This is a genomic window from Holdemania sp. 1001095H_141210_F2 (genome assembly GCF_015558105.1).
GTDB lineage: Bacteria > Bacillota_I > Bacilli_A > Erysipelotrichales > Erysipelotrichaceae > Holdemania.
Genome location: NZ_JADNPO010000011.1, coordinates 1 through 57671, shown reverse-complemented (window position 1 = coordinate 57671; position 57671 = coordinate 1). Strand labels below are relative to the sequence as shown.

42 protein-coding genes (1 of these 42 running past the window's edge) are annotated in these 57671 nt (G+C 38.4%); 2 read left to right on the top strand and 40 right to left on the bottom strand.

Annotated features, from left to right (window positions below):
* The 40 genes from I2G61_RS08750 to I2G61_RS08555 all read right to left on the bottom strand — a co-directional run.
* Positions 1 to 642: the beginning of a hypothetical protein gene (locus tag I2G61_RS08750; RefSeq protein WP_195548175.1), read on the bottom strand. Its footprint begins 903 nt before the window's first position; the window shows 642 of its 1545 coding nt (coding positions 1-642); it begins with the start codon at positions 640 to 642; the stop codon falls past the left edge of the window.
* A gap of 14 nt (positions 643 to 656) precedes the next feature.
* Positions 657 to 1616: a glycosyltransferase family 2 protein gene (locus tag I2G61_RS08745; RefSeq protein WP_195548174.1), complete on the bottom strand. Its 960-nt coding sequence runs from the start codon at positions 1614 to 1616 to the stop codon at positions 657 to 659.
* 31 nt (positions 1617 to 1647) lie between these two features.
* Entirely contained in the window at positions 1648 to 4173 is a 2526-nt protein-coding gene (locus I2G61_RS08740) for a YfhO family protein (RefSeq protein WP_195548173.1), read from the bottom strand.
* A 4-nt stretch (positions 4174 to 4177) separates the two neighbouring features.
* Positions 4178 to 5200 carry a glycosyltransferase family 2 protein gene (locus I2G61_RS08735; protein WP_050766974.1) on the bottom strand — a complete coding sequence of 341 codons (1023 nt, stop codon included), beginning with the start codon at positions 5198 to 5200 and terminating at the stop codon, positions 4178 to 4180.
* A 32-nt stretch (positions 5201 to 5232) separates the two neighbouring features.
* A complete protein-coding gene (locus I2G61_RS08730) occupies positions 5233 to 6210 on the bottom strand; it encodes a glycosyltransferase family 2 protein (RefSeq protein ID WP_195548172.1) in 978 nt (325 codons plus the stop codon).
* Positions 6203 to 7657: a polysaccharide biosynthesis C-terminal domain-containing protein gene (locus I2G61_RS08725; RefSeq protein ID WP_195548171.1), complete on the bottom strand. Its 1455-nt coding sequence runs from the start codon at positions 7655 to 7657 to the stop codon at positions 6203 to 6205. The genes I2G61_RS08730 and I2G61_RS08725 overlap by 8 nt, the downstream gene beginning before the upstream one ends.
* A gap of 232 nt (positions 7658 to 7889) precedes the next feature.
* Complete coding sequence (glf, locus tag I2G61_RS08720) at positions 7890 to 9074, bottom strand: UDP-galactopyranose mutase (protein WP_195548170.1); 1185 nt, start codon at positions 9072 to 9074, stop codon at positions 7890 to 7892.
* 12 nt (positions 9075 to 9086) lie between these two features.
* Positions 9087 to 10109 carry a dTDP-glucose 4,6-dehydratase gene (gene rfbB, locus I2G61_RS08715; protein WP_117895734.1) on the bottom strand — a complete coding sequence of 341 codons (1023 nt, stop codon included), beginning with the start codon at positions 10107 to 10109 and terminating at the stop codon, positions 9087 to 9089.
* The gene (locus I2G61_RS08710; RefSeq protein ID WP_195548169.1) at positions 10106 to 11008 is read right to left on the bottom strand and encodes an NAD-dependent epimerase/dehydratase family protein; all 903 of its coding nucleotides are present in this window, start codon (positions 11006 to 11008) and stop codon (positions 10106 to 10108) included. The genes rfbB and I2G61_RS08710 overlap by 4 nt, the downstream gene beginning before the upstream one ends.
* 10 nt (positions 11009 to 11018) lie before the next feature.
* The gene (gene rfbA / locus I2G61_RS08705; protein WP_195548168.1) at positions 11019 to 11909 is read right to left on the bottom strand and encodes a glucose-1-phosphate thymidylyltransferase RfbA; all 891 of its coding nucleotides are present in this window, start codon (positions 11907 to 11909) and stop codon (positions 11019 to 11021) included.
* A 156-nt stretch (positions 11910 to 12065) separates the two neighbouring features.
* Positions 12066 to 14570, bottom strand: a complete 2505-nt coding sequence (locus I2G61_RS08700; RefSeq protein ID WP_195548167.1) for an LCP family protein — start codon at positions 14568 to 14570, stop codon at positions 12066 to 12068.
* Between the two features lie 11 nt (positions 14571 to 14581).
* Positions 14582 to 15265 carry a hypothetical protein gene (locus I2G61_RS08695; RefSeq protein ID WP_195548166.1) on the bottom strand — a complete coding sequence of 228 codons (684 nt, stop codon included), beginning with the start codon at positions 15263 to 15265 and terminating at the stop codon, positions 14582 to 14584.
* Between the two features lie 17 nt (positions 15266 to 15282).
* Positions 15283 to 16212: a glycosyltransferase family 2 protein gene (locus I2G61_RS08690; RefSeq protein ID WP_039864845.1), complete on the bottom strand. Its 930-nt coding sequence runs from the start codon at positions 16210 to 16212 to the stop codon at positions 15283 to 15285.
* Positions 16213 to 16317: 105 nt separating this feature from the next.
* A complete protein-coding gene (locus tag I2G61_RS08685) occupies positions 16318 to 17280 on the bottom strand; it encodes a glycosyltransferase (RefSeq protein WP_195548165.1) in 963 nt (320 codons plus the stop codon).
* 137 nt (positions 17281 to 17417) lie between these two features.
* Positions 17418 to 18998, bottom strand: a complete 1581-nt coding sequence (locus I2G61_RS08680; protein ID WP_195548164.1) for an O-antigen ligase family protein — start codon at positions 18996 to 18998, stop codon at positions 17418 to 17420.
* Positions 18995 to 20608: an O-antigen ligase family protein gene (locus I2G61_RS08675; RefSeq protein WP_195548163.1), complete on the bottom strand. Its 1614-nt coding sequence runs from the start codon at positions 20606 to 20608 to the stop codon at positions 18995 to 18997. Before I2G61_RS08675 ends, I2G61_RS08680 begins: the two co-directional genes overlap by 4 nt.
* Before the next feature lie 77 nt (positions 20609 to 20685).
* A complete protein-coding gene (locus I2G61_RS08670) occupies positions 20686 to 22209 on the bottom strand; it encodes a DUF6056 family protein (protein WP_195548162.1) in 1524 nt (507 codons plus the stop codon).
* Between the two features lie 13 nt (positions 22210 to 22222).
* Positions 22223 to 23395, bottom strand: coding sequence for a glycosyltransferase (locus I2G61_RS08665; RefSeq protein ID WP_195548161.1), 1173 nt, complete (start codon positions 23393 to 23395; stop codon positions 22223 to 22225).
* Positions 23373 to 24359: a glycosyltransferase gene (locus tag I2G61_RS08660; protein ID WP_195548160.1), complete on the bottom strand. Its 987-nt coding sequence runs from the start codon at positions 24357 to 24359 to the stop codon at positions 23373 to 23375. The genes I2G61_RS08665 and I2G61_RS08660 overlap by 23 nt, the downstream gene beginning before the upstream one ends.
* A 76-nt stretch (positions 24360 to 24435) precedes the next feature.
* Positions 24436 to 25713 carry a hypothetical protein gene (locus I2G61_RS08655; RefSeq protein ID WP_139248681.1) on the bottom strand — a complete coding sequence of 426 codons (1278 nt, stop codon included), beginning with the start codon at positions 25711 to 25713 and terminating at the stop codon, positions 24436 to 24438.
* Between the two features lie 37 nt (positions 25714 to 25750).
* Entirely contained in the window at positions 25751 to 28048 is a 2298-nt protein-coding gene (locus tag I2G61_RS08650; RefSeq protein ID WP_072686014.1) for a YfhO family protein, read from the bottom strand.
* A gap of 23 nt (positions 28049 to 28071) precedes the next feature.
* Positions 28072 to 29865: a hypothetical protein gene (locus I2G61_RS08645; protein WP_195548159.1), complete on the bottom strand. Its 1794-nt coding sequence runs from the start codon at positions 29863 to 29865 to the stop codon at positions 28072 to 28074.
* Between the two features lie 25 nt (positions 29866 to 29890).
* Complete coding sequence (locus I2G61_RS08640; protein WP_195548158.1) at positions 29891 to 31282, bottom strand: MBOAT family protein; 1392 nt, start codon at positions 31280 to 31282, stop codon at positions 29891 to 29893.
* Positions 31283 to 31293: 11 nt separating this feature from the next.
* Positions 31294 to 32529, bottom strand: coding sequence for a hypothetical protein (locus I2G61_RS08635; protein WP_195548157.1), 1236 nt, complete (start codon positions 32527 to 32529; stop codon positions 31294 to 31296).
* A 28-nt stretch (positions 32530 to 32557) separates the two neighbouring features.
* Entirely contained in the window at positions 32558 to 33658 is a 1101-nt protein-coding gene (locus I2G61_RS08630; protein ID WP_195548156.1) for a DegT/DnrJ/EryC1/StrS aminotransferase family protein, read from the bottom strand.
* Positions 33655 to 34065: an FdtA/QdtA family cupin domain-containing protein gene (locus I2G61_RS08625; RefSeq protein ID WP_195548155.1), complete on the bottom strand. Its 411-nt coding sequence runs from the start codon at positions 34063 to 34065 to the stop codon at positions 33655 to 33657. The genes I2G61_RS08630 and I2G61_RS08625 overlap by 4 nt, the downstream gene beginning before the upstream one ends.
* Complete coding sequence (locus tag I2G61_RS08620) at positions 34058 to 35002, bottom strand: glycosyltransferase family 2 protein (RefSeq protein WP_195548154.1); 945 nt, start codon at positions 35000 to 35002, stop codon at positions 34058 to 34060. The genes I2G61_RS08625 and I2G61_RS08620 overlap by 8 nt, the downstream gene beginning before the upstream one ends.
* Positions 35003 to 35075: 73 nt before the next feature.
* Entirely contained in the window at positions 35076 to 37409 is a 2334-nt protein-coding gene (locus I2G61_RS08615) for a YfhO family protein (protein WP_195548153.1), read from the bottom strand.
* Between the two features lie 361 nt (positions 37410 to 37770).
* On the bottom strand, positions 37771 to 38625 hold the full coding sequence (locus tag I2G61_RS08610) for a UbiA prenyltransferase family protein (RefSeq protein ID WP_195548152.1): 855 nt from the start codon (positions 38623 to 38625) through the stop codon (positions 37771 to 37773).
* The gene (locus I2G61_RS08605; protein ID WP_195548151.1) at positions 38622 to 40802 is read right to left on the bottom strand and encodes a hypothetical protein; all 2181 of its coding nucleotides are present in this window, start codon (positions 40800 to 40802) and stop codon (positions 38622 to 38624) included. Before I2G61_RS08605 ends, I2G61_RS08610 begins: the two co-directional genes overlap by 4 nt.
* A 230-nt stretch (positions 40803 to 41032) precedes the next feature.
* Positions 41033 to 42916 (bottom strand): LTA synthase family protein, encoded by a 1884-nt coding sequence (locus tag I2G61_RS08600; protein ID WP_229100720.1) that lies wholly within the window; start codon positions 42914 to 42916, stop codon positions 41033 to 41035.
* A gap of 261 nt (positions 42917 to 43177) precedes the next feature.
* Positions 43178 to 45427, bottom strand: coding sequence for a YfhO family protein (locus I2G61_RS08595; protein ID WP_195548149.1), 2250 nt, complete (start codon positions 45425 to 45427; stop codon positions 43178 to 43180).
* Entirely contained in the window at positions 45417 to 47486 is a 2070-nt protein-coding gene (locus I2G61_RS08590; protein ID WP_195548148.1) for a hypothetical protein, read from the bottom strand. Before I2G61_RS08590 ends, I2G61_RS08595 begins: the two co-directional genes overlap by 11 nt.
* Before the next feature lie 17 nt (positions 47487 to 47503).
* Positions 47504 to 48484, bottom strand: a complete 981-nt coding sequence (locus I2G61_RS08585; protein ID WP_195548147.1) for a glycerophosphodiester phosphodiesterase family protein — start codon at positions 48482 to 48484, stop codon at positions 47504 to 47506.
* Positions 48485 to 48486: 2 nt separating this feature from the next.
* Positions 48487 to 49428: a glycosyltransferase family 2 protein gene (locus I2G61_RS08580; RefSeq protein WP_229100719.1), complete on the bottom strand. Its 942-nt coding sequence runs from the start codon at positions 49426 to 49428 to the stop codon at positions 48487 to 48489.
* Positions 49429 to 49470: 42 nt separating this feature from the next.
* Positions 49471 to 51543 carry a hypothetical protein gene (locus I2G61_RS08575; protein ID WP_195548146.1) on the bottom strand — a complete coding sequence of 691 codons (2073 nt, stop codon included), beginning with the start codon at positions 51541 to 51543 and terminating at the stop codon, positions 49471 to 49473.
* An 89-nt stretch (positions 51544 to 51632) separates the two neighbouring features.
* Entirely contained in the window at positions 51633 to 52043 is a 411-nt protein-coding gene (locus tag I2G61_RS08570; protein WP_072685970.1) for a GtrA family protein, read from the bottom strand.
* Between the two features lie 137 nt (positions 52044 to 52180).
* Positions 52181 to 52633 (bottom strand): DUF2383 domain-containing protein, encoded by a 453-nt coding sequence (locus tag I2G61_RS08565; RefSeq protein WP_072685968.1) that lies wholly within the window; start codon positions 52631 to 52633, stop codon positions 52181 to 52183.
* Between the two features lie 33 nt (positions 52634 to 52666).
* Complete coding sequence (locus I2G61_RS08560; RefSeq protein ID WP_195548145.1) at positions 52667 to 54385, bottom strand: hypothetical protein; 1719 nt, start codon at positions 54383 to 54385, stop codon at positions 52667 to 52669.
* Positions 54386 to 54399: 14 nt separating this feature from the next.
* Positions 54400 to 56331, bottom strand: a complete 1932-nt coding sequence (locus tag I2G61_RS08555; RefSeq protein WP_195548144.1) for a phospholipid carrier-dependent glycosyltransferase — start codon at positions 56329 to 56331, stop codon at positions 54400 to 54402.
* A 230-nt stretch (positions 56332 to 56561) separates the two neighbouring features.
* On the opposite strand from I2G61_RS08555, the gene I2G61_RS08550 reads away from it, so the two are divergent.
* Positions 56562 to 56732 (top strand): helix-turn-helix domain-containing protein, encoded by a 171-nt coding sequence (locus I2G61_RS08550; protein ID WP_195548143.1) that lies wholly within the window; start codon positions 56562 to 56564, stop codon positions 56730 to 56732.
* Between the two features lie 561 nt (positions 56733 to 57293).
* The gene (locus tag I2G61_RS08545; protein ID WP_195548142.1) at positions 57294 to 57632 is read left to right on the top strand and encodes a hypothetical protein; all 339 of its coding nucleotides are present in this window, start codon (positions 57294 to 57296) and stop codon (positions 57630 to 57632) included.
* The last annotated feature ends 39 nt before the right edge of the window (positions 57633 to 57671 follow it).

The following is a 57671-nucleotide window of genomic DNA, read 5'->3' as shown; positions in this document are numbered from 1 at the left end:
TTGTTTGTTTTCCTTCAGCCACGGATAATTTTTCAAAGCGATCCGGCGGGCGATGAAGTTGGCGATGAACACCTGCAAGCCTTCGATCAAGAAGATGTAAATATACGGCAGCTTCAGCAGGATGACGCCGACCATCAGCACCATCCGCAAAATGGCAATCGTCTGGATCCAGATGTTGATTTTGTACTCCTTTTGATCGGCGATGATGACAAAATTTGGTCCCATCAGAAAATAAGACAAACCAAAAGGAACACAAAGGATTAAAAACATCGTTACCGTTTCGCCATAGCCCAGCGGCGATTCGGCGAACATCGGGAACAACAGCGCGGTCAGCGCGCCGACAACCAAGACCGCCATGCCGGTAAAACGGAACACCTTGACGGCGCCGTTATAGATCGACAGTACCCGGTCCCGGTCGTTCTCGGCCAGCGGCTTAAACAACAGCTGGCGGAAGGCCAGCGAATAGCTCAGCTCAAAGACATTCAGAAAGGTGATGACGTTCATGATCGTCAGCTGCAGACCGTTGAGGTCGCTGCCGTACAGGTCGATGAACATCCGCACCTTGATAAATCCGAAAATCGGAAGAGCGACGCTGGTGATCAGGCTCACCAAAAAATTGTAAAACGAATATTTTGTGCGCATAAGCTCCTCCTATCTTAATGAATCACGTGTTTGTAGAGCGGCAGCGTCAGACTGCCGAAGGTTTTCAAAAACAGCTGATCCTTCCAGCCTAAATTGCGGATGTAGGAATTCTTTTTCCAATTTGGGTAAAACTCCTCCATCACGGCGTCGCTCATCGCTTTCAGCTCGCTGGTCAGCGGCGAGCGCAGAAAGCGGAACATGCCGTACAGACGCAGATGCTCAATATGTAAATATTCCAGCTCATCGTGATACCGTTCGCTGAGGCCCATTTCCGCAAACTGATCGCGGACCTGCTTCATGACCGGAAAGATTTCTTTCAGCCGCTCGCTCTTGGTGACGGACATGATCGAACCTTCCCGCTGACGGTAATGAATCCGCGCCTCGTGCTGAATTCCGATCGTTTGGGATTGCGCGAAGATCGGCATCGTGACCGGGATATCCTCATACCAGGTACCCACCGGATAGCGGTAATGCTTCTGGGTGAAGAAGTCCGCGCGGTAGAGCTTGTTCCATGCGAACATCGGCGATAGAAACGCCTCCTTTATTGGGCTGTCGAAGACATGCGGATTCAGCCCCGGCATGATCCAGGACGGCTGGCCGTTTTCATAAAAATATTCGATATCGCTGACCACGACGTCCGCGCCCCGCGCCATGACTTCCGCCATTTTCGCGTAATACTCAGGATCGGCCCAGTCGTCGCTGTCAAGGAAGGCAATCCATTCGCCCTCGGCCTTGCCGATCGCGAAATTGCGGGCGTCCGACAACCCGCCGTTGGGTTTATTCAACTGCGCGAAACGATCCGGAAACCGACGCACATAGTCTTCAATAATCTGCGGGGAGGAATCGGTCGAACCATCGTTGACCACCAGCACCTGCAAGTTTTTATAGGTCTGGCCGGCTAACGAATCGAGACATTCCGGCAAGTATTTTTCCACGTTGTAAACGGGCACAATCACAGTAATTTTGGGTTCCACAGCGTTCCTCCTGTCTGATGAAATAAGTATATCATAATCGTGACTTCACAGTTCGTTTTTTTCGTTCTGCCCCCGCGCAGGCCAGCGCTGTCAGGATGCCGCCGGCGGTGATCACCAGCCCCAGCGTCAGTCCGCGGGGACGGAAAACAAGCTTGATTTCATGGGTGCCCTCACTCAGCGGCAGTTCGATGAACGTGTTCTGAAACGGCGTGACCGCCGCCGGCTGCCCGTCGATTTCCGCATGCCAGCCTTTATCATAGGGGACCGTTGTCAGCAGCCGCTGCCCCGCTTCCGCCTGAACGTGCATCGTAATCGTTGAGCCGTGAATCTGAATATCCTGTGCCGCCTGTTTCTGCAGCTTCTGTGTCCATTGCGCTAACGCCGAGATATCCAGGGAATAAACCTCGGCCCGGGTTAAGCGCAGCAGCTGATCGCGCACGACCAGCTGAATCAGGATATCCTGTCCCGGCGGATAGGCGCCCAGATACAGTGCGCCGGCGTTGATTCCGGTATGATCGTCTTGGGCATAGTTCTGATTGATCCACAGCTGAAACCATGTTTCATCCGTTTCAAAAGGCAGCTGAAGATAGAGCGGATCTTCCTCATTCAAGGACTGGGTGTAAATCGCGACCGAGGTTTCCGCCTCCGGCCGCTTCGCCACAATCAGCGGCGAGCGGCTCAATTCATCCCCATCCCACACAAACAGGTCGGGATCATCCAGCCGCGTGATCAGCGGTTCGCCGCCGCACAGCCGAATTAGCTCGTTTTGCGCGGCAATCGAATAGGTCTGAGGCACCGGCGTCTCATCATGATCGTCAATGACAAATCCCAGCGGCAGCGCGTAGGGATTTTCCAGCACCTCGAAGGTTTCAGTCTCCGCAATTTTCCGGTAATGATCGGTCTGGACCTGAACGTGAACGGCGCCTTTTTCCCGCAGCACATAGCGAATGCCCAGAAATGCGTCGAGCGCCAGCGTCGTGCCGTGATAGGTGCTGCCGAACATCCGGTGGCTGACGCCGTAATGTTCCAGGAAATCGCTGACCTTCTTATCGTAGGTTGACGAGTAATGTGAGATGCTCGGGTAGTTATAGCCCAGCCCTTCGTTTTGATTGCGCGCTGACAGATTTTCAATCCGGTAGCCCGGCTCAGACGCAAAGCTTGCCAGGGCGGTCCGCACTTCGTTTTGATAGTCCAGCACTGCCTGGGCCGAGGCATAGCCGTCATAGACGTTATCCCGATCCAGTGAAATGAATGTGGCAGCGCCCGCGAAAGTCAGCTCGGCGGCGACGGTGACCGCCAGCGCTTTCTGAAACCCCAGACACAGCAGCGCCGTGATCCCGGCGATGAACCCGGCGGCGATCAGCTTGGCCGGCAGCGTCATCGTTCCGTTCGCCACCAACAGAAGCAAGACACCAAGTGCCCCGCAGGCTAGCGACTTCTTGTCGCGCGTGTCCCACGCGTCCGCCGCCGCGGCGATCAGCCAGAACACGATCACAAAGCTGAACCGCGTTGGGAAACCATAGGGCATCGACAGAAAATGCCAGAGCTTATACAACGGCGTGAAGAACACCGACGCTGCAAAGAAAAGCAGCGTCAGACCATCGACGAGCTTCTTCCGGTTTGATCGCAGCCGCTGGAAAAATGAAGAAAAGACGAGGATCAGACACAACAATCCGGCGTAATCAAACGTGATCTCCTGCCCCAGCGTCACGGCTGGTACACCCGGAAACGCGTTGTTCAATCCGGCCAGCCGGGCGAAGCTGAAAAGCGGCAGCGCCTCCGCGGGCTGGGCAAGCCGGTTGTTAATCGCAGATAAGAAGCTGGGCATCAGCAGCCAGCCGTTGCAAGCCAGGCCGATCGCCATGCCAAGTATGCCCTTCTTCAAGACCGTCCACAATGAAACCGTGTGTTGGTCTTCACTGAAATAGCGCGCCAACGCCATCAGACAGGCAAACATCAGGCCCATGATCGCCGTGTAGTAATTGGAAAACACGCTGACCGCTACCGCCAGTGTAAACCCTCTGGCCGATTTTCCCCGCAGGATCTGTTCAACGCCGCTCAGCACCATCGGCAGCCAGACTAAACCATCCAGCCACATCAAACATTGCGAATAGGCCAGCGCTGCGCCGCTCAGTGCGTAACCCAGCGCGAACAAGCCATGAACCCGGCGCGGACCAAAACGATCCTCCAGATAGAACATCATTGTCCCGCAGCTCAGGCTCAGCTTCAGAAGGGTCGCCAGACTGACGGAAAGCAGAATGGCCTCGTTGGGCAGCAGGGCCAGAAGCAGCTGCAGCGGACTGGAGCAGTAGTAGGAAAAAATCGGGATGAAGCTGCCGCCCATGCCCGCCGCCTGCGCATAAGTCAGGCTGTTCTGCCCGGTGACGACCATATGCAGATATTTCAGATATTCGACATATTGAATGTTCAGATCGTTGATCAAAAGCGAACGGCCGCCAAACGGAACGAAGCCCAGCGCCGCGAAAATGCCGCAAAGCAGAACGGCTGCGCCCAGAAACGCGAAAAACGGCCGGCGGATGGATCTCAGTCGGCGCATTCCGTTACTCCTTAACGAAGGATTTCACCCAGCGGCGGTAAACCGGATGCGAAACCCCCGCCGTCAGAACCAGCTTATCCTTCATCCGCTCGCGGCTGCCGGTGTAGCCGAAGCGCGTCATCCCTTCCAGGATCGCAGCCCGGTGAGGCATCAGCTTTTCAACCAGCCGGTACAGAACTTCGGCATGTTCAAGCTTTTCCGCCGGTGTGCCCTTGATCCGGCGCAGCTGATAAAATGAAAATTTATAGGCTTCAAAAATCCGGTAGTAAAACAATGCCGGAACCGCAGAACAGCGCTCCGCCTGATCCAGAATCGTGGAGAACACCTGGGCGTGCGCGTCGATCACCTGCGGCTTCAAATCGGTCATCGTATTGCCGGCCCGGTCGATCAGATAATACGCCAGCGCTTTATCGGTGTAGACGACTTTCTCAGCGTTTAACAGACTGATGTAAAACAACAGGTTATCGGTATAGCCGATTTTATGCGGAAACTGAATGTTCGCCGCCAGGGATCGCCGGTACAGCTTGGCGTGCGGCGAGGGATCCACAAAGAACAGATTCTCAAATTCCGGCGTGCCCTTTACATACCCCTGGCCCGGCTGCAGCGTCGCAAATTTCGTGTTGTACGCTGGATCGTATTTCTGTTCGTCGCTGTCGGAATAAATGAAATTCTTAGCGCCGATCACCAGATCCGCCTGGTTGGCATCCGCCAAGCCGACCAGGGTTTCCAGCGCGTCGTCCGCTAAGTAATCATCCGGATCGCAAACGAGGAAATATTCTGAATCCAACCGCGCGATCGCCATTTCCAAAACGGAACCATAGCCGCCGTTTTCCTTGCGGATGGCGACGACTTTCTCCGGATACGCCGCAGCGTAGCGGTCGATAATCGGCTGTTCGTTTTTCGGTGATCCGTCGTTGACGGCATAGATCACATAGTCGGAATAGGTTTGCCGCAGCAAGGAATCCAGACACTTGGCGACGTATTCCTCAACATTGTAAATCGGCACGATAATCGTAACTTTACTCATGGTCAGTTTCTCCTTTACTTCACGATCCAGCTTTACCGGCGGATCCAATTGCGGGTGCGCAGATAGCCCTTCAGCACTTGCGGACGCATGTAGATCCAGTCGTTTTTCTGGCGGTTGATCGGGTATTTACATTCCGGATAGTCCGGAAAATTCTTGTGAATGAACGCGAAACACGCGTCGATGTATTCGTTGACCAGCTTCCGGTCTTTGACCGTGCGGGTCTTCTTCAGGTTTTCGATGATGTTGACGCAGGCCAGATACTTCAGTTCTTCATAATATTGGTCGTAGACGCCTTCCTGCCGGTAGTAATTCATCGTTTCCTCAGCCATCGTCAGAATGTGATAGGCCTTCTGATTAAAGGATTGGGTGATATTGCCCGGGCGGTCGGCGAGGTAGTCGTACAACGGCTCATTGACAAACGCGATCGATTTGGCTTTCAACAGGAGCTTATAAGTTGTCCCCAGATCCTCGTACAGATAACCGAACGGGTAAGTGATGCCGTTGTCCTTAAACAGCGAGCGCCGGTACATCTTGTTCCAGGCGGCGTTAAGGATGCGCGTGATCATTTCGGGATTTTCTTTCAGCGTATAGACGCGGTCGCCGGAATAGCGGTTGGCAATCACTTCCTTGGTCTGCGTTTTCATAAAATATTGATAAACATCGAAAATCACGAGATCCGCGCCGGTATCATCCAGCTTCGCCGCCGCTTTTTCAAGCGCCTGCGGTTCAAGGAAATCATCAGAATCCACAAACAGGATATACGGCGACGTGGCAAATTTCATGCCATAGTTGCGCGCGTCGGACAATCCGCCGTTAGGTTTTTCCAGCACCTGAATCCGCGGATCACGGTTCTTATAGATGTAGAGCAGTTCATTGGAATGATCGGTCGATCCATCGTCGACGCACAGAATCTCAATCTCCTCAAGCGTCTGATGAATTAAGGAATCCAGGCATTTTTCCAGATAATCTTCGACGTTATAAACCGGAACGACAACGCTGACTTTACTCATGGGCGGCTTCTCCTTTGCGATGGTTTAACACTTTGCGGATCAGATTCATATGGAAATCATCCTTCATCAGCGTCAGCAGGCCAAAATACACGATCACGCCGGCGGCGATCTGAATGAGATTGGTCGTAAAGCGCGGCCCCATCGCTTCCCCGATGAAATGAACGGGAAGCATCATGACGAGCGAAGCGATGACATACTTCGTCACTTCTCTTACGCGAAAGCCCAGATCCAATTGCCCCCGGATCGACAGCCATTGCGTGAACGTCACCATAAACTCGGCGATGACTGATCCGGTGATCGCGCCGAAAGCACCGAACTTCGGCATCAGTAAGGCATTCAGGCAGAAATTCGTCAAAGCGCCAAGGATCACCGAGCGGGTATATTCCTTCGTCCGGCCGATTGGCAGAAGGTATTGCGTACCAAAGACGTTGCTGAGGGAAATAAACAGGATGATCGGCGTTGTAAAGATGATCAGCGGCGTCACGATCTGATAAGTGTCGTCGAGGAACCAACCGATAAAATAAGGAATCAGCGAGATGATTCCGGCGATCATCGGAATAGCCAGATACAACGCCATCCTTAACGTCGTGCGCAAAAACCGCAGCACTTCCTCATCCTGCCCCTTGGCATGGATGTTGGCAATCCGCGGCAGCATGACGCTGCCGATCGACGTGATGAAAAACAGGAACATCTTAATGAACCGCTGAGCCTGGTTATAGAAGCTGACGTGACTGACGTCGGCGTATAAGTAGCCTAACATCGAAACATCCAGCATCGTATAAACGCTGGTCGCGATCTGCGGGATGAAAAGCATGAGATTGGGTTTGAAATGCTTGAGCACATCCTTGAAATGGATCGGCGTCCACTTGACATATTGCTTCAGCTGGGTCCACATGATCAGCTGGCCCAGTACGCCGGAGCCGGCATTGATCACGATGAACAGCGCCAGATCAGAAGGTTTCTTTACGAACGCAAAGATCAGGATAATCCCCAGGATCTTGATGATCATGTTGCGGATCGAAGCCGTTTTGAAATCCTCGACGCCATAGAAAAACCAGGTGATATCCAGGGCGACTGACAACAGCGAAATCGTCTGGATCGTCGCGTACAGGCGCACGCTGTCCTGCACGGTAAACAAGTAGAGGAAATAAACGAGCGTGGAAGCGCACATGCTTAAAAACTGCATTGTAAAGATCTCAAAGAACGTCTTTGACATCTTAGTCTGATCATCGCGGACACGCGCGATCTCCCGGTTGCCGTAGATCGAAACGCCCATGATTCCAAACAGCACGAACCACTGAACATTGCTGCCGGTCCAGTCGCTGATGCCCAGCATCGTCGCGCCCAGCGTCCGGGTCACATACGGCACCGTAATCATCGGCGCCAAAACGACTAACAGTTGATATAAAATATTATAGAAATAGTTTTGCAGTATCTTTTTATCCATAAAATCACCTTTATTTAGTATAGCATGAATAGAAGAAAACTGCGAATTGTTAACGCAGTTTCCCTGTTTCTTGTTTTTTTCCAAACCTTTGGATGAGGAGATCGATCACGCATCAAGACAGGCCAATGCTGCCTGAGATCTCGTTCAGCGAATCTGTTTCATCGCCTATCCCCGAGAAGATTCGTGCTCAACGCTTTCGTTCAGCGAATTTCCGTCACCCGTTCTTTCTTTGCTAAGAGTGCGAGGTTTCGTTTAATTTGTTGAACATTTGTAAGGCTTTCGCAACGATCGCGTCCATGTTGTAGTATTGATATTCTGCCAAACGGCCTAAGAGATGAAGATTGTCGATCCCGCGGATCAGCTCGCAATACGCCTGATACTGACGGCGGCATTCTTCTTTGGCGATCGGGTAGTACGGGATGTTCCCGGTTTCCCCATCGTGATGGTAAGTCAGCGGGTATTCGACAGCGATGGTCGTCGCTTCCGGCTGCTGATCCGCCTGCATCAGGAGTTTGTATTCCGTGATGCGGGTAAACGCGTTCTGCTGGGCCGGGGTCGGATAGTTGACAGTCGCCGCTTCCTGGTAGGTATGCGGATGGCTCTGAATATCGAATTCCAGCGAACGGTATGGCAGCTCGCCTAACGGATAGTCAAGCAGATCGTCGATCGCACCGGTGAAGATCACCGGCCCCTGGAAGACTTCGCCTTCAAACAGAATCTGCTTGTTTTCCAAATCGACCTTCAGACATGACTTCGCGTCAGTCTTCAGGCGGACTTCGATCTTTTCGTTTTTCAGCATGTTTTCAAAGATTCCGGTAAATCCATGCGCCGGCATCATCTGGTAGGTATCCTGGAAATAGCGGTCGTCATAGGAGATATGAACCGGCACGCGGCCGGTGACCGCCGGATCGATTTCTTCCGGCGTCTGTCCCCATTGTTTCATCGTGTAGTATTTGAAGACATGTTCGTAGATGTATTCCGCCAGTTCGTTAATTTCCGGATTGGCATTGGCGCGCAGCTGCAGGATCGGCACCTTCTTTTCCATCCCATATTCGTTGATCAGCAATGTTTTTAAACGCTCAGCTTTTTCTTTGGGGAACGAGCGTTCAATCGTTGTCAGATTGAATGGAATCGGTGCAACGACGCCGTTGATGTGGCCGAGTACGCGATGCTGATAAGGATACCAGTCTGTAAACTGGGAGAGGTAATCAACGACCTCGCGGGAATGGGTATGGAAGATATGCGGGCCGTATTCGTGACGGCGCACGCCGTTTTCATCGATATAGTCGTACATGTTGCCGCCGACATGGGCGCGTTTTTCCAGGACAAGCACACGCTTGCCCGCGACATGGGCAAAGCGTTCCGCGATGACGCTGCCGGCAAAGCCCGCGCCGATAACAATAACTTCTGGTTTCATTCCGATCTCCTTTTACGGTCTGTCCTTATACATGGTTTTGTAGTAGTTCTGATAGTCGCCCTGCAGGATGTGCTCCCACCAGTCGCGGTGCGTCAGATACCAGTCGATGGTCTGCGGAATACCGGTCTCAAACGTATATTTAGGTTTCCAGCCGAGTTCCGTTTCAATTTTAGTCGGATCCATCGCATAGCGCAGATCATGACCCGGGCGGTCCTTGACGAAGTGGATCAGTGATTCCGGCTTATTCAAAGCGGCGAGAATCGTCTTCACAACTTCCAGATTGGTCTTTTCATTGTGGCCGCCGATGTTGTAGACTTCGCCTTCGCGGCCTTTGCGCAGAATCAGATCAATCGCCGTGCAGTGATCGTAGACGTGCAGCCAGTCGCGCACGTTCATCCCATCGCCATACACCGGCAGACTTTCATCGGCCAGCGCACGGCTGATCATCAGAGGAATCAGCTTTTCCGGGAAGTGATAAGGGCCATAGTTATTCGAGCAGCGGGAAATCGTTACCGGCAGCTTAAATGTGCGGTGATAGGCCTGAACTAACAGATCGGCGCCGGCCTTGGCCGCACTGTAAGGGCTCGAGGTATGGATCGGCGTTTCTTCGGTGAAGAACAGATCCGGACGGTCTAACGGCAGATCGCCGTAGACTTCGTCGGTCGAGACCTGATGGTAGCGCTGGATGCCGTATTTGCGGCAGGCGTCCATCAAGACCTGAGTGCCGAGAATATTGGTCGTGATGAAGACCTCTGGATCCTCTACAGAACGGTCGACATGAGTTTCCGCGGCAAAGTTAACGACCATGTCGAATTTTTCTTCGGCAAACAAGTGATCAATCAACTCGCGGTCGCGGATATCGCCTTTAACAAATTTAAAATTCGGCTTTTCCATGATCGGCTCCAGGGTTTCCAGATTGCCGGCGTAGGTCAGAAGGTCTAATACGACGATCTGGTCTTCCGGATAGGTATTGACCATGTAGTGAGCGAAATTGCCGCCGATAAACCCGGCTCCGCCTGTGACTAAAAACTTCATTTACGAATTCCCCCTTGTTCTTTTTTTATCCGTTTGATTTCTTTGGCAATGCCTTCCTGAATCGTCGTCTGAATTGTGAAGCCGGTCAGACGTTTCAGTTTTTCAATATTGAGGACAATCTGATCGACAACCGGGACTTCGCTGTTGACATGCCGGATCTCGATCACCTGGCCGGTTTTTTCCTGCACTTCATCCAGGATCTCCGTCAGGCTGGTCGCTGTTTGCGAAGCGACGTTGACGATTTCATTCTGGATTTGATGTTCAAGAAGCAGCTGGATCGCCCGGGCAAAGTCTTCGATATAAATGTAATCGCGGCTGCTGTGCGGAGAAGCCCACATTTCAAAGGCTTCGTGGCTCAGCGCTTTTTCGATCAGGATTGGGATAACGCCTTGTTTCTTATCCGTCGTCTGATGCCCGCCGTAAGGGTTAGCGAGACGCAGGATCAGATAAGGCAGACCGGATTGGCGGATTACCTGTTCGCAGCGGGTCTTGCTTCGGGCGTAAAGGGTGATCGGATGCAGCGATGCGTCTTCGCAGATCGGTTCTGCGGCATTGCCGTAGACCGTGCCCCCCGATGACATGAAGATGAACAGCCGCGCGCCGCGCTGCTTCAACTGACATAACAGAAATTCGTATTTATCTTCAACTCCGCGGAGTGTTTTTTCCTCATCCTCACTGCGGGCGTTGTTGGCAAGCAGTGAAATGGTATCGATGACGACGACGTCTTCAAAATCGACTTGATCGAGATCTTTAGCCGAAAAGGCGTTGATTTCTTTAAAGTTGGAACACAGCGGCGTGTAGGGACTGGGTAACCCGATGATTTCGGTTTCTGCTTTCTGACTCAGCAGAGAAGCGAGATTGTAGCCTAAATAGCCGCAGCCTAATAGTATGATTTTCATTGCGACTCCTTTATTTGTTGTAGCTGGTGACAAAATTGCCGGAAGCGACCGTTCTTAAATGTTCGCCATAGGGGGATTTCCCATAAGAAGCAGCGGAAGCCAACAGTTGTTCGGTGTCAATCCAGTGATTGTAGAAAGCGATTTCTTCAGGAACTGAGATCTTGATTCCCTGAACTTCCTCGATGGTTTTGACAAAGTCGCTGGCCTGGGCGAGCGAACTGATCGTCCCGGTATCCAGCCAGGCAAAGCCGCGGCCAAAAACGACGCAGTCAATTTCGCCTTTTTCCAGATAGACTTTATTCAGATCGGTAATTTCGTATTCGCCGCGGGCTGAAGGCTTCAGGTTCTTGGCGTATTCAACGACGCGGTTGTCGTAGAAATACAGGCCGACGACGGCATAATTGGATTTTGGGGTTTCCGGTTTTTCTTCCAGAGAAAGGACTTTGCCTGTTTTATCGAATTCAACGACGCCGAATCGTTCAGGATCCGGGACGTATTGTCCGAAGATCGTTGCGCGGCCTTTGTTATTTTTGGCTCTTTCCAGCATCTCGCTGAAGTGGTTGCCATGGAATATATTATCTCCCAAAATCAGGCAGACATCCTCATCGCCGATAAATTCTTCGCCTAGAACGAAAGCTTGCGCCAAACCGTCGGGCGATGGCTGAACTTTATAAGACAGCTGAATGCCAAACTGACTTCCGTCGCCCAGCAGGCGTTCGAAATTCGGCAGATCCTGGGGTGTGGAAATGATCAGGATATCGCGGATTCCTGCCAGCATCAGCGTCGACAGGGGATAATAGATCATCGGTTTATCATAGACGGGCAACAGTTGTTTGGATGTGACTTTCGTCAGGGGATACAAACGGGTGCCGCTGCCTCCTGCAAGAATAATTCCTTTCATGGATTTCCTCCCAAACTCTTTAATTCCTCATTTATTTTATCATAGTTAAGCATTGAATGCCATTCATTCAGTGAATTCTAAAAGTAGTTCAGCGATTCACTTTCGGTGACGCATAAAGAAAAGAAGACCGAATACATCAGCCTTCTTTTGATTTAATTACTTAAACAGTTTTGAGAATAGATTGAAGAATCGGTTCGGGAAAATAAACCCCGTAGCCTGCGTGTCTGGACTTTGAGGCTGTTCTCCACCTTCATTATTTCCGCCTTCTCCACCTTCAGATCCGCCAGAAGTATCTGTTGTTGGATCTGGAGAAGCTTCACAATCCGTTCTCTTTGGAATCACATCTTGTTTTGTTTGACCACAGGTACAAGTGTAGTTAATATAACCGTCCGCATCACAAGTGGCATCCTGCCGCCCAGTTTCCGTCCACGCATGTTCATGTGCTTTACAACTATCTCCCGATAATTGTGCAATAACTTCGGTTTCTGTGTGTTCAGGATCTTGTGTGCATACTCGATGTTTTTTACCCGGAGCGTCACAAGTTGCCTCTTGATCAATGATCCATTCTCCCCAAGTATGTTCATGAGGCTTATTCGTTGGATCCGTCGTCGGCTTAGTTGTAGGATCAGTAGTTGGCGTTGTTGTCGGGGTTATTGTTGGAGTTACTGTAGGAGTTACCGTAGGTGTCGCTGTCGGATTCGCAATACATCCTGCGCCTCCGGTATTCAAATCAGAATCATTTTTAGCATAATATCCACTCTCACAGACACAGGCATTTTTACCCGAATCATAGTAGGAGTTCGCAGGACAATTTTTCGTTGCGCCTTCATGCGTAATAACGCTGACCGTAATTTCCGTCACATTTTCCGTTTTAATACCTGCACGAACGCTTTGAGCGACTACCGTATTTTCAGGATAAGAATCTATATAGCCCTCTTCACCTTGATGGATCTTAGTGACATTGACTGTAATCCCTCGGGTAGAAGCCCAAGCTTGAACGTCTGATAATAGCTTTCCACTAAAGTTAATCACAGTATCCGGTGCTTCATCGTGAATAATCGGTTCAGAATAAGTTTCATTGGATAACGTCGGTGCAGTGAAGACCCAGTTGGCACTAAACGAAATGACTTTCGGTGCGTCGATTTTAGAATCCAAGTTGATATTTCTCAGAATCGCATTGCGGTTATCCGTAATTGATCCCTGATATACACGATAAATATACAGATTCAGCTGCATGCTTTCATTCCATTTTGAAGATCCATAACCAGTTACGCGGGATCCCACCATGTTAATGACATTTGCGTTCTTGACATAGCTGCGGTTCATTTTCTTAATTGAATAATTAAACAAACTGATCAATTGATCAACGCTGAAGTTCGTTGAAACATTTTCTCCGGCAGCATCCAGAACATTTAACGCTTTGTTAACGTCTGTCAATTTCAGAGCTTCCGTTAAAATTGCTTCAATAACCTGCTGCTGATTGGCCTGACGCTGGAAATCACCATTGGCATACAAATGACGTTCACGCGCATAGGCCAGCGCCTGCTCACCGTTTAACCGGTTGGTTCCAGCTGGAACCCAAACCGTCATCTTACCGCGGGCATCGGATTTCTGACCTACAAATTCATAAGGGTTCGTAATGATGATCCCGCCCAAAGCGTCAACCATTTTAACGATGCCGGTAAAGTTGCTTTCAAAATAGAAATCAATATCCACATCCATTAAATCTTCAACTGTATCAATTGTGCACTGACGGCTGCGGACACGAGCATGTGTGATCTTATCTTCTGATTTTCCTGCATAACAGGCAATCGGCACATAGCTGTCACGAGCAATCGAAGTCAAAGTTACCTGCATGCTGATCGGATTGAAAGAAGCCAGCATTAAGGCATCTGATCGTTGTTCGTCCGTACCGATAATCAGAACCGTAAAAGGTTCGGTCGTAATATCTTTATCAGAACCTGATTCTGTAGTTACCGTAATATTCTTATCAAACGTCAAAATTGATTTCGTATTCTCTAAATATTCGCTGTAACCATCATTGACCTCAAACATCGCGACATAGTTGCTTGGCAGCGCCGCCGCGTCAATTTCTCCGCCGAACAGACCCATCAACATACTGTTGTAATCGTCATATTCATGATAAGTGACATTGATCTTTTTCGCTTCTAATTCTTTCTTAGGAAGAATATAGCCGACTTGTTCTTCCGTATTCGATAAGATACCGAAGGTCTTGCCTTCAAGATCATTAATATCATTGACCGCGAAATTTCCATTTTCACTGTAAACAACAAAGGAAACTTCAACTTTCTCACTGGTCGTCCCGGTGTTGATAATCTTATCAATATTTTTGTTTACCCGGGTCGTAATATAAGTTAATGCTCCGCCGGATAAAAACGCAATCACCAAGACACCGATCGTCACATAGAGAATACTCTTTTTCATCGCATAGGCGTTGTAAGCAATTAAGCCATTTAATACCAGCAGAATTACCAGAATCACAACGTTAATGAGGACGAAGATCGACTTGCTGAAGTTACTGTAACGCGTAATGTTGAGGATGCCTAAGACCATCAAAATATCAGTCAGAATCGCTATGGCAGCCAGAACGAAGTTCATGTTGGAAAGTTTACGTTTACTCATTTTATTCTGTTTCGTCATAGCCAACCTCCTTAATCATAATGGTCGAAGAACTGTGCGATTTCATAACGTCCATCGTTGTCTACGACTGTGAAATACCCTGTTTTCTGGAAACTATTAACATCAATTTTTGAACTTGATTTGTAGTTCCAGGTAGCCTCGATATAATACGCTTTATAAGTTTCCCCGGAATAGTGTTCAAAATCTGCTGCATAATCGGCCTTCGTCGTTATATCCGTCACTTCTAACAAATTCTCACGGCCATACTGGCTGATATATAAATCCAGGTCCTTGTAGAATTCCCAGCGTGATTGTTCCTGAAAGCTGGTAAACATTGGCCCATAAATATATTGCAGACCTCCGACTTCATAATTACCATCTTTGTTTGTCCAAGTAAAATAATCAGCAATAAAATTACGAACAACCGCTTCACTGATCGCCAGCGGATCATCGCCTTTTAAGGCCTCTGTCAATTTTTTGAACTCATCCTGCTGAAACTGTGTTGGATTATTTCCGATGACGTATTGGTCATTCTTCATCGACGAGGTATTCGTCTTTTCAACGACCTCGCCGCTTCCCGCGGATTTCTTTAACGAAATCCTGACTATATTGAAGCCCATAACCGCAACGACGACTAAGGAAGCCGCCAACATCATATAAATAATCTGTTTATTTTTCTTTGCGCGTTTTGCTTTTGCTTTATCCTGCTTACTCACTAACATTCCTCCTTTTATTACTCGTATTTTTTACGGACGATATATTTCGGACGTTTTTTGGTCTCCATGTATGTTTTCGACAGGTATTCGCCGATAATGCCTAAGCTTAACAGCTGAATTCCTCCCAAAAACAGAATGATGACGACCATCGATGGATAACCAGCAACCGGATCGCCTACGATCAAGGCCTTCCCAAAAACAAAGATCATATAAAGGAAAGCGATGATAGAAACGAAGATTCCTGAAATCGTCGCCATTCGCAGCGGGGCAACAGTAAAGGCGACAATGCCTTCAATCGCGTAAGCGAATAACTTCCAGAACGACCAGCTCGTTTCCCCGGCGACACGCTCCACATTCTCATACTCCAAATAAACCGTTTTATAGCCAACCCAGGCAAAGATGCCTTTGGAGAACCGGTGATATTCCTGAAGTGAAAGAACGCTGTCGACAACCTCGCGGGTCATCAGCCGGAAATCCCGCGCACCATCAACAATTTCGACCTCGGTAAATTTATTGATCAGTTTATAAAACTGCCGTGCAAAGAAGGAACGAATTTTCGGTTCCCCTTTTCGCGTAACCCGGCGGGTACCTACAATGTCCACATGCTGCTGATTCATGGCTTCAAACATCTTTGGCAAATATTCTGGCGGATCCTGTAAATCAGCATCCATGACCGTGACGTAATTACCTGTCGCATTTTCCAATCCCGCTAACAGGCCGCCCTCTTTGCCAAAATTCCGGCTGAAGTCAATGACCTTGACAATACCCGGATGCGCGTCATGGAGCTTCACTAATTCTTCTAAGGTATTATCGCGGGAACCATCGTTGACAAAAATAATTTCATAATCCATGTTCATGGCATCCACTACTTTTGTTGTTTCGCGGTAAAAGATGTTCACCGTTTCCTGTTCGTTATAACAAGGAACTACGATTGAAAGCTTATCCATATCTAACCTCCGCAAATTCACCATTTAATTATAAAGGAGAAATTCAAGAAGTACAAATACTTTCCTAAATTGTCATGATTCCTTAATATTTTAAATTCAGTGATCTTATTTTTTAAATCTGTGAAATAGTTCGGAATAAAGCATAATATTCCAATTGCTTACGGTTTTGAAATAACGATTTTTCATCCCGCCCAGCGACGTCAGATACGGGTTCTTCTTCCACTGAGGGAAGCTTTGATTCAACCGTTCCCACCCCATCTGAATCGTCGTTTTCCGATCCTGCCGATCCGCAATCTTCGTGCTTCTTAAGAAAGAGTTCCCTAAAAAGAACTTAATATGCAGATATTCCAGTTCATCATGATATTCCTGATCCCATCCCTGGGCCTTAAAATAATCCGTAATGATTTCAAAAACATGAATCATATCCTTCACTTCATGATTGTTCGTATGCGTAATTGAATTTCCCAATTGGATATAACTGACAAAAGCTTCGTCCACAAAGGCTAATTTTCTTACATGCGGCGCTAAGCAATAAAGAAAACACGCATCTTCATAGCGATATCCCGTCGGAAACTGCAAGCCGGTTTCCCGGACAAAATCAGTGCGGTAAATTTTATTCCAAAGCGTGGCAAATAAATGAATCATCATTTCTTTTCCCGGAGCGTACGGACCTTCCTTTTCCAGCCGCTTCTGTTCGCCATAGACCCAATTAAAATTGGAAACAACGACATCCGCATTCTCTTTCTCTGCCGCCGCGACCATCTTCTCAAACATATCCAGTTCTGTAAAGTCATCACTGTCGAGAAAGCCAAAATACTCTCCCTGCACCTGCGCTAAACCAAAATTGCGAGTATCTGCAATCCCGCCGTTGGGTTTCTTAAATGAACGAATTTGCGGATACCGCGCGGCATAGTCATCAATAATTTGTTGACTGTTATCTTTTGTTCCATCGTTAATCACGATGATTTCCATATTTTTGAGCGTCTGATTCACTAAGGAATCAAGACACCGGGGCAGATATTTTTCAACGTTATATACCGGTACAATCACACTGAGAATGGGTTTCATTTTCCACCGCCTGCCTTTCTGATCAATCCTTTAATTTTCATTCTGTTTGTTTAACCTATTATACCATCACCGTAGGTTTACAACAATAGACCTGTTAAAATTTTCATTGAAATAAAAGCCATGGTTTCCCATGGCGATCAATTTTTCTGTTCTTTCGGTCGCATGACAAGATCCAATAAAACGCCCATCAGCAAAGCCATAAACGAAGACGTCAGAAACTGATCGATCGTATGTCCGCTGATATAGGAAGACACTAACCCGCAGCTCAGCGCCATTGCGTAGACTAAAACATCCAGCCGGAGCATCTTTTTCCATCGAAGCAGAACGATAATGGCGCCGAAGCAGGTCACCAGCAGCCATGGCAAAACCGTCAACGCAGCGCCGGCATAGCCCATCGTATAAATCTGCTGGGCAAAATCCCGTTCCAACAGAATCGAGCCGTTATTGAAGGTTGAATACCCCATGCCTAAAAATTTTTCGGAGTTGGAAAGTTCCCCCCATTTGTAGCTCATGAAAATCTTCTCGATCTGCCGGCCGTTCACCCGTTGTTCCAGCGGCAGTTCCAGGACGTCAACCCAGAACTTCGGATCCGCTGTGTAATAGTACCACTCCATATAATACTGAGTCGGCACGCTGGCCATCAGATTTGCGCGGATTCCATAAGCTTCAAACATAAAACGATAATAATCGCTTGTTTTTAATTCCGTCGTATTCTCCAGCGAACTTCCCAGCTCTCTGCGCAGATAATCATCCTGCAATAAGATCGCGGTGTTCGCCGAATCGATACTCTGATTGACAACCGCCGGTGAAAAGGGCAGGATACAGCCGCTGATCACCGCGGCAGCAGCACAGAAGAACAAGACCGTTTTTTCCAGCCGATTTTCCTTCATGATCAAAGTCGTAAAAAGATACAGAACAAGGAATCCGATCGGGATCAGCACCGTGCCGAACGTAGCGACCCGCGTCGAAAGAATGATCATCGACAAACTATGAATTCCGATCAATGCGCCTAATGCAATCCGCTCCTTCTTTGAGGTGCTGCGCTGGAAAAACAGATACAATAACGGCAGCAGCATAAACATTAAAATACCGACCGTATTTCCTTCTTCAAAGAAAAACTTGGAAGCCAGCTGACGAGGATGAATCTTCGTCGGATCCGCATAAATTCCTAAAAACCAGCTCAGAAACGGAGCCGCGGTCATTCCGGCATACGTCGATTCGCCAAACACAAACAAATCCCCGATAAAGATCGGCAGCGCGGTTAGGCACGATAAAGCGACGGTGACCCCCTTTACGATTTTTTCTGTTAATCGAAGATGAACGACTGCATAGATCATTCCGTACGGAATGACCAGCGTCAGGAAATAGGTGATTTCCTTTGATAACTGGAAGAAGAAATTCGGCGTCAGATATAAGCTTTTGTAGATCTGAGCCCCCTGCCGGATATGCAGCAGAAAATAAACTGCCAGCGCCAAGCCGTACAAACCGCCAAATAACAACGTTTTCTTTTTATTTTTATCGGCCAGGAAAAACGTCCATAACACAGCCAGCGGAATGATTAAAAAACGGATAATCGTCGACGGCCGGGGAATTCCAAACTGATCAAGAAACGGATAGATTAAGTAATCCAGATCAATCAATGGCTGGATGATAAACAAAAGGAGAACAAAGCCTTTCATTGCCTTATGCGAATGAAAAACCGATTTTATTTTCGTCATTGTTTACCCTCCCTTTCCGAATCATCATGAAGACCAAAAACCCGATCCAACAAAATCGCCGCGATCAGCGCCATGAACATCGTCGTGACAAACTGATCTAACGTATGACCGCTGAGATACGCTGCTCCCAAGCCGCAGCACAGGGATGTAGCCAGAACCATGATCTCCAGGTTCATGCACTTCTTCCATCGCAGCAGAACAAACACAGCGCCGACAGCCGTCAGGATCAGCCAAGGTCCTGCCAGCAGGAGATCACCCAGGTAGCCGAGCGTATACTTTTGCTGAATAAAGTCCTGCTCGAGCAAAATGGAGCCATTCATAAACGGTGTATATCCCATACCGAATAATTTCATCTTGGAATCCGCCATTCCCCATTTCACATTCATGAAATACGTTTGGAACTGGCGGCCCGTTAAGCGTTCTTCCAACGGCACAGTGAACAATAAATCACTCCAGAAGACTGGATCGGCTTTGTAACTATACCAATCCATGTAATACATCTTGGGAATACTGGATATCAGATTATCCTCAATTCCGGACTTCTCGAAGGCCTTTAAACAGAATTCTTCATAGGCTTTCGAGCCTGGCGTCAGATTTAAACGGCCTTCATAGGCTAAAATTCCTTTTTGCAGCAAATCATCGTCGCCGCGCACCGCGTCGTCGCTTTGAGCATCGCGCTTTTGATTTTGGATGGCCGGCGTATAGGGCAGAATCATCACGCTGACTAACGATACAGCAGCGCAGAAAATCAGCACTATCCCTTTTATTTTCTGATGCCGAAGCAGCAGGCCGTCAAAGACATAAAGTCCGGCAAAGGCGATCGGGATCAAAAACGCGCCCAGCGACGCTACCCGCGTCGACAAAATCAACATGGACAAGCTCTGGACGATGATCAACATTGCCCAGGAAATTTTTCCCTTGCGTTCCTTGCTCCGGGAAAAGAAATAATACAATAACGGCAGCAGCATGAACAAGAGAATCCCAATCGTATTTCCTTCGTCAAAGAAAAATTTACACGCTAACCGCCGTGGTTCGACTGTTTCATATATCCCGGTAAACCAGCTGAAGAAACTGGCCGCAGTATTGCCCAGATAGGTCGACTGTCCAAAGACAAACAAGTCGCTGATCAAAATGGGAAATGAGATCGTCGCTGATAAAATCGCCGTAATTTGCTTTAATAATTTCTCATTGACCTGCAGCGTCGTAAAGGCGGCGATCAGCCCAAAGGGAATGATCAACGTTAAACAATAGACCAGCTCGCCGAACAAGGAGAACTGGAAATTGGAAGTCAGACGCAGCAGCGCCGCGGCATTTCTCGTCACCTGGACATGAATCAGAAAATAAACCGCGAAGACCGCGATATACAATTCGCCCAGAATCAACGTTTTCCGACGGTTTTTACCCTTGTTGTAAAAACATCCGACGATCAAAACGGGAATCAGCAAATACCGGATAATCGTCGATGGACGCGGCAAGCCAAACTGATTCAAATAAGGATAAATCAAATAGTCCAGATCTATCATCGGCTGAAACGCCAGAATTAAAAGTAAAATTCCAATCGCTGTCCCCTGCGTAAACCAGGGACGCAGAAACTCTTTGATTTTTCGCATCAGTCAGCCTCCTTTGTGCAGTTCTGTGACATTGTACCGGTTTTCGTTCCAGTTGTCTAATTTTTTTACGATTGAGGTTATTGTTTCTTATAAAAAACTAATTTTGTCGTTTCCGGCAAACCATAATATTCTTTGAAACTATTCTGATGATAAGTATCCCCTTCCTCAATGTCTGCGGAATGAATGCTTTCTTCCGGCATCCGCGGGATCCAGGCTTCATCATCCTCCGGATGTTCGCGATAATATTGCAGAATGGATTTCCGTTCCGACTGAACTTGCGCAACCTGGGTATAGATTCGCTTCCAAGATAAGCTGCGCTGCAGACACATCCCTGAGCAGCAAATCAGAATCACCGCCGCCTCAGCGGAACTGATTTTAATTTTCGAAGCCACCGAAGCCGTTAATAAGATGATAAAGTACACCGTATACAATGAACTCCGCGGACCATAAATCGGCGAAAGCAGCATTGCTAAATTACACGTTCCCGCCATCATCACCATCATCAATTTTTCTAATCGTTCTTCATCCTGATATAAGGTAAATAAGATCCAAAACAGGTTGACGATATAAAGAATATAAAAGATCGAGCAGAAGATCAAGCCCTGAGGCGTTTCCAAATCATAAAAGAAACTGAGAACCTCAAGGTTCATTTTCTCGACGAACGTCGGGGCAAAGCAGGCCACAATCGCGATCGTCAGGATGAATCCTTGAACGAACGCCGCCAGCTTATCTTTTTTATTCATCCAGATCCGGTCTACCCAATGATGAATTAAGGCCAGGAATGTGATCAGGCTCAGAATCAGCATCATATATTTATTCGCAATGAACGTGTAATTCAGGAAATTACCCCAGTTCTGCTGGATCTGACCGAACAAGCCCAGCGCAATCCACGCCTGGTTATCCCGTGCCAGCCGGAACGCCGCGCCCGGCGACATCCGGATCAAGGCAAAGCCAAGCACGCTGACCACGAGTCCCGCACCCGTTAACTTCAAAGCGTCTTTTCGCTTGAAATATGCGTAGAGCAGCATCAGAAGATTCAGCAAAATACTGGCCGCTGAACAATTTTCCATAGCCAAACCGATATAAAAATTAAAAAGGATCAGCGCGGCGTAATGTCCTTTTTTTATTTTCCGTTCCGAAAACAAGATATTTTTCATCATCCAAATGACCAGCAGAATCAAAAATAACGGCACGACGTAGGTTGTCCCCATAATCCAAGTGTAGGTTTCCATCCGCAGCCGGTCCGCCACCGTTAACATCATCGCGGCAATCAAGACCGCTACGGATAACGGATTACGCTTCGGATTCACAATTTGATATAGCAAAACATAGATTCCCGCGAATAAGGCAGGATTCAGGAAATTCCACAGACCTTTTCTCGGCGCGACGATGAAGCCCCAAAGCTCCGCGAAATAACGCCCCGACCAGGTGAAATAGAATTCCCACGCTTTGACGAACGGATTTCCGCTCATCCCATTGACTGCGTAGCCCCAATCATCTCCCGCCAGCGGCGTCCTGACGGTAATGTAGTAAAACAGGACTAAGATGAACAAAGCGCCTAACAGCCAGCACCAGGACTTTCCTTTTTTTAATTTTTCCATACATCCGCCTCCGTTATAAAACTTCTGTAAACTTTCGGATGATTTCATCATTCGGATAATGATACCCCTGCAGCTGCCGTTTCATCTCCTGCAGCTGATCCTTCGATAGCAACGCGTTCAGCAAGCCTTCGTTCAAGCCTTTCTGGCTATTCTCAACAATCCATCCAAAATGCGGCGCAGTGATCTGTTCATGAACGCCAGCAACCTCCGTCGACAAGACCGGTGTTCCGGCAATAAACGATTCATTGATCACCGTCGCGAAACCTTCATACAAAGAAGGCAGAACAAACAAGTCGCAAGCCCGGATATCGGCATACGGATTTGTTTTAAAGCCCAGGAAATGAACGTGCGTCAGATTCAGATCTTTCTGCATTTTCAATAACATCGCTTCCTGCTCGCCGCCGCCGATTAAATAAAGTTCATGTTCAATCCCTTGATCCAGCACATATTTATGCGCCAGCAGCAATCGATCCGCTGCCTTTTGCGGATGAAATCGGATCACCGAAATCACATTCAGTTTTGAAGGATCTATCTCTGCTTGATCTTCTGTTTTTGTCTTTCCTTTTTCTACTTTTTCAGTATTCATCAGATTATGAATCGTTATGACATTCTGAATTCCGAAGACCTTTTTATAGGCCTCCGTGGCTTCCGCTGAATCCGCAATATTCAGATCAATTTTCTGCAAAGCAGACTTCACCAATCGCATATGATTCGCAGAGTAATTGCAGACACTGTAATCAGTCAATACCCAATTGACTTTCCGCTTACTATTGCCATAAGCGGTAAAGATTGTACAGAATCCCTCTTTCGCCGCCATTTCCACATCATAGACGCCGGACAGCATCTTTTTTCGTTCTTTGAGGATTTTACTGCGGATCAATCCTGTTTTCATGTACAGCAGCAAGCGCAGCTTACTGAAAAGGTGCGGAAGGTCTCCCTTTTTCAGTAATTCTTTGAGCGGGCTGTCCACGGCGTTAAAAAACGATGTTCCTTCAATCACGCGCACCCCCTCCGGGATATCCTGAAGCAGTGTGCCTGTTTTATGTAAGACCAACAAATCGATTTGATATACCTGCTGATCAAGATTTTTCATCAATGTATTTAAAACGCGGGCAACGCCGCCCATTTCCATTTCATCGTTAACAAATAAAATTCTGCGTTTGTCACGCTGATTTTGACCGGTCATAAATGCCGAGCACCGCCTTCCATTGTTTCCTCTTCAACAGTGCAATGATCAGTTTTTTCTTCAATCCCGCTGATTTTACAAATGTATCCTGCTCCCATTCCGGATAACACTGTTTTAATTGCTTCATGTTCTCCGCCAAATACTTTTCCCTGTCTTCCGATTCATCAAAGTCCTTGATCCGCAGCGTTGTTAAATCTAATCCATGGATGATATAGCAATGCTTCATTTCCTGAATAAAGTGGTTTTTCAAAGATGTATCATCGCAATGAACCTCTATATATTCAATGACTCGCTGAATCGCTTTATAGATATCAAATATTTTAGGATTTGCGCTGTGCGCGATCGAACCTGTCCGCTGATAATAAACATAAAACGCTTCGTTCACTTTCACAATCCGTTCCGCATTAAAGCAGATCATCGGAATCGTTGCCAAATCTTCATACCATTTTCCAACCGGAAATTCAATGTCCTGAAACAGAGAACGAGCGAAAAGCTTATTACAAGCGCTGTTATTCATACGAATTAATTCCGGATGGGTTTTCACATCCCCTACAGCAAACTCTCCGCCGCTGGCAAATTCGACCCGGCCGTCATCATAGAGATACTCCATATCACAAACACTGATTTGAGCTTGCTGCTCGACCATCGCCGCCAACATTTTTTCGATCATCGCCGGGCGAATAAAATCATCGCTGTCGATAAACGCTAAGTATTCTCCCTGCGCTCTTTGGATTCCAAAATTCCGGGCATCGCTTAATCCGCCATTTGTCTTTTGAAGCAAATGAATTCGTTTGTCTTTTTCAGCCCAGTTCTGCATTAATCGATATGACTCATCCGTTGAGCCGTCATCAATTAAAAGAATTTCCAAATTTGAATACGTCTGATCTACAATTGACTGAACACATCGGTCAAGATAGGCTTGCACGTTATAGACTGGAACAATGACACTGACAAGATGTTTCAATTTTCATCACCTTTTATAGTATACCAGAATTTAATTCGGGTTGTGAATTTTTCAGAGAAGAAAACACGCTATAAACTTACTCTTCAGCATTTCGCAATAATGACAGGGTTGAAAAAGCAGCGCACTGAATTGCGAATGAAGCAATAATTAAAATACGATACGTATAAAAATAATGCATAAATGAATGATTCCGCAAAACAAGAATCCAAACTAAGGGGACACATACGAAACAGGCCATTATCAGTATTTTCTGAAAGAATACCCGTTGATCGTGAATCAGTAAAGCGACGATTGAAGGAATTTTCGTTATTAATGGAATATAGAATAAAAGAGCATAGGGTAAACGCTGCAGCAATTTCAGATTTTTTTCTAATACCATGGAATAGGTTAGTTCCAAATTCTTCACTTCATCGTTAGTACGCAGAATAATCTGTTGGATCGCATCCAGATAAATATTCTCATGAAGAACCAGCGTAGCTACAGTCCACTTCCCCACCCACATCAGGGCATAACCACCGATCCAGGCGCAGGCTATCGCCGCAAAAGTGATCAAAGATTCTAAAATAGTCGTTTTCTTTTTACCGCTGAATAACAAAAGAACCGCCGGAATTCCAAACGTAATCAGAGGATAAGTCAACAGGTCAAAGTAATTGGTCACCACTCCGATAATGAAAAAGAAATAAATCGCATTTTTTCTTTGATCCAGGTTCTCTCGGAAATGAAATAATAGAATCGTCGCAATCAATGTGATATACACAATAAACGAATACTGTAAGCAATAGGCCGTAGCGACAGGCATTAGAAAGACAAAAGCAACTAATAAGGGGATCACTAGCTTCCTGCCGCCCTGTTCCGCCATTGTTTTTACAGCCAGACCTAACAAAAGGATTTGTAAAAACAGGTTTAAGATGCGAAAGTCGAGATAGGTCATTGAAGACAATGCCAGCTTTAGCGGCAGCAGGTATCCATGCCAATATCGTGCATAGGCGTAGACCTCTTTCCCTTCTGTCTTTTCTTCAACAAGATCCAGAAAGCTTTGTTGCATCGTTTGTTCCTCGTTGAAATAATGATGTGCTGCCACAGCATTAATAAAGTTACTTTGATCACTCTCATAAATCATCGTATTCATCATCAGAGCATCCGTATATAAATCCAGCATGGTGGCGTCATCGTTTTCGATAACCCTGAAATATTCCGACTCCATTTCCTTTTCAAAAACTTCCAGGTTCTCTGTAAGATTTTCTTTTACGGGCTGAACAGGAAGTGAAAAAGCGATAGTGTTCAGAGCCAGCCCGCTCACTATCGCTATCAATAAAATCAAAATCAGATTTCTTATTATTTTTAATGTGTTCATGTTTGTCATTATAGGAAACTTATGAATGCATGTCAAATTAAGATTTTCTAAATTTTTTTAGTGTCTTACTTTTAATTTCCTTGTGTTCATTTAAGATCACAATGACAAATCCAAGTCCGCCAAGTAAACTCAAAACAGATCCACCTTTAAAACCATAGGGTGTAAAATTTAACTGGATTTGATGATAACCTGGCTCTAACAACATTCCTATAAATCCATTATTCACTTTATAAATAGGAATAGAATTGTCATTATCAACAGCTTTCCAGCCTTTACTGTAGGGTATTGAAAAATATAAAATCGAAGGCTCATTTACTACCTCTATATAACCTTTTATTCCATTGTTATACTTCTCCGTAACAGTAAACGAAACTTGCGGTTCCTCTGAATTAGCAACTCGATTCATTAAAATCTCTGGAATAATTAATGTTGTACTCCATGTCCACGACGTCATTTGATCTTTTAACGATTCATCCCAATCCCAACTTGCTAAATGATTCGGATTTACTTGGTTTTCACTAACATATGAAGAATAGGTTAAGCCAATGGACTTAAAGTCCTGAAGCTTCCAAGCTTGATATTCATTAATATCAAACGCCTTTGTTACGCTTAATTCTTGAGGCAGTTCCTGTTGGTTTTTAACTAAGATATATTTTACACCTAAAGATTTTAATTGTTCCTCTGAATTCAGGTTAACATTATGCCAGTTTATTCCATTGTTCTTCAAATATTCTGTTAACTCTGGTTCATAAGTAGAATCATAAGTAGCAGTTGACATATATCCCAAAGGTAAGGATTGATTTTTATTCATATCACTGATCGGCATCAGTTCGTCTGGATTGATATAAATTCTAAACATAAGGTCTTCATCTACATCCTGCCAATATTTTAATATATTTCTATCAATAGACGGAATAAACGAACGATAATCCTTACTTAAATTCCAACATGTCAATGTCATGCTAAAACACAATTCAAGGTATACGCAAAAATATAAAAACTTAATCAGGCCTTTCTTTATGAATATGCAGTAAATTCCGCCAACCAGTAAATAAATTAAACTCAGCAATAAATGATAATTATGATCAGGCAAAACAACGGTTTTGTTCATAAAGCCAATGACTAAATAGATTATATACAAAATCACATAAACAGCATAACCTTTAATCAATTTGTTTGTCCAATCATGAATATGTTCTAAGACATAACCAGTCATTAACAATCCAAAAGTAAATATCAAAAACGACCAGCGAAATGAGGGTTGGGATAAACCGTGCATAACAGAATTAAATGGTTTATAGAAGGCTATGGTCAGCAAAATTAGATAAGGAATTACCGTCGTGATTCTAAATTTTTTATTACTAAAAATCAGCGAGCTAAACAATGTTATACAGCCTAGTACAGAAGCATAAATTGAATACCAATAGTCATGTCCATTAAAACCACTGACAAAAATATAAGGAATGGTTGTATAAAGTGTCGCAGGAGGTGTAATATAACTAAAAAGAAAACCCATATAAACTCGAAATTCCCAAAAATTATTCCACGTATTATATTCACCTAATCGGGAATTCCCTAACATATACAAAATTGCAGGTAAAACAATAATACATCCCATGAAAAAACCTATAAAATAATAAAACACTAAAATGAAAGCTTTTGCAAAAAACTTCTTTATATTAAACGAATATCTGCGTATCCACGTATGCCAGAAATATAAAGGCAAAAACAGTGTGGTCGGAAACATTAAATAATAATTGGTTATAAACAAAAGAAAAACTGAAAAGATGAATAAACACTTTTTATTTCTGTTGAAATAGCATTCAATCCCCCAAAGCAACAACGGAAAAAAAGCATAAAAGCGATGAAACATATATTGACCCACAAAAATTGTAGATGTACCTGATAATGCATATATTAAAGAGAGCAACAGAATAACATTATTATTTTTAAAACCATATGCATTAAGATAACCCGAAAAGAATAACCCCGATAAAAAAATTAGCGTTAATGATTCGATCATCAGTGCTACATCCAAATTGCTGCGCATTAAAAAGAGAAATGGAAGAAATATATCGCCAACAACATAATACGCTTTTGACGCGTAAAAATTATTCCCTAAAAAGGTATTCCACGAATAAAACGGGAATTCTCCATTTGTTATAAACTTTTCAATTAATCTCAGCCATTCATCATAAAAATAATTATACTGCAGTCGCTGATCAGCATTAAATAAGAATTCACGTCCGCCTAAAATATATATGCCAAAAATCATAAATATGGCTGCTAACAACATAAATATTAAGTTTTTATTTCTGGATATCCATGCTTTCATATTAGCTATATAACGCTCCCTACTTATTCTGATAACAAATTAAACTCATAAAGTTCTGGATTATGTGGGTAAAAACTCCGATAGCGATCACTAATTTCTTTTCGCATTTCATTTGGAACTTGTTCTACTCTTTGATAAATATTGATATGCACATCATTGTCTAAATCATATTCTCTAACTATACGATAATAAGGACCATACTCTTCAGAATTCAGCATAAATTCTGCTAATATACTGACACATTTCTGATTTTCTGCACCAAACTGAAGTTGAATAGGATCCGCAACAACAATATAGTAATACTGAAAAAAATCAGCGGGTATTCCATCGCGGTAATCATAAGCATCAGCAACCAACAAATTTGCTACCCCTTCATTCTTCTCTGGAAAAAAGGCATTTCTTAACATATCATCGTTAAATAATACAGAATTAGATAAAACATATACGTATTCATATTCATTAGGCGTCTTATCTAGAAATTCTGCCATATTTCGGATTTGATCAAGATCATTACGGATTCTCAAATCAGGAAAAGGCGCTGATATCAACACATTTAATTTATCTAAGAATACATCAACTTTGGGATTTTTGCCAAATACCACTGTTTTTGAAAAATTTATACAAATTAAGCAAGCAGAAGCCGCAAGAAGTGCAACACTCTTCTTATCAGATAAACAATCAAGAACCTTCTTTAAACCAAAAATCATCAGAATCATCACAGGGCCATTAATAATGTAATAATGATGAGATCCAAAGCTTTGTACACGATTAAATAAAATAACAGCAACTAATGTTTGGATAACACATAAACAAGTAATTAGACGATGTTCTTTCGATTTAATCCCATAAAAGAACCCGATGATTAGCAAAATGATTAAAAGCCAACCGTAAAATTGAATGAACCAGCCAATAACATAAGCAGCCCCACCAACCTTTGCTACAGAATATGCTTCAGCATAGTTATAAGTTGTGATTGTTTTAAATAAAGGGAAGAATAAAGTTAATAGTATGGTTAATGGAATGATGCCGCAAACAAGCATATTCATAAATTGTACTTTTATTTTTGACTTTGTAAGAGAGTGCGCAGACCCTTCCTTTATTAAATATGCTAAAGTATAAGCAATATAGAAACCTACAATCCAATAAGCAAACCATCGTCTAACTAACAATAGAATTATCATAGATATCCCAATAAAGACATTATTTTTCCAGTCAAATGTATCTAAGCCGCCCGCATAAACTAATAGCAAGATACTGGTAATAAAAGGTAAACCTGCACTGCCGATATATCCGAAAACCATGGAATATAAATTACCCGAAAAGGTAGCGATAAAAAATCCCAGGAAAGCTTTTTTCAGCATTGATTGTTTATCTCCTAAAACCATCAAGCTAAAAATATACAATATTAAATTAGCAGGAAGCACAAAACTATTAAACATAGCTAAAATAAACCGCGGATAAGAGCTTCCTAATAACTGCGTAGGCAGATATAAGAACCATTCGGGTAAATATGAGTATTCTGAATAGTTCAATGAAAACCAAAGGTTATCCAAGGCTTCTTTTACACTTCGATCCATCATCTGATTAAATTCAACTGATTTACGCCAAAAGCCGCCAAAATCCCAATAGGCAATAAACTGTTCTTGTCGCAAATGTAGAAATAACATTGCATTGATCAATACAAAATTAAATACTAAGAAAATTAAAATTGATTTTTTATTGTTTTTAATCGTTTCCCTAATATTTTTGTTGTTCAACAAAATCATAGCTATTAGAATCAACAAAATAGGATATAAGCTACCAACTAAGTATTTCATTTGACACCTCATGTTTTCTAAATAATTAAAATTTAAAATAAATGAAAGGATTATAAGAATTATTCACTAAAAACATCACACACAGGAAAAAAACAAATAACAAATACAGATCACAAATTATTTTTCCATACTTAGTATTGAAAATTTTTAAGCCAACTTTTTTACATAGAGGAAAGCAACCTATTAAAGCAATTACATAGTATTCCCACAAATATAAAATATTTAGATTATTTAATGTAGAGCGATTTATCCCTTCAAAACCAGATAACATTTTCTTGATCATAAATAAAGCGGTCTCACCACTCGGAGCATTGAAAAGAACCCAACCAAACAAAACTAAGAACATGACTATAATCCAATTTAATCCGGGTAATTTTTTTAATACTTTTCCTAAGAACAGTTTTTCTACGATTAAAAGGACACCATAATATAACCCCCATAACACAAAATTAAAAGAGGCGCCATGCCACAAACCAGTTAAACACCACACAGTTAAAATATTCATTATCCATCGAAATTTCGATACACGATTCCCACCTAAAGGAATATAAACGTAGTCTCTAAACCAAGATGATAGTGACATGTGCCATCTTCTCCAAAAATCTGTGACTGATGTTGAAATGTAAGGATAATTAAAATTCTCTAAGAAATGGAAACCAAACATCCTCCCTAACCCTATGGCCATATCACTATATCCACTAAAATCAAAATAAATCTGGAACATGAAACTCACTGCAGCCAACCAATAAATTCCAATTGAAAATGAAAAGATGTTTGTGGATAAAAAAACTTTATCAGAAACAATTGCCATTTGATTAGAAATTATTACCTTCTTACCTAAACCTATTATGAAACGTCTCATGCCATATGCAAAATCATTAAAGTTTTCATTTCTATTTTTAAGTTCTTTGACTATTGTACTGTACCTAACAATAGGACCAGCAATCAATTGGGGAAAAAAAGATACATATAAGATTAGATCAAATACATTTTTCTGAACTTCAACTTGTCCCCTGTAAACATCTACGGCATAAGAAATAATTTGAAAGGAATAAAAACTAATTCCTATTGGTAAACTAATCGAAAGAGCCAGACTATTTAGTTTTAATATCCTTACAATAAAGAAATCATAATATTTAAATAAAAATAAAAACGCAATAATAAATACTATTTCTAGAATTAAATACTTCCTCTTTTTTTCTTGATCATGCGCTTTGCTCATCTTTAATACTAAAATAAAAGTCACAAGGACTTCGAGTAACATCAAACAAACTAATCTGGGTTCTCCCCAAGAATAAAAGAGAAGTGAAAAGATCAATAATACTAAGTTTTTCTTAGCTCTACTTTTTACCAAATAGTATAGTATTAATACCATTGGTAAATAAACAAACAAAAATGTTAAACTACTGAAAAGCATTGACAATCACCTCACTTAGTTGAGCTTTCTTCTATAGTCGTTTGTAACCAGCGATCTCCCCATTTGTCTTGATAATAATAATTTACCAATCCGTAACAAAAAATAACTATGTCTATATCATTTTCTTCTACAAATTTATCATAGTCAAAATACTTGTTATTTTGCATGGTATAATCATATGGCACTAATCTATATGTCTTATTAAATGAAGATGCAAACGTTTCTATGAATCCTCGACTCAATGAATCACCAACTAATAGAACATTCTTTTTATTTTCTTGCTTAAAGTCATACATGGCTAAAGGCTCATAGCTATCGTATGCATAATTATAAAAATAAGGATATTCTTCATTGATTTCATTAATATTTAAGTTTTTAAAATCATTCTCTCCCGTTTTTTTGATCATTTGATCATTATAAATCACATTATAAGCCCCAATATCATAGCTATATTTACAGAACTGATCTGGTTCTAGAATATATCCCGTTCTAGATGAATATGTTCCATAGAAATTCATTCCCACATGACAATCTTCATCAATGGGTTCTTTTGCTTCTTCCCCAATCAAATCCATTATATCATGATACATTTTATCCAAACCTTTATTATTTAAATGATGATCACTAGATTGATAATATTTATAGATATCATCTTCTGATTGAATAATTAATTTATTAAACGGAACTTCTATAGAATCTTCTAAGGTTTTCGTGTAGTATTTTCCAGCTGAATCAACGTCATTAGCCTCATCAAAAAGTCCTGTCTCATGTAAATTCACAGGCAAATATACATAAACTTCAATATTCGAATTTCTTTTTTGAAATCTATTTATTTGATCTGCTTTATCAATAATTCTTTGATTTGAAACATCATCATATACAAGTAAGTTATCCATCATATATTTTGAATTTCCTATCTGACTAACACCGCTTTCCCCAAGTGGTCGTAACACTAAATCTAAGTCTGTATTAAAATAAGCAAGATTTAGAAAGTCATAATCCAATTTTTTCTTTATTTTGACAAAATTATATCTCCCTAAAAACTGATCAGAGAGTACATCTTCAAGTTGATTTTGAAACTCCCCCTTCATATAACTTTTATTTTTCAATGAGTCAACCATAGATAATTTGCGATTTTCTATAGTAGATATTTCTTCATTAGGTAAAATAAAAATTAAAACACCTACAATAGTTAGAACACAAACTATAAATACTGAAAATATTTTATTGTATTTACTATCGTTCATCATATCACCTACTTAACTACCATTTTAATCAACCAACGTATTTATTTAACATATCAACTACATAGTTTATTTGTTCTATTGCTATTCCATTATACAGAGGGAGTGTAACGACTTTATTAGCGATATCTTCAGTAATTGGAAAATCTCCAAGATCATATCCTAAGTATTTATACGCTTCACTTAAGTGTGGAGGCTGTGGATAATGTATATTTAATCCAATCTCTTTTTCGGTACAGTAATTCATAAAACTATCTCGATTTTCTACTTGAACAACAAACAAATGAAATACATGCCCGGCTTCTCCAAATTGCATTTTTGGAAGCTTAATTCTTGGATTTCTAATTTTTTCTATATATCTTAATGCATCTTTTCTTCTCTGTGATGTCAATTCATCAAGATGCTTTAATTTAACTCGAAGCATTCCTGCTTGAAGTTCATCTAACCGTGAATTATGCCCAACTTTTTCAAAATAATACGTTTTTTTTGAGCCATAATTTCTCATCATTCTTATTTCTTCATCAATATCTTGATTATCAGTTATAATAGCACCTCCATCACCAAATCCCCCTAGATTCTTTGTCGGATAAAAGCTAAAACAACCAACATCGCCCCAAGTACCACACTTTTTGCTATTTATTGAAGCACCATGCGATTGCGCGCAATCCTCAATCACTTTCAATTTATATTTTTTTGCAATTCGCATTATTTCAGGCATATTCGCTATTTGGCCATATAAATGTACAACGCATATAGCTTTAGTTCTTTCACCTATTGCATCTTCTATTTTTGAAGGATCAATATTGTAAAACTCATCTGGTTCAACAAATTTTGGAATTAATCCATTCTTAGTGAAACCCATAATAGATGCAATGTACGTATTGGCTGGCACGATAACTTCATCTCCCTGATTTAAATGCAACGCTTCAAAAGCGAGTATTAATGCATCGAGCCCGCTAGCTACTCCCACACAATATTTTGCCTCATTATATTCTGCAAATTCCTTTTCAAAACATCTGACTTCATTCCCCAATACATACCATCCACTATCAAGAACTTCTTCAACTTTTTTTAAATATTCTTCTTTATACATTAAATATTGAGGACGCAATTGATTATTTTCTACTTTCATAGTTTTCCTTCTTTCAATTTTCTAAATTCATTATAATCTCTTATATAGTCTGCTTCATCATAACCTTCGCTTGCTAAAACCATCAATATTGCATCATCATAATATGTCAATGTATGCCATATATGTGGTCCACAGATAAGCCCAACATGAGGATCATTTAATTCGAACTTTTCTTGTTCTCCTTCCGGATTTTCACAATAGGCCACAATTCTTCCCTTTAAAGCAAAAAAGATTTGATAAAGACTTTTATGGGCATGAAACCCTCTGATATTTCCTTCCTTTGTATCAATAACCGTATATACTCGTTTAATATCAAACGGCAACCCAGTATTCCTTTCAATAGCGCTAAGATAACCATCGTTATCGCTTCCATGCGCTTTAAATGCTTGTAAATATACGTTATTCATTCTCATCACCTTCAATTATTTGATCAATAATATATAGAGGTCGTTTCCTCGACTCATCTAAATTTCTCCACATATATTCACCAATTACTCCTAACATAATCATTTGAACGCCCGCTAGCACTAAGACAACAACCATCAGAGAGGTCCATCCAGCTACATTAGTTCCATGCATTAATTTATCATAAATAAGAATTAAAGCTGAGATAAAACCACTGATACTCATTAAGATTCCAAATCCACTTATCCATCTGATCGGAGTATATGAAAACACAATAAAAGTATCAATAAACAGATTTATTCTTTTTCCATAGGACCACATCGATTTCCCTTTTTCACGTGCTTGTCTTGTGTACTCAATAACTTTAGGATTAAAACCTGTCCAAATTAATTGTACATAAATGGAAGAATTTTTTTCTTGCATATTCACTAAGATACTTGAAACACTTCTATCAATCAAAAAGAAATCAAATCCTTGTTCAGGATAATCCTTAATAACTAACTTTCTTACTATTTTATAGTATGTATTCGCAAAAAAGTTTTTTATCCAAGGTTCATTCCGTTTATTTCTTGCTGCAATAACTACTTTTTCACCTGCTTGCCAATATTGAATCATCTCCCCAATCAAATATGGAGGATCTTGCAAATCAGCGCTCATCACTACCATCGCATCTCCAGTAGCTTGACTCAAGCCTGCAATAATTGCTCGAAATTCACCGAAATTTCTTGATAACTTCACTATTTTAACCCTTGAGTCAATACCATGAACTTTTTTCAATTCATCAAATGTTTTATCTTTAGAGCCATCATCTACGAATACTATTTCAAAGTCAATATCTTTATTTTTTTCAAAAACATCCTTTTTAATAACTGAATAAGTCTCTGGAATATTCAATTCATTAAAATAGCAGGGAACTACTATAGAGACTTTCTTTTTCATAAAATAACCTCATTTCACTCATATTCATCATTATATCAAAAAAAGCTCTATAAATTCAGAGCTTCTTATAAATTTAAATTTTTTTTCTTGATTTTCTTCTTGCTTCTCCAAAGATAATAGCAAAAAATAATATTACACCAATACAACTAAATAAAACTCCTAATTTAAACCCTTCCGGAATGAAATACATTTCTATCTTATTTTCCCCATCAAAAATAGGAATTCCAATAAATCCACCATTTACATTATAGGTTTCAATTGGTTTACCATTGTTAAGAATCTTCCACCCTTTATCAAATGGCAGAGTAATAATCATAAAGCTAGATTTTTCACTGTAGCAAGATCCAGTCAAATGATTTCCGCTATACTCTATATTGGTTAATTCAGATTTTACTTCTGATTTTAAATATGATTTTATTTCAGCAGAGTCTTCCTTCTCACATAAGATTGTATCATTTAAAACATCAAGATTTAAATTACTCTCAAGGTATTCTTCATAGGTCATAATTCTTTCGTAGGTCGTTCCTAGTGGTCTATAATTTTGATTTTCAAAGACTTGTATATTACCCCTATACTCTTTCTCTATTAATTTCCAATTTATTTTATCAGGCAACTCATCTTCATTCATAACAAGAGCATATTTGACATTTAAAAATTGTAATATATCAGGATCCTTTATATTAAAGATCATACCAGAGTTGTATTCTACAATTTGAGGTGCCAACTCTTTCAGCTTATTTATACTTGGCGAATATGTTGAATCGTATACCATAAACCCATTTAATTGATAGGCCACTGACATATTATGACTATAAAACCAATATAAGGAGTCATGTGGAACATAGACTCTGTAATACTCCGCATAGTTTTCTTTATTTAAGTAGTTCAGATAATTATTTAATCCATTTTCTTCATCTTGCAAAACATGCGTAACTTTATTAACAAATTCATAAGTGCCTCTATCAGATCTATCAAGCACCTTATTATATAAACTGCACCCAAAAACAGAGGTTTCGACAACCGTTAAGACTAAAAGCCAGGATATCTTATTTTTTATATTTTTTAATATCAGCAAAGAATAGATTGACAGTATTCCTCCACAAAGTAAAAATAATATCCACTGTTCTTTATATAAAGTTAAGAAATCAGAAAAGTCATGTCTAACAAATGAAGTTAATGGAACAACTAAGACACATAAAACCACACTAATAAGTACATATTTTTTTAATTTTCTTTTATTAATATTCTCTTCATCTTCCATGCATTGGCATGCTATCAAAATATTAAAAGTAGAAATTATAAAAGTCCATCTAAATGATGGTTCACTGAAACCATGCATTGCTGCATTCCCAATTGGACATATTAGTAAAATTATAATAATTAAATAGACCAATAAAGTTGCATTCCGAAATTTTTTTTCTTTATAAGATAGTAAAGCTAGTATGCCTAAAGCTGTAAAAGATCCTGCCCAAATGCAAAGTTCACGTGTTACATGCCAATTAGTTTCAAAAACATTACTTTGATATATATACAAATAATTAGGTACAAACATCGCGCTAAGTATATGTAAATAAATCTGTTTATCAGCAAACAACATGTCAGTAGTTAACCCTAACCGATTGTTATCTCTGATATAGAATATTGTTGGAATCAAAGTAAATCCTGTTATTAGAACACCTATGAAATATAAACCTATGATTTTAGCAGTTTTAGATATAAACTTTTCAAAACCATTATTAACTATATAAAACCTATAAATATAGTATACCGGGGTAAAGAAAGATAGAGTATAAAAGAAATACCAATTAGAAAAAGCAAGCATAGATACACTTATGATAAATAGTAGCTTTTTATTATATTTTAAATATCTCTCAATGCCTAGAAAATAGAGTGGTACAAAAACATAAAAGGAATGAAACATGAGTTGACCGCTATAGAATATAGCCCAGCTACTAAATGAATAAGCAATTGACCCAATCCATCGTATTTTTTTATTATATATTATTTCACTTAAAAAAGCATACATTGCAAAAGCTGACAAAATAAACTTTAAGATTTCAAGCAGCAATGCTCTATCAAAAAAATTTATACTATTGAATAATAATCCTAACCATCCAAAAATATCTGTCATTACATAGAAAGTTTGTGACGAATAAAAATTAGTTCCTAAAAACAAAGACCATGAATAAAAAGGAAATGTCCCGGTTTTAAAAAAGTTAGTCACTAAATTTGTAAATTCCATATTGAAAAAAAATTGTTCTGGTTTTAAATCGGTTCCATAGGCTACAGGTCTTTGTGCGATCAAGTTAGGTAAAAACATAAATAAACAAACTATACACACTAATCCACCTAAATAAATATATGGCAATATTTTCTTTCTCGTCTCTATACTCCAAATATTCTTCATTTAACTGATAATACTTCCTTTCTCACTTCAATTCCATTAATACATTAAAACACACTTTAAAGTCTTGTGATTTTATAATATGAATTTGTCTATGCTCAAGTTTGATAAATTCAGACTCCCATTTATACTTATTACTTCATTCTAAACTTATTATTACGATCATAGGCTTGTAATTGAATCTATATTATCAATGATGCATAATTCGGCTATAGGCATCAAATTATCTATAGCTATACTAATTCTATAAATAGTTTACAATTCAATAACGGAATATATCATTTAGATAATCATTAAGTATAATCTTAAATCTATAACTATAAGATAGTTCTTTTTAATCATTCTTCGCGCCTATTCAACAAAATCACCCATACAAAACCATAAACATAAATAAGAAAAAAACAACAACCATGCCAATTAAAATCTTATCATGAAACAAAACTTCCACTGGATCTCCATCCGAACTCCCTTCTATATTTAAACTATATTTCATTTGTATTAAAAGTATAAGGGGGATCGTCCAGATTAGAAATGAAGAATATTTTCCTTTATCAATCATATTAACACACCATAATGAATAAAAAACATCAGATAAAGCCAAAGAGACAGTCATATTTTTATCCAAAAACTCATAATTATAATATTTTAACACTTCTCTAGTTTCTTCTCCATGATCTTGATATTCATTTCGTCTCTTTCCTAGCGCTAAATAAAAAGAAACAGACATAACAGTTAAAATAAGCCAATTCGATAGAACAACACCAGTAATCGCCGCCCCATACAATACTCTTATTAAAAAACCTGAAACTAATATTGCTATATCAATAATAGGCATATTTTTTAATTTTAAACTATATAACAAATTTAAAACAAAGTATAAAAGAAGCCAACTAACTGATGGAATCAATTGTACATAGTTTATATGAATGATTAAGATTATAGTCATTAAACCTAAAACCATACATATTGCTTCATTTTTCTTGATTTGACCTGAAGCTAATGGTCGTTTACACTTGATTGGATGCTTCTTGTCTTTTTCTAAATCACGCAAATCATTGATGATATAAATAATTGAAGAAGTTAGTCCAAATGCCAAAAAACCAAAAAAACTAACTTGCAACAATTTAAAATCAAAAAATGAACCATTGAAAAACATCGGAAATAATATAAGGATATTTTTTATATAGTGGTGAACTCTCATTAATTTTAACCATTTCATAGTTTATTTTCCTTTACTATTATAGATACAAGTAAAACTAAAGATATTACTGAAATTAAATCACATATTATATATGACAATTTACCAACATAATCTAAAGTGATTCTCCCTTCGGAACGATTTAATTCTAATTCAATTAAATTATTCTTACTAATCCTAATGGGAACAGGCTTTTCATTCACTTTTACTTCATATCCTGGATAGAATAATACCGGTAATTCTAAGACGTTATTTTCAGCATCATTGTTAAATTCAAAGCTTAGATGACTTCCTCGACGCTTAAAATTAGTAATTTCTAGTTCTTGGTTACTTTTAACAGTTCCGGGTTCATAGTATAAATAATAAATTTCTGTATTAGCGGGAAAATACCATCCACCAAGCGTATATCTGTCATCATCAACATTGGCTCGATAAGTCTTTGTCGCAACAACTGGAATCGCTTGTTGATATCTGCCTATTATAGGACTAGCTAAAAGAATGGAAAAAACAAATACACAGCCTATGACTAAATTGATTTTTTTACTCTTGTTTAAATAGTTAATCTGCAGTAAACAAACTATAGTCAACAAAACAGTAGCTATAGATATCATTCTCCACGAAAACTGTAAAGTGCTGCCTATGGATTTTAATATGGCAAAAGAGTTATTCCACGGGAAATAGGCTGTAGACCCCCAAAATAAAACAGCCACAAAGCAAACCAATAATAAACCTTGTTTATTATAAGGTATATTCCTAAAAGAATTCTTAAATTGTAATGTTAAATAACTGCAGCCTCCCATAAACAATAACAATCCAACACTAAATGGCATTTGATTTCCTGCATCTAGTGGATAAAACACTGCAAATAACTTCCATATTTCTTTAATCATTGGTTCTTGGATCCCAACCCTCAAATCCGAGATACCTATACCGGTATTAGAAAAATCTAAAAATGGAATTAGCCACCATAAATTGAGTAAAATGAAGAATGTAACTGCCTTGATAACCGAAATAAACCGACCTTTATTTTTTAACAACATAGGCAAATGCATTATTCCAAAAAACACACATACAATTGCGCTCAATTCCGTAGATATTAAATGAGCTTGCAGAATGCACGTCATTGCAATCGAGGATAACCACCACTTTTTTTCATTTCCAAAAAACATTTCATAAATTCCCCAAACAAGCAAAGGGAAAAAAATCATTGCACAAAATTCACCTACCGCAGCTCGTACATAAAGCGCCGTTAATCGATATATTGAAAAGGTATATAAGGTAGCACCTGCTAATCCTACTTTCTTACTTCTAAAAATACTTTTAAAAGAAATATAAGCAATAATAATCGTAGACGCGTTAATTATTAATTCAAATATTCTATACGAATTCATTATAGACATATGACTTAGTCGCAATACAGCAGGAATTATTATAAATAATTCCGGATAGAATACAGATTCAGCCTGCCCATAATATCCAAACTCACTTGAATGTATGCGTATAGGAAAATGCTCTGTTCTAATTGCATCAGCCAAACCTTGTATACGATTCAAATGATATTCTAAATCTTGAAAAGGCGGATTATGAAGACTGTTACTTCCCAATACAGGTAAACTTACAATAACAAAAATGATAATCAATAACGCAAAAATATAAAAGTTATTCCTATCTAAAAGTGTCTCTCGAAATTTTCTGCTAAAATTTATAATAACTAATAGAATTAAGAAAACTACAAGTAATATCTTACAAATAGAATTATCATTATAATATTTTCCTATATAATTTATAGAAATATCTTTGATTTCAATTACCCCTGAACCCGAGAAATAAAATTCAAAATCGCTAATACGTTTATCTAGTGCCACTTCGAATTCTTGCTCCATAACAGAAGTTTCAAGATTTGAATAAGCGAAACTTTTCCCAGCAACATTATTCTCATCCACATATTTTGAGCTAAAAATATTAATACTAACATTACCTTCACTTTTATAATCCATTTTCACTCTATATTCACCTTTGTCTAAAACTGTAGACAAAAACGAACATTGGTTATCATTTAGCGTAATTCTTCCATCTTCTATTTTACAATTTCCATTCACTGTTAGCTCATTACTTTTCAGTGAAACTAAAAATCCGTCACTTAATCCGTAAATACTAAAAAAACAGAGTAATGCAGTTAATATTAACAAGCCGTTCATTATAAGATATCTTATATTCTTTTTCATAGCTCATACCTTTCATTGTTTTTCATTTATGACATTAGTATTCTACATATTATTTATTCGCTTTACAATATCCAAAATCTAAAGAATTCAATTCAGATATAAACTCTTTTCCTTAACAATAATATAACTCTCCTACATTCTAAAAAGTCGGCCTTAATTTCAACAAACTGTTTTAAGACTTTCTTAGTTTTTTTTCTTTAACCTTACTCATCCTCTGCGTACTTTTCTGCATAATAGTCTGATGTTAGTATTTTTTGACTGATCATCACTTCTTCAAAGACCTTATCACTAGTTTCGTTTATTTCCTGGTCCGTAATAAATGGATCCAGTTTAATTACTTTCCCTTTTGTAGCATCATAATAAGCTCTATCTGTCAGCCACGACCGATCTTCAAATATGACTATTCCTTCAGCTTGTGATAAGGCATCACGCCCTATGATAAGCCGTCCCTCTAAGTTGAGATTAAATAAATTACATAGTGTAGGCATAATATCATAAGTTGATGTTACTTCATCTATTGTAAACGGTTTCTCTAAATCCGGTGTCCAAATAATAAAAGGAACTTTATTTATTTCATAGTCATTTGACAAATCGGCAAATAATTCCTTTGTTGCTGATTTTGTTAATCCGTATGGATAATGATCACCATAGATAGCAATTACAGTATTCTCAAGCTGTCCCGTTTTATTCAATTCATCAATCAAAGCTTCAAGTCCTGTATCCAACGTTTTCTGAGCAGCTAAATAACAAAGTGCTTCTGTAGAGTATTTTTCACCGGCTTCACCGTGAAGTAATATGGTTTGCCACAAATCATACTCTAGTTCGTATCTTTCCCTGACATATGGAATATGACCGGAAACACTAATAACGAAGTCAAAAAAGGGCTCACTAATCTCTTGATTTGTAATTTCAACTACTTTTTTGAATAATTCTTTATCATGTATCCAATTGTATGCTTCAACAAATTCAGGACGTTTTTCTAAATTTAAGTCTACCCAATCATATAAATACGTAAAACCATATGAATAATGGAGAGTTTCTCGATTATAGAAATCTTTTTTAAAAGAATGAAATGAATTTGCAGAATATCCTTTATCTTTAAACATTATTGGTAAGGCTTTAGGGAAAACATTTTCATAAAAATCATATGCAAGTGGTCCTTTTTCTATCGATGGTATTTGAGAGGTGAGACTTATAAATTCGCTATCCGCTGTTGCGGATTGATAAACTGGTGCATAATGATTATCAAAATTAATTCCCTGTGTTTTCATCATATACAAAGTTGGGGTAAGCTCCTCATCAATGACGATTGATGACAAAGATTCGCATAACACTAATATTAAGTTTTTTCCTTCAAATATCCCGGTAAACTCATTATTAGTGTTTGTATACCCATGTTCTTCAATATATATATCAATCATAGCTTTTTCTTCATCAATATTATCCGTTTTATTCTTAAGCGTTAATTGTGCATCTCTTAAAGTATATGAATACAATCCAAGTCTTTCAACAGCTCTAGCTCTATTATAAAGTGATTCATACAAATAAGTGTCACTTTCACTTTTTTTAATGCTATCAGAATAATTTGTAAATGTCAAAAATAAACAAGAAGATGTAAAAATAGATACAACTAAAAAGATTATAATTCGTGTTGAAAATGGATATTTAATCTGTCTTCCTTTTGTAATATTAGATAGAACGAAAAGCAACAATGGAACAAAATAAACGAACAAATCAATAGTAATTTTACCCATCGCTTCATTCTTCACTTGAAAAAATTCTTGAAGAATACTTGCCTTTGAAAAGGAAAAAAAAGTAGAGAAATAACTATAATGCAGCGTCTGACTGAAACATAATATTGATAAAACACTTAAAATTAGTATACCTATAAATAACCTAACTTTCTTTCCACAGAGAAATAAGAAAGAACAAAAGAATAAACTAAGAAAAAAATCTACCATTATTACTCTCAAATTATTCAAATTAAAATTTAATTGATATCTAAAATATAAATCTAAAAAAATTATACCAAAGAAAAATATTATTATATCCATGTTACTTAACAAATTTTTCTTCACTTTTCTCATCATTACAGCCTCCATATAATTTTAAAATATTTAAATTAGAACTTAACTATTCTTCAATAAGTGTTTTATCGAATAATATTGTAACAAATACATGTGAGAGAATTAATAGACAAAAAATATTGTAACAAAATAACACTTCCTAACAAAGTGATAATGTATACATCACTGGAAGTAACATTCATTTAATAATCTTACCTTTTATTCGAAACAAAACCTCAAAGAATAAACAATAAAAACAGCAAAACCTAGAGCATTATATTCTTATTTAAATTTCATCATTTTTCTCTTATGTATATCATTAATAATTAAAAATATGAATAAAACTACGCCAATAGCACTCAGAACTACTCCAAACTTAAATCCAGGTGGCTTAAATATTAAGTTTAAATAATGATCTCCGGGCTCTAAATATACACCAATGAATCCCCCCTGTACGTTAAAGTATTCAATGTACTGATTATTATCATATATTTGCCAGCCTTTATTATACGGAATACTAAAAAACAGTACAGCAGGTTTAGTCAAATTAATATTTCCATACAAACTATTCTCATTAAAATACTCTATCAATTCAAAATTTGTATCTTCTTGCAAATCATTATTTTCAATAATTTCCATTAAATCATCATCAACAATCAACTGTTCATTCCAATTAATTTTACATTTTCTCTCCAAACATTCGCTTCTTTTTATAAATTGATTATATGTAAAACCAATAGGTCTATATTCTGTCATTTCATAAACTTTGAAATGATTAACATTAGTTGTATACTGGAACTGATATCCTTCGGGTAGTTCGGATTCATCGACTACATAATAATATTTAACACCTAACATACGCAAAACTTCTGGATCATCAAGCGAAACAATATGCCAATCAAAATTATTAAGGTTAAGAAATAATTTTAAACTTGGTTCGATCATAGAATCATATGTAGCTGTAGATTTATAGCCCATATTTATACTTTGATTTAAATTCAAATCTGAAGAAGGCAACAAATTTTTAGGGTTGACATACATTCTATAAAATTTATCAATATCTAAACTATCATTATAATGAATATAGTCTTTATTCAAAGAAGGAACAAACTCATAATAATTTTTATTTAGAATCAGTAAAGATAATGTATACAATGATAATATTTCAACACAGGAAATAACCAATACTATCATAATCTTATTTTTCTTGTACAAATAAATGTAAAAAAACAGAACCAACAAAAATAGAACTAAAGCAAGCAAATAAATGCTATGAGTCTCTATATCAATTATATGAACTATAAATGCAAGTACGAGCAAAATAGAAAATATAAATAAGTAAACAAAGCCACCTCGGACTATCTTCGCTCTCAATAAGTTATCATTCATAATAACTGAAAAAATCAAAAGATTAGTTAGAACGATTAGAAATATCCATCGTAAGGAAGGCTCACTAAATCCATGCATAATGGAGTTAAGACATGGAATAGATAAGAATACTAATAGTAGAATGTAGAAATTACGGAGTATATTTGCTTTTTTTTCTTTAGAAACAAAAATAGAAAACAACGGAGGGATTATAGCGATTGAGGTAGTGAGTGAATACCAAGTTAGGTGGCCATTTTGTCCAGAAACAAACATGTTCGGTATATCAGTGTAAACATTAAAAGGATATGCTAGATAACTAAAAAATAATCCAATGTAAACTTTTAAATCAAATATAAGCTGAATAAATTCGTTGTTACCAATTCTATCATTCCCTAATACATAAAGAATAGCTGGAAAAATAAGTATGCAGCTCATCATAAAACCTATAATATAACTAACAATTAGCGGAATAGCACTTTTTAATATAGTTATAATTTTAAGTTCACTATCTGAATGATATATTATCGTGAAAAAATAATAGAAAACAAGGTATATACTTGTTGAAAACATAAAATAGTAATTAGACAAAAATAGGACAAACGTAGAAACACAAAATAATAATACCCCTTTTTGAGCTCTGTATTTTTCTACACCAGCTAACAATAAAGGCAAAAAACAAAAGAATCTATGAAACATGTATTGACCGACATACAATTCAGCAATTCCACTGAAAGCATATAATAGAGAAGCCCAAATAATTATACTCGGCTTTTTTATACCAAAACATCTTAGAAAGTAGGAAAACGTTAAAGATGAAATTAGGATCAACAAAAAAGTTTCAATCATTAATCCAAATTCTAAAGAATCAAACATACGGACTAAACCAAAAAAGATATCCCCAGTAACATAATAGGCTTTACTCGCAAAAAAATTATTTCCCAAGAAAGTATTAAAAGAATAAAATGGCGTTATATGATTTTTAAAAAACAACTCGATCATTCTGTCCCATTCTTGATAAAAATAATTATATTGTAATTGTTGATCAGCACTAAACAAAAACGGACGGTTATTAGTGATATATGGATAAAAAGCAATGAAAATAAAACAAATTGAGATGAAAATCAGGAGAAGAGGAACTTTATATTTGACTATTTTATTCTTCATTTACGTATTCCTCCGGCATAGACCATTGCAACCATTCATAATGCATTTTGAAAACTCTATAGTTTTCTACTTCAATTATCTTCTCACCACAATACCCTATACCTGATTCTAATTCCCAATTATACTGAGCATCAATAATTGTATACTGAACATTTTTATCTCTTAATAACGGACAAGCTTTTAGATAATCCTCTTTAATTTCAGGAAGTCCTGGTTCATTTCTGTATAATATTCTTTGCAAAGTTGCATCATCACTTTGATCATTTAGATCATATGTATATAAATTGTCCTTAATATTGATTAAAACACCATCTGTCAAAGCGCCACTAGAATATATTTGTGAAGCAATTATTGGAGTACTGTTATCTTCTTCTTTTGCATAATCCATTAATTCATTTATTACTAAAACATCTAAAGAATTCGCATGATTTAAATGTGATGAAAATTCATTTGAATAATTCATACTATACCATGTTTGATTTTTTGGTATTTCTGCAATAACACAAATCATCATAATGACCATGAAAGCATTCCTGATTTTTATTGAATTAAAATTAGAAATTGTGACTGTCAATCCAAACATAATTGTTGCAAAATTAAAAAACAGATCATAAAGTCTAAAGTAAACTACATCCGTAACATTATCCAGTATAAATCCCATCACAAACGGATTAAAGAAAGTTGTAAAGATTATGATATTTGAAATACCAAAAAACTTAAGCTTTTCTTTTTTCAAGCAATAATAAGTTTCATATATTATCACGCACCAGAAAAGTAAGCAAAATATAGATTTTATTATTTCTGTTAAACCATTAAAATTGAAATCCAATAAATGAACTATCCCTTCGAATTTATGAGGATCAAAAAAAGAGAAATTCTCAATTGTAAAATACCCCATGTTAAAATCACCTGTATAATTATAAAAAGGAAGATGAATAGTGATGGAAAATAAAATTGGTAAAAGTATTGCAATGAATAAACTAATCTTATTCCAGAATAATTCAAGTAAATGATCTTTTTTAAAGAATAAAAGCAATAAACAAATAAAATAGCAACCTAAAACAAATGGAGTTAATATATTATATAGTATACACATATATATTGCAGGACCTACCGATATCAGCAGCATATCACTTAAATACTTTTTTGAATGAGTAAATCCATAATAACATAAAAGAATATAGATCATAATTGACGAAAAGATAAAACCTGTGCTCGTTTGTGATATTATAGAAATCATGAATAATGATAAAACAACCGCAATCTTGCTATTTTTCTGATTAACAAAAACATATAATAGTTCAAAAATAAGAACAATGGTTATCCTTCTATATGTATTTCCTATATAAGGAGTTTGGAAAAACCAATACATAGAAGTTATATAGACAGTTATCAAAAGCACTGAATATATTATATATTTTTTATTAAAATTATGATTTAGTCTATGATATAAATTGAGTAAAGTAAAGGGAATTATTGAATATATTATGATTGCAGGAACCCATGCTATTAAAGCAATAGGTAATATTGTTTGCATATTATTTATTGATATAATTTTATTCGCTATGAACACTATTACAGCAAGTAAATCATAAAACCCTTGATAATCATAGAAAATTCTTCCAACAGCTCGTGAAGGTGTTGTTACTTTTTTTATTACATATGGAATATAAAAATATAAATCATCAGTTCTTCTAGGAAAATCAACATAATAATAAAACAAAATAAATAGAACAAATACAAAAACAGCAAAGAATATTTCCTTTTTATTTTTAACAAAAAGCTTAATATCGTTCAAAATCAAATTTCTTTTAAAAATTCCTAGACATGTAATCCCAATAAATACTATACCTGTAATTAGGGAAAACCATTTAATAGATACATCCATAAACTGGAGTGGATAATAAAAACATTGTAGAATTCCTATAATTGAAATAACACCCACAGGCAAAGAATAATGAAATCTCCATTTACTTGGAATAAAGATTTGGTTTATTAAAACTCCTAGTATATATGAAACAAGTAAAAAAATCGCAGAAATCAATATTATTATTAGCATTTAGTTCACCTCTTATCTTAATTAATTAAAGTTGATTCAATTTCTTCTTCAGTGATAAAATCAGAATAAATTCCCCAAAAATGGTTCTTATTAATAATTTCCATTGCTTTTTTCATATCATTTACAGTATGAATATAAATTGAAAAAGATTCCTCATTATCCTGCATTTCGGCATAAGCATAAATATCCGTAATTACTTTTGTAGCCCATTCATTATCCATATGCATAACAACTACTGGCACTTTATGTTCCTTAACAAATTGATAAATTTTTTGACCATCAGAATCAACATAATAATGGTAAAGAGTGAATATGATTTTATTAAAGTTATAATTTTCATCTAAGAAAACATACATATCTGGAGTATAGGCTTGTGGTATAATTCTATTTATTAATTCTGGGTTAACAGAATCTACTTCCTCTATCATTTTATTATACATGACTTCTGAGCCTTCGATATCAAAGGTCTTAGAATCTATGATAATATAAAAATCCGGAATTTCATTCATGAGCTCAAGAAGATCTTTAAACATTACCGTCTTGTATTTTCCGTGAATCTTCGCTTTCTTAAACTCTTCCGTAGACATCGGCCAATCTCCGCCAATATCCGTTAATTTATTACGAAAATCTTCCCAAGTATGAATTAAACATATATCCCCATCTGATGTTGTATCAAGATCTATTTCAAATAATCGTGTACCTTCATTATAATTCTGATAAAATGCTTCTAAAGAATTCGTGTAATCATAATTATCAATTCCACCTAAAGCATGCGCCATAACTCGATATGTATGATTCCAGTCTTCAACTAATTCTCCAACGTCGGAAGTGATTTTTAACACTTGCTCTGTTTCATCATCATTAACAACAGGAGCATTATCTCTATAATCATCAAAATTTCCTTCATCTTTATATATGTTGTTAAATAAAATAAATGCAAAGCTACCAAACGCTGTGAGCACTAATATACTGATTGCAAGAACTAATAACTTTTTCATATTTACCCCACTTTACGTTTTTCCTGATATTCAAACTGATTTAACTGACACTCAAACAATACACACATCTGATTTTTGATGGCATCTAATATGATTCCAACCATAAAAAGGAGAAAAGCTATGATAAACAAGGATGCCGCAAGTACTGCACTCGGAATTTTAGTTATAAAGGAAGTTCTAATAAATTCTGTAATTACTGGAATTCCTATAATAAATCCAATAATAATAAACAAAACAGAGATACAGCTAAAGAACAACATAGGCCGATAATTTTTAAAGAGATCAAATAATTTTACCAAGACTTTAAAACCATCCGAAAATGTATTAAGTTTGGATTCACTGCCAGCCGGTCTGTCACGATATGTAATCGGAATTTCGACAAGTTTCATTCGATATACAAGAGAAAATATCGTCATTTCGGTTTCAATTTGAAATCCAGAACTCATAACTGGCATATTTTTTACAAATCTACGGCTATAGACGCGATATCCCGTCATAATATCATTAATATTACTTTTGAATAAGAAGTTAATTAAATTTTTAACTAGGTTATTCCCGAAACCATGAAATCCTCTTTTATTCTCTTCAAAGTATGTACCATTAGAAAGTCGATCTCCGATGACCATATCTGCATTACCTTCTAGAACAGGTTGAATCAATTTGTGTACCTCATCTGCAGGATACGTATCATCTCCATCAACGAGAATATAAACATCTGCATCAATATCTTTAAACATTGTACGTACTACATTGCCCTTCCCCTGCGCAGTTTCTTTTCTTACTATCGCCCCTGCTGCCGATGCCAAAGCAGCAGTTTTATCCTTAGAGTTATTGTCATAAACATAAATTTCAGCATTGGGAAGTTCTTTTCTAAAATCACTTACGACTTTTTCAACTGTCAATTCTTCATTATAACATGGGATTAAGACTGCAATTTTTTCCATAATTACCTCACCTTATTTTCTATAATTATATTACAAGTTTACCTAATTTTTCTCTATACTTTTAATCTTAAATTTAGATGTAGTTATCTCTGTTATCGCGCAAGCATCAGTTGCCTTATCAAATTCTGGATTTTCCCAATACTGAATAATAAGATAATCAACGTCATAATAATCCAAATAACCACAGGAACGAGCATAATCTTCTGTTGCTGGAGTTTCCCAATCATAATGTCTGCGGGCTAAATCATAGAAAATCCAATCAACTCGATTCCAAATATAATAATAATCCCGTGCAGTAAATATCTGATATACATTAGGAAGAAAAGTTCTTACCCCTTCCGCATGAGAAATAATTGTCGGTTGATGCTCATCATTAAATCGATTTCGGTCACGCTTAATTAACCCCTCAAGAACATGTATCGCCTCAATTTCCTCATCACTGATTTTATAGATCGGATTCACTGTTTTCCCTCCATTTACATGAAAGGTATATAATCCCCAATCAGAATCCAAATAAGAAGCAACATGTCCGACTACAATCTCGACACAAAGAATAACTAATAACATCCGTTTTATCCATTCTCGATGTTCAAGCCATTGAATAACAGCTAACAGAATCAACATTTCAGTAAATGGATTAAACAAAACTTCTACAGTACGATAAAATACATTAGAGGCAATCAAGTAGGCCACCGCGGTCGTCGCTAATGGGTTTAAAAATAAAATCAACATCATAACAAATAAAGATTTTATATAGTTTTGTTCTTCTGAATGAGCTTTCCAAAGAATCAAGATAACGCCGATCCACCGTATAATGTTAAGAATATTATCGAAAATATGAGAATAAATAAAATAATAATCTTTAACCATGTCATAATCTTGATGATTATTGAAATAATAGGCATAATCATATAAATAATCAGGTTTAAAGAAATTAATATAAGCCGCAAACACCATCATAAGAACAGGAATAAGAATAAAGAAAATAAATTTACCGTGTTTGAAAAAGAATTTTTCAATTATATCAATAATTTTCTTCATCCACTTTGTGAATCGCAAACTATAATAAGCTATAAAAATTAGAGCTAGCGCGGGCGCAATCCAGGGAATTTCCTTATTCCGACTAAACATCGCAACCGCATAGATTGCCATAGGTAAAACGATCATTGACATATCAACAAAGGCATTCTCTTTTTTACTAACAAAAAGATAAGCAGCCAAACTAAATAAAATCGCAAAGGAAATAAACAAGTAAGATGAGGAACAAGCTAAACCCGCTCCGACGATGAACATCATGACATACTTTAACGAATCTTCTTTATCACGCAGCCAACAATACGCTGTATAGATTAAATAAGCAGCTAGCAGAGTGCGGTAAGTATTCCCATAAAACGCAAAGGCAACACGCCAATAGTAGAAATTACTGAAAAATAATGTAAATGCAATAAGCACATACTTAACACTTTTTTGTTTAATTTTTAACCCTTCAGCAAAATTAACTATTAACATGGAAGAAATCAACGAATAGATCATGCCTAATCCCCACGTAGAGATTACAATATTATCAATTTTACCGCCAATTCCGAATAAAACTGACGGAACATTAATTACATGGCATAAAAAAGTACCGATATGATAATAACCTTGGAATAAATACAGCGCATCCCACTCAGCGCCCACCTTTCCAGAATACAAATTAAATAAATTTAAATGTTGATTATCAATGTTCTGAGCAATGTAATTCAAATACATTGGTGAATCTGAGAAACCAATATCGATAAATAACTGGTAAAATACAGCGATGAAAGCAAGAAATGAAGCTATAATCCAAAGGGTATTCCATTGCCAGTAACGTTTAAATAATTCCTTAATATGAAATAACGAATATAGTAGTAAACAGCCGAATATTAGATAACTGCTAGCATAACTCCAAGATACAGACCCATTAAAGAACTGTACAGGATAATAACATAGCTGCAGCGTACATAATAACAAAACAAAGCCCAAAGGAGCGGTAAAGCCCGTCGGCTTTAATTTTAATAATTTCTCAGCAAACAATCCATAACCAGCACTGCAAAATAAAACAACACCTACAGCTAATAATATTTTAATCATAACCTAATCACCTTGTAAATCATATCATAGATCAAACTGACTTTCTATAAAAGCCGGCCCAGAAAACACTGGAACCGGCCGTACTCACCTTAATTTTTATCTTTATTCGATGTTAATTTTACGATTAAGGACATTGTCAAGTAATTAATAGGAATTGTCAGCGGCAAGGCGAAAGCTTTGGCAAAAAGTTTGTCCACGCCGATCCAATTAACGAAGATTACAGTCATTACCATATTAATGATAATTCCCGGAAGATAACTGATTGGAAATGAAATAAAGCTTTTCCAATTCGGTTTTTCATGATAAGTAAAATGCATGTTTAAAAAATAAGAAAAAAACATAGGAACAATATCTCCAAGTAAACTTGAAGTCGATACTGCGATACTGAAACTAACGAAAATCATATATAATATCTGAGATAAAATCGTATTGAACGCACCGATAAAAGCAAACGATAAAAAACTTCTATTTAAAAATTTTTCTTTTATTTTTTCTAACATATTGAACTCCTTAACTCTTTAACCTTATTTAGTTTATCATATTTTGATTCGTAAAGCTTCATTTTCTTCTTCAAACAACCTATAAAATTAACGATTTCTTCTAAATAAAAAACTTGAATGCGTTAAGCAATCAAGCCTTAATAATTATTTAACTTTAATTCAGTCAAATCATGATAAACCTTTTTGTAATCCGCTTCAAGATCATGAATGACAAATAACAATTCTTCAGGTACCTGTTTATGTCTATCAATAAAATCATGACAAGCCTTTAATCCCATGTCCATCGCTTTGATTGATTGATTCAAAATTTCTTCGTCACTATCTGCCATCATCGTTTTAATCTTCTCAGTCATTTCAGATAAGACAGCCATGATCCCAGTAGAATCCGCCGCATCCTCACCATAGGAATTAATTCTGCTTGTCAATTCAGTTTCATGTTTCTGGAAAATATCTAACGAATGCTTTAATGTTTCTCTTAACTTTTCTGATTGCGCTTCGACTAAATACTCCTTAAACGTCGATGCCCCCATATGACAACCTCTTAATAATTCATTTAAATCTTTAACAATTTCGTTATCCATTGAATTCATTTCATTCACCTCTAAAAATAGTATTCCCCATTTTTATATCGATCTATCCTTTTTTCTATAGATAAGTTGACTGTAGATCCATAAACAACAGGTTAAGAAAGTAAGCAGTGCAGATGCTTTTTGGATCCAGGTCCCCGAATAAGTTATGGTAATTATTCCCGAAGTAACATTCTTATTATTCACTTCAACCAATGCACTGTCTTTATTCTTTATTACAGGGAGTTTGAATTGTTTACCATTCGTATCCACCGCAGCAGCAGTATACCCCTTGTAATAAGTTACCGGTATTTGCATCCATGTATTGGTTCCCATCTTGGTAATTTCAAAACTTGTTTTGTTTCCTTGTTTTTCAATGCCGCAAGCAATTTCTTTATTCTCAACAGTCACACAACGGGATACTGTACGATAATCGGTTTGAGCTACTGGCAAATAATCTGCGCCGGCGATTTCAGGTCGGACATAAAAAGAATCGCCATAGTATGGATCCAATAAAGTTCCATCAATCAAAGCTTCATACGGCATGTCCGTTCCAAAAATAATTGGTCTTTCAGCAACGGGCATAATCCGTATAAGCCCCACCATTATTCCACAAACAATTAAAAACGGAACAACTATGATGCCCGATCTTCTAAAAAATCTTACGGAGATAATCGCTGCAGCAGGACATAGAAATAAATCCGCAAGACTCATCAGTCGCCACGGAAACTGAATAATTCGCATCCACGCAAAGTATTCCCAGGGAAATAATCGGCTGCATAAGAAGTAACAAAGATAACCTAAGCCGCAAATCAAATAAAGAAAATTACTCTCTTTTGTTTTTTCTTGATTAAAGAGAAATACGCCGAGCAACGGTAAAATAGGTATCAAAACGCCTAGATTGGTCGTCATTGCCTGTCCTGGATCATAATTAATGTTAGAAACGGAAAAATTCATCGTCATTTCAGTATATTGCCAGGCATTTAATGCGGTTGACGCCAAATCAGAACTTCCTGCATAATAATGTAAATATAGCTCTTGACTTGTCATTTGTTCCAGCATTGGCCACAGATAAAAGGAACATAAGCCGATTGCCCATAAAGCTGCTTTGATGATCGCTGTTCCCCTCTGTCTCTGCTGATTTAACACATGCCAGCGAATAAAGATGAAAACAATCAAAATTAGAACCATCAGATAAAAGGATAGCGTGTGGGAAAGAAGTATACCTGAATAGCCCGTCATTAGCCAAGACCACTTTTTTTCATCACCCCAAAGGACTTCATAGATTCCAATTAAAGCCACAGGCATAAAGACAAAGGCCAGCACTTCCCCTAAAGCTCCGCGAACATAAATATCGGTGAATCGATAGAGTGAAAAAACATAAAGAAATGCAGCCAAATACATTGCGGGCTGCTGCCGGCTAAGCTTCATCGTTAGCTTTCCCATATACCAAGCCGAAAAAAAGCTGCAAAGCAAGAGTAAGAATTGATAGCTGCGCGCCAAGCTTAAGCCCGCATTATAGAGTAAGGCGGGTATAATTAAGAAAAAATCACAGTAGAACAACGGACTGGCATATCCAAAATTATTATTCTTATAGGGATAAATTCGCGGCATGTAATTTCCGTCTTTAAAGCTTTGCGCCAAACCTTCAATTCGGCTTAAGTGAAAACATGTGTCATGTTCCAGATTAACTCCATGAGTCCAATAAGGAGCTAAAGATAACAAGGCAATAACAAGACAGAATAGAACAAAAAACAGTTGTTGCTTTCGCTTCATCTTTTGCCCTCCTTTTATCCAAAGTACCAGCTTGGAAACCATCGCATAAATCCATCAATATAAGCTTGAGTTGTGCCAAAGCCAGCTGTCGCAGGTAAAAATAAAACAAAAAGCAAAATACAAGCAAGGACAAAAATTTTGATTTGCTTTTCGTAACGAACATCCTTGTCAACCAAGCATTTCAATCCGTAAACAAGCGCGACGATTAAAAATGGAACTGAAGGATAATAGTGATAAATAAAAACACAGCGAGTGACTAACATCCAAGGAATGAGCTGAGCAAAATAACAGACTAAAATCATTCCCGCTGTTTTTGTTTTATTTCTGATAAATTCATAGGCGCAGAAAAGAATCGCAATAAACCCAGACCACCAAATCAGGGGATTGCCAAAAGCTGAGATGGTGTAAACAAGATTCTCACTGATATGATGATAATACCAAATTGGACGGGCATCCAGTATCCATTGCCACCATACCGATTGAAAAGGATGGGTTGCTTCAAGATTCGCATGATAGTTATACATCCCCATAGTCTGCTTGAAAACTCCGGCCAGACTCCATCCCTCGCCGCGATTGATTATACACGGCAAATAAGATAAAGCATAGATGATCAAAGGAATCAAAACAAACCACAGGCAGCACCAAAGAAGGGTAATCCAACAGTATTTAGGGAAAACTTCAATTTTATGTTTTTCTAATGCAGTTGGATCTTTTGATCGTTTCGCCTGTCTGTATTCAACATAACGGCTGATTAAGCTGCTGAAAAATAATACGGCTAATCCCATCCCGGCATAAACACCTGTCCATTTTACGGAAACGCCAATTCCCATGCTGATTCCAGCTGCGGCTAATAAACCTAATGATTTCTTAAAATCATCCACATAAAAGTTCATCAAGCAATAACGAATCATGAAATAAGTCATCAGTAAAATAAAGAAAACAGAAAAAGGTTCCAACGTAGCGATTCTCGCCGTTGTTAAATGCATAAAATCACAGGCCAGGAAAATAGCTCCCAGAGCTGCGTAAAAAGTCTTATTAAATAATCTGCGGCAAAGATCATACAACAGAGGGATCATCGCGGTGCTGAAAAGAACCCCGCCAAATCGCCACGCAAAAGGATTATTACCTAATAATTTGATAAAAAACGCAATAACTTGCGTTCCCAAAAGCGGATGGACGAAAGCATACATAACCTGACCTTCAGCAATTTCCTGAGCGTTGCGAACATGATAGATCTCGTCAAAATAGGTTTCATTCAGATACAACGGATCGATCTTCAACTTAGATTGCTCGTCAATAACCAACTGCGGATCGTAAGTGCCTTCAGGATTACTCGAATAAACAGTCAATGGTAAAAAATCATTAAATCCCGCTCGCTTTAATCCAATTTCATTAATAACATTATTCTTTTCTCCAGCCGTGATACGAAGATAGTGATAATTCCATTGTCCTTCAATAATTTTCCACTGGAGATAACTGCTGTTATCAATTTGCGAAATATTATCCCAATCTACCAAATCATTGGATCCTTCGATTAAGACATTTCTTAAACCAATTTGATAACCGCTTTCCAATGCGTTATTATCCCCCTCACCAGAAAGCAGATAAATTCGATCAAAGGCACTGCTTCCATCCTCAATCTGTAAAACAAAAGATTCATTCGACTGAGTTGGCTGCCAACGCGTTTGCGGCAGTTCAGTGTCCCCCAATTGCCAGAATGCAACAACCAGGAACATTAACGTTATTGTCCCGCATATTAAACTATCGAAAGCATTCCAGCCTGCCTTTCCAGCGGATGTTTCTTTTGACTGAATCTTTATTATTTTAGTTTTTTTCTTTAAACTCTTGTATATCATGAAAGAAACAATCAGGATAACACCTTCAATTAGAAGCAAACTAATTAATTCTTGATTATGAAAAAGCGTTAAACTTATTTCTTTTAACATGTTTCAGGACTCCTTTTAGCTAATAGTATATCAGAATCAAACCAGGCTTTCTACATACTTCATACTTACATTTCATTTCGTAAATTGAAAAAGTAAATTCCACGACGAATCAAAAATATGGAAATTACTCTTACAGACAATTCAACAAATAATGTAGTAGAAATTACTCTTACAATTATATATCATAATTAGTGCTCTTACTGTGATGCTTTCATAGAGGAGGACTTTCTATGAATATCAAAGGTTCTAAACATTTAGACTTACAGTACCGTAATTTTATTGAGCAGGGACTGAATAAAAATTCTTCCAAATCTGCTATTGCTGCTGTTATCGGGATGGATAAATCTTCCATTTGCAAAGAAATCAAAAAACATGCCTATGAAGTCAAATTCTCCCGTTAAGGTGTTTCTGCCTATGGTACCTATGATTGCCAAAATATCGCTTCCTGCGGCTTTAATTCATTCTGCCGCAACGCGTGTCCTAATCGTATTCCTATCCCTTGCAAGATCCGTGACAAAACCAGAGGGGTATGCAATGGCTGTGATAAAAAAAGCACTTGCAAGCTCACAAAGCGATTTTATTCAGCCCAAAGAGCCCCAACGGAATATAAATATAGGCTTTCTGATTCTCGTGAGGGTGTCAATCTTACTTACTCAGAACTGAACGCAATCGCTGCTATTATTGTAGAGCCGATCAAAAATGGCCAATCTGTCTACGCAGTCCTTCAGGCGCATCCTGAGATCCATCACTGTGAGAAAACCATCTATAACTGGATCGAAATAGGTGTCTTTCAGCCATTTGGTCTCACCAATCTAGATCTTCGATCCAGAGTCACAAGAAAGCTAAAGAAAAAGGATCAGGTCAAATATAAAAAACGCGAAGACAGGGCATATCTTAAAGGTAGGACTTATGACTGCTTTGAAACCTATATGAGAGAGCACCCTTCCTTATCTGTCGTTTAAATGGATACCGTCTACAATGACGAAACTAACGGTCCTTTTATACAGACTTTCATGCTTGTTTCATTCAGCATCATGATCGGTGTACTTCATTCTGCCAAAAATGCAAAAACAATGGCAAAGGGAGTGCGTTATGTAAAAACACTACTGGGTGATGATCTTTTCCATTCCATCTTTCAGGTCTTATTGACCGATCGAGGAAGTGAATTTTCTGATGCCTTTGCATTTGAGGAACTGGTAGGGCATGTTTTCTATTGTGATCCTATGGCCTCATGGCAGAAGCCTCACGTAGAGAACAACCATCGCCTATTGCGTTATATCTGTCCAAAAGAAATTAGATAATAAAAAACAAGAGTTTTTTGCGTGAATTTGAAAAATCTC

Excerpts from the sequence above, each read along its gene's own strand:
- I2G61_RS08740 (WP_195548173.1), bottom strand. The coding sequence starts at position 4,173 with ATGCGCCGACTGAGATCCATCCGCCGGCCGTTTTTCGCGTTTCTGGGC.
- I2G61_RS08735 (WP_050766974.1), bottom strand. The coding sequence starts at position 5,200 with ATGAGTAAAGTTACGATTATCGTGCCGATTTACAATGTTGAGGAATAC.
- I2G61_RS08730 (WP_195548172.1), bottom strand. The coding sequence starts at position 6,210 with ATGAGTAAAGTCAGCGTTGTCGTTCCGGTTTATAACGTCGAAGATTAT.
- I2G61_RS08725 (WP_195548171.1), bottom strand. The coding sequence starts at position 7,657 with ATGGATAAAAAGATACTGCAAAACTATTTCTATAATATTTTATATCAA.
- glf (WP_195548170.1), bottom strand. The coding sequence starts at position 9,074 with ATGAAACCAGAAGTTATTGTTATCGGCGCGGGCTTTGCCGGCAGCGTC.
- rfbB (WP_117895734.1), bottom strand. The coding sequence starts at position 10,109 with ATGAAGTTTTTAGTCACAGGCGGAGCCGGGTTTATCGGCGGCAATTTC.
- I2G61_RS08710 (WP_195548169.1), bottom strand. The coding sequence starts at position 11,008 with ATGAAAATCATACTATTAGGCTGCGGCTATTTAGGCTACAATCTCGCT.
- rfbA (WP_195548168.1), bottom strand. The coding sequence starts at position 11,909 with ATGAAAGGAATTATTCTTGCAGGAGGCAGCGGCACCCGTTTGTATCCC.
- I2G61_RS08700 (WP_195548167.1), bottom strand. The coding sequence starts at position 14,570 with ATGACGAAACAGAATAAAATGAGTAAACGTAAACTTTCCAACATGAAC.
- I2G61_RS08690 (WP_039864845.1), bottom strand. The coding sequence starts at position 16,212 with ATGGATAAGCTTTCAATCGTAGTTCCTTGTTATAACGAACAGGAAACG.
- I2G61_RS08685 (WP_195548165.1), bottom strand. The coding sequence starts at position 17,280 with ATGAAACCCATTCTCAGTGTGATTGTACCGGTATATAACGTTGAAAAA.
- I2G61_RS08680 (WP_195548164.1), bottom strand. The coding sequence starts at position 18,998 with ATGACGAAAATAAAATCGGTTTTTCATTCGCATAAGGCAATGAAAGGC.
- I2G61_RS08675 (WP_195548163.1), bottom strand. The coding sequence starts at position 20,608 with ATGCGAAAAATCAAAGAGTTTCTGCGTCCCTGGTTTACGCAGGGGACA.
- I2G61_RS08670 (WP_195548162.1), bottom strand. The coding sequence starts at position 22,209 with ATGGAAAAATTAAAAAAAGGAAAGTCCTGGTGCTGGCTGTTAGGCGCT.
- I2G61_RS08665 (WP_195548161.1), bottom strand. The coding sequence starts at position 23,395 with ATGACCGGTCAAAATCAGCGTGACAAACGCAGAATTTTATTTGTTAAC.
- I2G61_RS08655 (WP_139248681.1), bottom strand. The coding sequence starts at position 25,713 with ATGAACACATTAAAAATAATAAGAAATCTGATTTTGATTTTATTGATA.
- I2G61_RS08650 (WP_072686014.1), bottom strand. The coding sequence starts at position 28,048 with ATGAAAGCATGGATATCCAGAAATAAAAACTTAATATTTATGTTGTTA.
- I2G61_RS08645 (WP_195548159.1), bottom strand. The coding sequence starts at position 29,865 with ATGAAATACTTAGTTGGTAGCTTATATCCTATTTTGTTGATTCTAATA.
- I2G61_RS08640 (WP_195548158.1), bottom strand. The coding sequence starts at position 31,282 with ATGCTTTTCAGTAGTTTAACATTTTTGTTTGTTTATTTACCAATGGTA.
- I2G61_RS08635 (WP_195548157.1), bottom strand. The coding sequence starts at position 32,529 with ATGAACGATAGTAAATACAATAAAATATTTTCAGTATTTATAGTTTGT.
- I2G61_RS08630 (WP_195548156.1), bottom strand. The coding sequence starts at position 33,658 with ATGAAAGTAGAAAATAATCAATTGCGTCCTCAATATTTAATGTATAAA.
- I2G61_RS08625 (WP_195548155.1), bottom strand. The coding sequence starts at position 34,065 with ATGAATAACGTATATTTACAAGCATTTAAAGCGCATGGAAGCGATAAC.
- I2G61_RS08620 (WP_195548154.1), bottom strand. The coding sequence starts at position 35,002 with ATGAAAAAGAAAGTCTCTATAGTAGTTCCCTGCTATTTTAATGAATTG.
- I2G61_RS08615 (WP_195548153.1), bottom strand. The coding sequence starts at position 37,409 with ATGAAGAATATTTGGAGTATAGAGACGAGAAAGAAAATATTGCCATAT.
- I2G61_RS08610 (WP_195548152.1), bottom strand. The coding sequence starts at position 38,625 with ATGAAATGGTTAAAATTAATGAGAGTTCACCACTATATAAAAAATATC.
- I2G61_RS08605 (WP_195548151.1), bottom strand. The coding sequence starts at position 40,802 with ATGAACGGCTTGTTAATATTAACTGCATTACTCTGTTTTTTTAGTATT.
- I2G61_RS08600 (WP_229100720.1), bottom strand. The coding sequence starts at position 42,916 with ATGAGAAAAGTGAAGAAAAATTTGTTAAGTAACATGGATATAATAATA.
- I2G61_RS08595 (WP_195548149.1), bottom strand. The coding sequence starts at position 45,427 with ATGAAGAATAAAATAGTCAAATATAAAGTTCCTCTTCTCCTGATTTTC.
- I2G61_RS08590 (WP_195548148.1), bottom strand. The coding sequence starts at position 47,486 with ATGCTAATAATAATATTGATTTCTGCGATTTTTTTACTTGTTTCATAT.
- I2G61_RS08585 (WP_195548147.1), bottom strand. The coding sequence starts at position 48,484 with ATGAAAAAGTTATTAGTTCTTGCAATCAGTATATTAGTGCTCACAGCG.
- I2G61_RS08580 (WP_229100719.1), bottom strand. The coding sequence starts at position 49,428 with ATGGAAAAAATTGCAGTCTTAATCCCATGTTATAATGAAGAATTGACA.
- I2G61_RS08575 (WP_195548146.1), bottom strand. The coding sequence starts at position 51,543 with ATGATTAAAATATTATTAGCTGTAGGTGTTGTTTTATTTTGCAGTGCT.
- I2G61_RS08570 (WP_072685970.1), bottom strand. The coding sequence starts at position 52,043 with ATGTTAGAAAAAATAAAAGAAAAATTTTTAAATAGAAGTTTTTTATCG.
- I2G61_RS08565 (WP_072685968.1), bottom strand. The coding sequence starts at position 52,633 with ATGAATTCAATGGATAACGAAATTGTTAAAGATTTAAATGAATTATTA.
- I2G61_RS08560 (WP_195548145.1), bottom strand. The coding sequence starts at position 54,385 with ATGAAGCGAAAGCAACAACTGTTTTTTGTTCTATTCTGTCTTGTTATT.
- I2G61_RS08555 (WP_195548144.1), bottom strand. The coding sequence starts at position 56,331 with ATGTTAAAAGAAATAAGTTTAACGCTTTTTCATAATCAAGAATTAATT.
- I2G61_RS08550 (WP_195548143.1), top strand. The coding sequence starts at position 56,562 with ATGAATATCAAAGGTTCTAAACATTTAGACTTACAGTACCGTAATTTT.
- I2G61_RS08545 (WP_195548142.1), top strand. The coding sequence starts at position 57,294 with ATGGATACCGTCTACAATGACGAAACTAACGGTCCTTTTATACAGACT.